This is a genomic window from Nonomuraea sp. NPDC049129 (assembly GCF_040648495.1).
GTDB lineage: Bacteria > Actinomycetota > Actinomycetes > Streptosporangiales > Streptosporangiaceae > Nonomuraea.
Genome location: NZ_JBEZDU010000036.1, coordinates 1 through 55096 on the forward strand (window position 1 = coordinate 1; position 55096 = coordinate 55096).

Annotated in this window: 58 protein-coding genes and 2 pseudogenes (1 of these 60 cut by a window edge); 27 read left to right on the top strand and 33 right to left on the bottom strand. The window is 68.9% G+C overall.

Annotation, left to right across the window (positions count from 1 at the left end):
• Positions 1–315 (top strand): annotated as a pseudogene (locus AB0B64_RS54380) (hypothetical protein); the annotation flags it as partial.
• Positions 316–426: 111 nt separating this feature from the next.
• On the opposite strand, the gene AB0B64_RS54385 reads toward AB0B64_RS54380, so the two are convergent.
• On the bottom strand, positions 427–1668 hold the full coding sequence (locus AB0B64_RS54385) for an FAD-dependent monooxygenase (RefSeq protein ID WP_358202029.1): 1242 nt from the start codon (positions 1666–1668) through the stop codon (positions 427–429).
• Between the two features lie 77 nt (positions 1669–1745).
• On the opposite strand from AB0B64_RS54385, the gene AB0B64_RS54390 reads away from it, so the two are divergent.
• Positions 1746–2297, top strand: coding sequence for a TetR/AcrR family transcriptional regulator (locus tag AB0B64_RS54390; RefSeq protein ID WP_358202035.1), 552 nt, complete (start codon positions 1746–1748; stop codon positions 2295–2297).
• A gap of 20 nt (positions 2298–2317) precedes the next feature.
• Here the strand turns inward: AB0B64_RS54390 and AB0B64_RS54395 are convergent, their stop codons facing one another.
• Complete coding sequence (locus AB0B64_RS54395; protein ID WP_357959872.1) at positions 2318–2815, bottom strand: helix-turn-helix domain-containing protein; 498 nt, start codon at positions 2813–2815, stop codon at positions 2318–2320.
• A 74-nt stretch (positions 2816–2889) separates the two neighbouring features.
• On the opposite strand from AB0B64_RS54395, the gene AB0B64_RS54400 reads away from it, so the two are divergent.
• Positions 2890–3726, top strand: coding sequence for an MBL fold metallo-hydrolase (locus AB0B64_RS54400; RefSeq protein ID WP_357959869.1), 837 nt, complete (start codon positions 2890–2892; stop codon positions 3724–3726).
• 301 nt (positions 3727–4027) lie between these two features.
• Here AB0B64_RS54400 and AB0B64_RS54405 read toward each other — a convergent pair whose 3' ends face one another.
• The gene (locus AB0B64_RS54405) at positions 4028–4300 is read right to left on the bottom strand and encodes a DUF397 domain-containing protein (RefSeq protein WP_357959867.1); all 273 of its coding nucleotides are present in this window, start codon (positions 4298–4300) and stop codon (positions 4028–4030) included.
• Positions 4300–4977: a DUF5753 domain-containing protein gene (locus AB0B64_RS54410; RefSeq protein WP_357959883.1), complete on the bottom strand. Its 678-nt coding sequence runs from the start codon at positions 4975–4977 to the stop codon at positions 4300–4302. The genes AB0B64_RS54405 and AB0B64_RS54410 overlap by 1 nt, the downstream gene beginning before the upstream one ends.
• 350 nt (positions 4978–5327) lie before the next feature.
• On the opposite strand from AB0B64_RS54410, the gene AB0B64_RS54415 reads away from it, so the two are divergent.
• Positions 5328–5465 (top strand): hypothetical protein, encoded by a 138-nt coding sequence (locus AB0B64_RS54415; protein WP_358202051.1) that lies wholly within the window; start codon positions 5328–5330, stop codon positions 5463–5465.
• A gap of 128 nt (positions 5466–5593) precedes the next feature.
• On the opposite strand, the gene AB0B64_RS54420 is transcribed toward AB0B64_RS54415, so the two are convergent.
• From AB0B64_RS54420 to AB0B64_RS54435, 4 genes are all read right to left on the bottom strand, one after another.
• Entirely contained in the window at positions 5594–6739 is a 1146-nt protein-coding gene (locus AB0B64_RS54420) for an acetyl-CoA C-acetyltransferase (RefSeq protein WP_357959861.1), read from the bottom strand.
• Positions 6740–6810: 71 nt separating this feature from the next.
• Positions 6811–7761 carry a hypothetical protein gene (locus AB0B64_RS54425; protein WP_357959859.1) on the bottom strand — a complete coding sequence of 317 codons (951 nt, stop codon included), beginning with the start codon at positions 7759–7761 and terminating at the stop codon, positions 6811–6813.
• Positions 7762–7785: 24 nt separating this feature from the next.
• Positions 7786–8544 (bottom strand): class F sortase, encoded by a 759-nt coding sequence (locus AB0B64_RS54430; protein ID WP_357959857.1) that lies wholly within the window; start codon positions 8542–8544, stop codon positions 7786–7788.
• 5 nt (positions 8545–8549) lie between these two features.
• Positions 8550–8879, bottom strand: coding sequence for a hypothetical protein (locus AB0B64_RS54435; RefSeq protein ID WP_358202063.1), 330 nt, complete (start codon positions 8877–8879; stop codon positions 8550–8552).
• Between AB0B64_RS54435 and AB0B64_RS54440 the strand changes: the two genes are divergently transcribed.
• Entirely contained in the window at positions 8878–9264 is a 387-nt protein-coding gene (locus AB0B64_RS54440; RefSeq protein ID WP_358202068.1) for a hypothetical protein, read from the top strand. The two genes, AB0B64_RS54435 and AB0B64_RS54440, sit on opposite strands and share 2 nt — an antisense overlap.
• 279 nt (positions 9265–9543) lie before the next feature.
• On the opposite strand, the gene AB0B64_RS54445 is transcribed toward AB0B64_RS54440, so the two are convergent.
• Positions 9544–10320 carry a class F sortase gene (locus AB0B64_RS54445; RefSeq protein ID WP_357959851.1) on the bottom strand — a complete coding sequence of 259 codons (777 nt, stop codon included), beginning with the start codon at positions 10318–10320 and terminating at the stop codon, positions 9544–9546.
• Positions 10317–11729 carry a hypothetical protein gene (locus AB0B64_RS54450; RefSeq protein WP_358202079.1) on the bottom strand — a complete coding sequence of 471 codons (1413 nt, stop codon included), beginning with the start codon at positions 11727–11729 and terminating at the stop codon, positions 10317–10319. Before AB0B64_RS54450 ends, AB0B64_RS54445 begins: the two co-directional genes overlap by 4 nt.
• Positions 11730–11892: 163 nt before the next feature.
• Here AB0B64_RS54450 and AB0B64_RS54455 point away from each other — a divergent pair, with 163 nt between their 5' ends.
• On the top strand, positions 11893–13038 hold the full coding sequence (locus AB0B64_RS54455; RefSeq protein WP_357959845.1) for an acyl-CoA dehydrogenase family protein: 1146 nt from the start codon (positions 11893–11895) through the stop codon (positions 13036–13038).
• 50 nt (positions 13039–13088) lie between these two features.
• Here the strand turns inward: AB0B64_RS54455 and AB0B64_RS54460 are convergent, their stop codons facing one another.
• Positions 13089–14456: a S1 family peptidase gene (locus tag AB0B64_RS54460; RefSeq protein WP_358202085.1), complete on the bottom strand. Its 1368-nt coding sequence runs from the start codon at positions 14454–14456 to the stop codon at positions 13089–13091.
• 159 nt (positions 14457–14615) lie between these two features.
• Between AB0B64_RS54460 and AB0B64_RS54465 the strand changes: the two genes are divergently transcribed.
• Positions 14616–14777, top strand: coding sequence for a hypothetical protein (locus tag AB0B64_RS54465; RefSeq protein WP_225294066.1), 162 nt, complete (start codon positions 14616–14618; stop codon positions 14775–14777).
• Positions 14778–14785: 8 nt separating this feature from the next.
• On the opposite strand, the gene AB0B64_RS54470 is transcribed toward AB0B64_RS54465, so the two are convergent.
• A complete protein-coding gene (locus AB0B64_RS54470) occupies positions 14786–15214 on the bottom strand; it encodes a MarR family transcriptional regulator (RefSeq protein WP_357959835.1) in 429 nt (142 codons plus the stop codon).
• A gap of 20 nt (positions 15215–15234) precedes the next feature.
• Between AB0B64_RS54470 and AB0B64_RS54475 the strand changes: the two genes are divergently transcribed.
• Positions 15235–15603: a MarR family transcriptional regulator gene (locus AB0B64_RS54475; RefSeq protein WP_357959833.1), complete on the top strand. Its 369-nt coding sequence runs from the start codon at positions 15235–15237 to the stop codon at positions 15601–15603.
• Here the strand turns inward: AB0B64_RS54475 and AB0B64_RS54480 are convergent.
• The 3 genes from AB0B64_RS54480 to AB0B64_RS54490 all read right to left on the bottom strand — a co-directional run bounded on the left by AB0B64_RS54480 (position 15600) and on the right by AB0B64_RS54490 (position 19441).
• Positions 15600–16376 carry an alpha/beta fold hydrolase gene (locus tag AB0B64_RS54480; protein ID WP_358202099.1) on the bottom strand — a complete coding sequence of 259 codons (777 nt, stop codon included), beginning with the start codon at positions 16374–16376 and terminating at the stop codon, positions 15600–15602. The genes AB0B64_RS54475 and AB0B64_RS54480 overlap by 4 nt on opposite strands.
• 17 nt (positions 16377–16393) lie before the next feature.
• Positions 16394–18613: a SpoIIE family protein phosphatase gene (locus AB0B64_RS54485; RefSeq protein WP_357959827.1), complete on the bottom strand. Its 2220-nt coding sequence runs from the start codon at positions 18611–18613 to the stop codon at positions 16394–16396.
• Between the two features lie 123 nt (positions 18614–18736).
• Positions 18737–19441, bottom strand: a complete 705-nt coding sequence (locus tag AB0B64_RS54490) for a metal-dependent transcriptional regulator (RefSeq protein ID WP_358202105.1) — start codon at positions 19439–19441, stop codon at positions 18737–18739.
• Positions 19442–19543: 102 nt separating this feature from the next.
• Here AB0B64_RS54490 and AB0B64_RS54495 point away from each other — a divergent pair, with 102 nt between their 5' ends.
• On the top strand, positions 19544–20161 hold the full coding sequence (locus AB0B64_RS54495; protein WP_358202113.1) for a UdgX family uracil-DNA binding protein: 618 nt from the start codon (positions 19544–19546) through the stop codon (positions 20159–20161).
• 45 nt (positions 20162–20206) lie between these two features.
• Here the strand turns inward: AB0B64_RS54495 and AB0B64_RS54500 are convergent, their stop codons facing one another.
• Together AB0B64_RS54500 and pdxH are read right to left on the bottom strand one after the other, a co-directional pair.
• Positions 20207–21442 (bottom strand): MFS transporter, encoded by a 1236-nt coding sequence (locus AB0B64_RS54500; protein ID WP_357959818.1) that lies wholly within the window; start codon positions 21440–21442, stop codon positions 20207–20209.
• Between the two features lie 10 nt (positions 21443–21452).
• Complete coding sequence (gene pdxH / locus AB0B64_RS54505; protein ID WP_225294082.1) at positions 21453–22106, bottom strand: pyridoxamine 5'-phosphate oxidase; 654 nt, start codon at positions 22104–22106, stop codon at positions 21453–21455.
• 176 nt (positions 22107–22282) lie between these two features.
• On the opposite strand from pdxH, the gene AB0B64_RS54510 reads away from it, so the two are divergent.
• Positions 22283–23389: a citrate synthase 2 gene (locus AB0B64_RS54510; RefSeq protein ID WP_357959815.1), complete on the top strand. Its 1107-nt coding sequence runs from the start codon at positions 22283–22285 to the stop codon at positions 23387–23389.
• 54 nt (positions 23390–23443) lie between these two features.
• Here AB0B64_RS54510 and AB0B64_RS54515 read toward each other — a convergent pair whose 3' ends face one another.
• On the bottom strand, positions 23444–26098 hold the full coding sequence (locus tag AB0B64_RS54515; RefSeq protein ID WP_358202128.1) for an ABC transporter substrate-binding protein: 2655 nt from the start codon (positions 26096–26098) through the stop codon (positions 23444–23446).
• Positions 26099–26301: 203 nt separating this feature from the next.
• On the opposite strand from AB0B64_RS54515, the gene AB0B64_RS54520 reads away from it, so the two are divergent.
• On the top strand, positions 26302–27531 hold the full coding sequence (locus AB0B64_RS54520) for a transposase (RefSeq protein ID WP_358202134.1): 1230 nt from the start codon (positions 26302–26304) through the stop codon (positions 27529–27531).
• A gap of 61 nt (positions 27532–27592) precedes the next feature.
• Complete coding sequence (gene serC, locus AB0B64_RS54525) at positions 27593–28714, top strand: phosphoserine transaminase (protein ID WP_358202139.1); 1122 nt, start codon at positions 27593–27595, stop codon at positions 28712–28714.
• 4 nt (positions 28715–28718) lie between these two features.
• On the opposite strand, the gene AB0B64_RS54530 is transcribed toward serC, so the two are convergent.
• Positions 28719–29093 (bottom strand): BlaI/MecI/CopY family transcriptional regulator, encoded by a 375-nt coding sequence (locus AB0B64_RS54530; RefSeq protein ID WP_357959804.1) that lies wholly within the window; start codon positions 29091–29093, stop codon positions 28719–28721.
• A gap of 133 nt (positions 29094–29226) precedes the next feature.
• On the opposite strand from AB0B64_RS54530, the gene AB0B64_RS54535 reads away from it, so the two are divergent.
• Entirely contained in the window at positions 29227–29763 is a 537-nt protein-coding gene (locus tag AB0B64_RS54535; protein ID WP_358202148.1) for a TIGR00645 family protein, read from the top strand.
• A 76-nt stretch (positions 29764–29839) separates the two neighbouring features.
• Here AB0B64_RS54535 and AB0B64_RS54540 read toward each other — a convergent pair whose 3' ends face one another.
• The 11 genes from AB0B64_RS54540 to AB0B64_RS54590 all read right to left on the bottom strand — a co-directional run bounded on the left by AB0B64_RS54540 (position 29840) and on the right by AB0B64_RS54590 (position 39471).
• Positions 29840–30784, bottom strand: a complete 945-nt coding sequence (locus AB0B64_RS54540; protein ID WP_358202155.1) for a hypothetical protein — start codon at positions 30782–30784, stop codon at positions 29840–29842.
• Entirely contained in the window at positions 30781–31314 is a 534-nt protein-coding gene (locus AB0B64_RS54545; protein ID WP_357959796.1) for an RNA polymerase sigma factor, read from the bottom strand. Before AB0B64_RS54545 ends, AB0B64_RS54540 begins: the two co-directional genes overlap by 4 nt.
• Positions 31315–31531: 217 nt before the next feature.
• Positions 31532–32083, bottom strand: a complete 552-nt coding sequence (locus AB0B64_RS54550; RefSeq protein ID WP_357959793.1) for an EF-hand domain-containing protein — start codon at positions 32081–32083, stop codon at positions 31532–31534.
• A 114-nt stretch (positions 32084–32197) separates the two neighbouring features.
• A complete protein-coding gene (locus tag AB0B64_RS54555) occupies positions 32198–32812 on the bottom strand; it encodes a rhomboid family intramembrane serine protease (RefSeq protein ID WP_357959790.1) in 615 nt (204 codons plus the stop codon).
• A gap of 102 nt (positions 32813–32914) precedes the next feature.
• Positions 32915–33679, bottom strand: coding sequence for a crotonase/enoyl-CoA hydratase family protein (locus tag AB0B64_RS54560; protein ID WP_357959788.1), 765 nt, complete (start codon positions 33677–33679; stop codon positions 32915–32917).
• Positions 33680–33685: 6 nt separating this feature from the next.
• The gene (locus tag AB0B64_RS54565) at positions 33686–34459 is read right to left on the bottom strand and encodes an SDR family NAD(P)-dependent oxidoreductase (RefSeq protein WP_357959786.1); all 774 of its coding nucleotides are present in this window, start codon (positions 34457–34459) and stop codon (positions 33686–33688) included.
• A gap of 48 nt (positions 34460–34507) precedes the next feature.
• Positions 34508–34846 carry an STAS domain-containing protein gene (locus AB0B64_RS54570; protein ID WP_225294105.1) on the bottom strand — a complete coding sequence of 113 codons (339 nt, stop codon included), beginning with the start codon at positions 34844–34846 and terminating at the stop codon, positions 34508–34510.
• Between the two features lie 110 nt (positions 34847–34956).
• A complete protein-coding gene (locus AB0B64_RS54575; protein ID WP_357959783.1) occupies positions 34957–35718 on the bottom strand; it encodes an ABC transporter ATP-binding protein in 762 nt (253 codons plus the stop codon).
• Positions 35715–36488, bottom strand: coding sequence for a cobalt ECF transporter T component CbiQ (cbiQ, locus tag AB0B64_RS54580; protein ID WP_358202171.1), 774 nt, complete (start codon positions 36486–36488; stop codon positions 35715–35717). The genes AB0B64_RS54575 and cbiQ overlap by 4 nt, the downstream gene beginning before the upstream one ends.
• Positions 36489–36518: 30 nt before the next feature.
• On the bottom strand, positions 36519–37568 hold the full coding sequence (locus AB0B64_RS54585; protein WP_357959776.1) for an energy-coupling factor ABC transporter permease: 1050 nt from the start codon (positions 37566–37568) through the stop codon (positions 36519–36521).
• A 76-nt stretch (positions 37569–37644) separates the two neighbouring features.
• Positions 37645–39471 (bottom strand): glycosyltransferase family 2 protein, encoded by a 1827-nt coding sequence (locus AB0B64_RS54590; protein ID WP_357959773.1) that lies wholly within the window; start codon positions 39469–39471, stop codon positions 37645–37647.
• A gap of 335 nt (positions 39472–39806) precedes the next feature.
• Here AB0B64_RS54590 and AB0B64_RS54595 point away from each other — a divergent pair, with 335 nt between their 5' ends.
• On the top strand, positions 39807–40148 hold the full coding sequence (locus AB0B64_RS54595; RefSeq protein ID WP_358202176.1) for a hypothetical protein: 342 nt from the start codon (positions 39807–39809) through the stop codon (positions 40146–40148).
• A gap of 17 nt (positions 40149–40165) precedes the next feature.
• Positions 40166–40300, top strand: a pseudogene (locus AB0B64_RS54600) (ClpX C4-type zinc finger protein); the annotation flags it as partial.
• 557 nt (positions 40301–40857) lie between these two features.
• Here the strand turns inward: AB0B64_RS54600 and AB0B64_RS54605 are convergent.
• On the bottom strand, positions 40858–41391 hold the full coding sequence (locus AB0B64_RS54605) for a CHRD domain-containing protein (RefSeq protein WP_358202181.1): 534 nt from the start codon (positions 41389–41391) through the stop codon (positions 40858–40860).
• 160 nt (positions 41392–41551) lie between these two features.
• On the opposite strand from AB0B64_RS54605, the gene AB0B64_RS54610 reads away from it, so the two are divergent.
• Positions 41552–42478, top strand: coding sequence for a D-2-hydroxyacid dehydrogenase family protein (locus tag AB0B64_RS54610; RefSeq protein ID WP_358202186.1), 927 nt, complete (start codon positions 41552–41554; stop codon positions 42476–42478).
• A 33-nt stretch (positions 42479–42511) separates the two neighbouring features.
• Here AB0B64_RS54610 and AB0B64_RS54615 read toward each other — a convergent pair whose 3' ends face one another.
• Positions 42512–43081, bottom strand: a complete 570-nt coding sequence (locus tag AB0B64_RS54615) for a CGNR zinc finger domain-containing protein (protein ID WP_358202191.1) — start codon at positions 43079–43081, stop codon at positions 42512–42514.
• Between the two features lie 70 nt (positions 43082–43151).
• Between AB0B64_RS54615 and AB0B64_RS54620 the strand changes: the two genes are divergently transcribed.
• Positions 43152–43919, top strand: a complete 768-nt coding sequence (locus tag AB0B64_RS54620; RefSeq protein WP_357959757.1) for a class I SAM-dependent methyltransferase — start codon at positions 43152–43154, stop codon at positions 43917–43919.
• 26 nt (positions 43920–43945) lie between these two features.
• On the opposite strand, the gene AB0B64_RS54625 is transcribed toward AB0B64_RS54620, so the two are convergent.
• Positions 43946–45046: a 5-methyltetrahydropteroyltriglutamate--homocysteine S-methyltransferase gene (locus AB0B64_RS54625; RefSeq protein WP_357959754.1), complete on the bottom strand. Its 1101-nt coding sequence runs from the start codon at positions 45044–45046 to the stop codon at positions 43946–43948.
• 168 nt (positions 45047–45214) lie between these two features.
• Here AB0B64_RS54625 and AB0B64_RS54630 point away from each other — a divergent pair, with 168 nt between their 5' ends.
• The 10 genes from AB0B64_RS54630 to AB0B64_RS54675 all read left to right on the top strand — a co-directional run.
• Positions 45215–46402 (top strand): ABC transporter substrate-binding protein, encoded by a 1188-nt coding sequence (locus AB0B64_RS54630; protein WP_358202201.1) that lies wholly within the window; start codon positions 45215–45217, stop codon positions 46400–46402.
• Between the two features lie 2 nt (positions 46403–46404).
• The gene (locus AB0B64_RS54635; RefSeq protein ID WP_358202208.1) at positions 46405–47160 is read left to right on the top strand and encodes an ABC transporter ATP-binding protein; all 756 of its coding nucleotides are present in this window, start codon (positions 46405–46407) and stop codon (positions 47158–47160) included.
• Positions 47157–47816, top strand: coding sequence for an ABC transporter ATP-binding protein (locus AB0B64_RS54640; RefSeq protein ID WP_358202214.1), 660 nt, complete (start codon positions 47157–47159; stop codon positions 47814–47816). The genes AB0B64_RS54635 and AB0B64_RS54640 overlap by 4 nt, the downstream gene beginning before the upstream one ends.
• Positions 47813–48673 carry a branched-chain amino acid ABC transporter permease gene (locus tag AB0B64_RS54645; RefSeq protein ID WP_357959742.1) on the top strand — a complete coding sequence of 287 codons (861 nt, stop codon included), beginning with the start codon at positions 47813–47815 and terminating at the stop codon, positions 48671–48673. The genes AB0B64_RS54640 and AB0B64_RS54645 overlap by 4 nt, the downstream gene beginning before the upstream one ends.
• The gene (locus AB0B64_RS54650; protein ID WP_357959739.1) at positions 48670–49638 is read left to right on the top strand and encodes a branched-chain amino acid ABC transporter permease; all 969 of its coding nucleotides are present in this window, start codon (positions 48670–48672) and stop codon (positions 49636–49638) included. The genes AB0B64_RS54645 and AB0B64_RS54650 overlap by 4 nt, the downstream gene beginning before the upstream one ends.
• Positions 49639–49659: 21 nt before the next feature.
• Positions 49660–50679 carry a hypothetical protein gene (locus AB0B64_RS54655; RefSeq protein ID WP_357959736.1) on the top strand — a complete coding sequence of 340 codons (1020 nt, stop codon included), beginning with the start codon at positions 49660–49662 and terminating at the stop codon, positions 50677–50679.
• Positions 50680–50815: 136 nt separating this feature from the next.
• Entirely contained in the window at positions 50816–51478 is a 663-nt protein-coding gene (locus AB0B64_RS54660; protein WP_357959733.1) for a hypothetical protein, read from the top strand.
• A gap of 93 nt (positions 51479–51571) precedes the next feature.
• Complete coding sequence (locus AB0B64_RS54665; protein WP_358202222.1) at positions 51572–52927, top strand: DUF4331 domain-containing protein; 1356 nt, start codon at positions 51572–51574, stop codon at positions 52925–52927.
• A gap of 50 nt (positions 52928–52977) precedes the next feature.
• Positions 52978–54315, top strand: coding sequence for a tetratricopeptide repeat protein (locus tag AB0B64_RS54670; RefSeq protein WP_358202227.1), 1338 nt, complete (start codon positions 52978–52980; stop codon positions 54313–54315).
• A protein-coding gene (locus tag AB0B64_RS54675; protein ID WP_358202234.1) for a High-affinity nickel-transporter crosses the window boundary here: on the top strand, positions 54312–55096 show its 5' portion. Its footprint extends 535 nt past the window's final position; only the first 785 of its 1320 coding nucleotides appear in the window; it begins with the start codon at positions 54312–54314; the stop codon falls past the right edge of the window. The genes AB0B64_RS54670 and AB0B64_RS54675 overlap by 4 nt, the downstream gene beginning before the upstream one ends.

Sequence of the window (55096 nt, forward strand, 5' to 3'; positions counted from 1 at the left end):
ATCCGCCACCTCATGGAGGAGATCATGAAGTCCGCGTCCACCAAATGGCCGGTCTACAGCCCCTTCGCCCGCGAACACTACGGCCGCGGCAAAGCAGAAGGCATGGCCGAAGGCAAGACAGCGGGCCGGACAGAGGGCAAAGCGGAAGAGGCCGCCAGATTGCTGCTGCTCGTGCTGGACGCCCGCGGCTTCACCGTCCCCGACGGTATTCGCGCTCAGATCACCACCTGCACCGACATTGCCCAACTCGAAACCTGGGTCACCCGCGCGGCCACCACCCAGACCCTCCAAGACCTATTCAACGAACCAGGCTGACCGCGTCCAAAAGAGCGACCGCGGCGGGGCTCGCCGTAGAGCGACGGGCCCGCGAAACGCGCGCGAATAAATCGGTTGCGGCGCGCGCCGCACACAAACCGAAAACGATCTTCAGCGATTCTCCAGGCCGACCCGGCGTCCCGAGGCGGTGGGCGACACCGGATAGTCGTCGATGATCATGGAGTTGTAAAGGCGTGCGCTCTTGGTGGTGAGACGGACGAGGGCGCGGCTGGGCCCCGCGGGCAGGGCGGAGATCAGGCGAAGGCCCTGGACCAGTCCCCGCACACCGAGGCGGGACGTAGGGACCAGGGTCTTCGCCGCGCTCAGCGCGACGGCTCGGCTGCCGCGTACGTGCTCCGCCATCGCGCGCTCGTAGGCGGGGAAGGCGCGCTCGTGGTCACCGCCCGCCCGCGCCAGCTCCCCGGCGAGGACGTACGCGCCGACGATGGCCAGGCTGGTGCTGCCGCCGACGGCAGGGCCGGGGCAGTAGCCCGCGTCGCCGACGAGCGTCACCCTCCCCCGCGACCAGGTGTCCATGTGGAGCTGGGTGATCGAGTCGAAGTAGAACGCCGGGGTGCGGTCGAGCTCGGCCAGCCAGCGGTCCACGTCGGCGTGCAGGCCTCTGAACGCACCGCGCAGCAACTCCTTCTGCCGGGGCACGTCGCGGCGGGAGTAGTCGAGCTCGCGCTCGCTCCGGAACAGGAACATCGCCCGCGCCTCGCCGAGGTGCCGCGCGCCGTACATGCCGGCGGTGCGGCCGACACCCACGTGCATGACGAGCTCACCGTCAAGGTCAGCGACGTTGGGCAGGGTCAGCACCCCGAGGTAGGCCCCGATGAAGGCGCTGAAGCGGGACTCGTCGCCGAAAACGAGGCGGCGCACGTTGGAGTGCAGCCCGTCCGCGCCGACGACGAGGTCGAAACGGCGCGGCGCGGCGTTCTCGAACCGCACCTCGCCGTCGGGCGAGATCGCGGTGATCGAGTCACCGAAGATGTACTCGACGTCGTCGCGCGTGGCGTCGTAATAGATCTCGCTCAGGTCGTCGCGCATGATCTCGACGTGCCGGCCTTCGGCGGCGCCGAAGATCTTGGAGAGGTCCACCCGTACGGGACGCCGCGCGCCCTCCCCGTACGCGGTCATCCGGTTCGCGCCGGTGGCCCGCCCCTCGACACGCGGGAGCACGCCCATCTTCTCCGAGATGTTCATCGCGGGCCGGAACAGGTCGACCGCGTGGCCGCCGGTCTTGCGCAGAGTCGGCGCGCGCTCGACGACGGTCACGGAGAAGCCGTGCCTGGTGAGCCAGTACGCCAGCACCGGCCCGGAAACGCTGGCGCCGGAGATGAGAATCCGCATGTGCACGCTTCCTTTCTTAACGATAAGTAAGCGTAACATGGTTACTTACCTATCATTAAGTCAGATAGACTTACGGCATGCCTCGTCCCTCTGACACCAAGCAACGGATCCAGGACGTCGCCCGCGAGCTCTTCGCCCAGAAAGGTGTGCAGCGGACCAGCCTTCAGGAGATCGCCGACCAGCTGGGCATCACCAAGCCGGCGCTCTACTACCACTTCTCCTCACGCGAGGACCTGGTCCGCAGCATCGTGCAGCCGATCATGGAGGAGGAAGAGGCGTTCCTGACGAGCCAGGAGGCACTGGACGAGGTCGACCCCCGCGCCCTGCTGGAGGGCTACTTCGACTTCCACTACCGCCACCGCGAAGCGATGGTGCTCATGCTCAGCGAGTTGACCACGCTCGCGGACCTGGGCCTGATCGACCTCGTGCTGGACTGGCGCAGGCGGCTGACGAAGCTGCTGCACGGCCCCGAACCCACACTCGAGCAGGCCACCCGGGCCGTGATCGCCTTCGGCGGCCTCCAGGACTGCACGATCCAGTTCACCGACGTACCGAAGGACGAGCTCCGCCAGGCGGCCGTGGACGGCGCCTACGCGGCCCTGGGCATCTCGCCGCAGCGCGAAGCCTGACGAAGTCGACTGCCTGGCGGCTACGAGGATTTGATAGCAGCGAGGTAGGCCGCCTTCAGGCGCTCGCGAACGCTCGGTGATCGCGCTGGGGAATCGGAGCCAAGGTGCGAGTGGCGAAGCTCGTCCATGAACTCTTGCCAAAGCGCGGGGCCGCCTTGTTCGAGCAGCTCGGCACGAACGCGCAGCGCGCGGCTCGTGGGCCGGTGGCGAAGCCCCCAGCTGCCGAGCTGCGCGAACACTGGTACGAGTTGGATCGCGGGTTCGGTCAGGCTGTAGCGCGCCCGCTGGCCGGCTCGCGCGTCCTCACGGGTGAGCAATCCCAACCCGACGAGTCGCTTGAGTCGGTCGGCGAGAATATTTGACGCGATCCCCTCTTCCGAGCCGGCCTGCAGCTCTCGGAAATAGCGGCGGTCTCCGAAGACGATGTCGCGGAGGACGAGCAGGCTCCAGCGATCGCCGAACACCTCGACGGTGGCGTTGATCGGGCACCCCGACCGCGGCTCATACACTTCGCCCATAGTGCTTGCAATCTACCACCACCCGGTACTACGGTCTCAAACCGGTTGCAAACCACAAGCGGAAGGGGCCACCCGTGCTGAAGCAGGTCGCGGAGGGTGTGCTGATCCACGAGAGCGAGTTCTGCCAGAGCAACGCCGTTGTCGTGCACGGCCGGGCCGGCGTGTTGCTCATCGACCCCGGGGTGCAGGGCCACGAAATGGCCTGCCTCGCGAACGACCTGTCCAATTCAAGCCAGACCGTTGTGGCAGGCTTCTCGACGCATCCGGATTGGGATCACCTGCTCTGGCACCCCCAGCTCGGCGCGGCCCCTCGCTACGGCACGGCCCGCTGCGCGGCCAGTGTCCGGGATCAGCTTTCCGACCCGGATGCGAAGGCCCACATCGCCGACCACCTGCTTGAGACGGAAATCGCCGGACAGGTACCGCTGGACCTGCTCGGCCTCATCACCGCCCTGCCCGCCGAGACGGCGCAGATCCCATGGGATGGCCCCCAAGCCCGGATCATCGAGCACCAAGCGCACGCACCGGGCCATGCGGCGCTGTTCATCGAGGAACGCGGGGTTCTCGTCGCCGGCGACATGCTCTCTGATGTCCTGGTTCCGATGCTCGACCTGAACGGCACCGCTGACCCGATCGAGGACTACCTAGCAGCGCTGCGACTGCTGGAGAGCGTGGCGGGCGACGTCGATGTCCTCGTCCCTGGGCACGGGTCAGTCGGCGGAGCTGATCAGGTACACGCGCGGATCGAGCGGGATCGGGCGTACGTGCTCGCCTTGCGTGAGGGCCATGATCCCAGTGACCCGCGGATCGGCCCATCGGCCAAGCCCGGCTGGGAGTGGGTAGGCGATGTGCACAACGGGCAAGCCCAGCGCCTCGCCCGAAGAAGCGAACGCGACGGGACGCCCGGCTAGCGATCCGCTTGCGGAACCGGCCCGGCGTCCCCGAACGCCATGCCGCCTCCCAGCAAGGGGACCGGCCATATTCCTCACTCGGTGAGGGTCATGGCGGAGAGGATGTCGCGTAATCCTCTGCACGCGGCCCCGTACACCGACACCACCGCGGAGGTACGCCCCTGGGCGGGCGCAGGGTAACGGCGAGAACGTCCGGGCGCCGCGACAACGAAAGGCCGGGCAGTAAAAGGGCCTCCCTTGCCCAACGAAAGGCCACGGGCGCTGATGCTGAAATCCGGGCGTCAGCGGTGCCACAGTCCTATTATCCGGCGAGGAGATGGTCGAAGTTGCCGTCCTTCATTCCGTCTATCAGGGCGCGCATTTCTTCCTTGTCGAGGAACACCTTTGGTCCCTCGGGGTCTTTCGAGTCGCGCACGACCACCAGATCGCCATGCTTGTGCAGCCCCGCGTCATCTGGCACGAAGACTTTCCCGAACTCGGCGCAGGCCCCACCGTTGTTGCTGAATCTCGACTTGCACCACTCGACCTGGGACAGGTCGACGTCAACTCCAGTCGCGTCGCTTGTGTCGCTCATCAAAGATCCTTTCCCACCTGGGCAATGAATGCCAGGCTGTCCTCGACCGACAAAGACTTCGCTCGTAGGTGGTTAAAGACCACGTTATACCCTTGGACTACGGCAGGATCCTCCAAATATCGGGCATCCGACTGACTCTCCAGATAGACCACCGGCGGCCAGGGGTCAGGAAACTCGATCGCGATGAACGAGCCGTCCATCGCGGCATGTGACCCGGTCTCAAAGGGCAGGACCTGCAAGGTCACGTTGGGTCGCGTACTGATCTCCATGAGGTGCCGCAACTGAGCCTTCATCGTGGCCCGGCCACCGACCATCCGCCGTATGCATGCCTCATTCATGATCGACCACAGCTCCAGCTCATCCGACGTGGTCAGACGATCCTGGCGGGCCAGGCGAAATTCAATCTTGCGCTCGATGTCCTCGGCGCTGACGGCAGCAGGCGCCGTCCCTAGGTACGCCCCGTAGTAGTCGGCGGTCTGAAGCAGTCCAGGAATGAGTTCGGAGTCGTAGTGATTCAGCCTGGACGCCGCCGACTCCATACCGACGTAAACCTCAAACCACTCGGGGATCGCCCCCTTGCCCTTGTAGCTCTGCCACCAGCCGCGCTTGCGGGCCTCGCGGGCCAGCGTTAGCAGGAATTGCCGCTGTTCGCCTTCGACCTCGTACAGATCGAGCATCACAGAGACGAACGCCTTGCTGGTTGGTCTTGTCCGCTGAGGAGAGGGGACAGCCAGGCTGGCCGACGAGATGGGTTTGGGGGCTTGGGTGTCGGCGCACACAGGTGTGGGCGCGCGTAGGGCGACAAGCCCGCATGGAACGCGGCGCAATTAAATCGGTTGCCGCGGGCGCCAGACGAGGCATAGGGTCAGTGACATGCGCTTTTACCTGTAATTCGTTGGGGTTGCCAATACCCCGGCCACTCGGCCCCGCCCGGCGGTGTGTATGCCCGCCGACCTCGTCCAGACGCGGCAGCTGAGCTTGTCGACCGGCCCTGGCCGCGTCGTGAATTACGTAAAGGAGCTTCCTCATGCGAGTACGTTCAGGCAAGAAGAAACACGGTAAGAAGCTCCCCGGGCAGGAGACGCCGCCGGTGCCCCGGCAGATGCCGAGGATGCCGCAGCGGCCCATCGCGCCGCCCAGGCGGATCCCGCCCAAGGGACGCTAGTCCACTACCGGGATGGTAGTAAGTGCGGCGCGCGACCCAACGCCATGGGCGCGCCGCACACAACCCGCGGTGCCCCGGCCCCTCGTTCGAGGGACCGGGGCACCGTCGTTTCAGCACTACCGGGCAGGTTAGAGGCGTTCGATGATGGTGACGTTGGCCTGGCCGCCGCCCTCGCACATCGTCTGAAGGCCGTACCTGCCGCCCGTACGCTCCAGCTCGTGCAGCAGTTTGGTCATCAGGATCGCGCCCGTACCGCCCAGCGGGTGGCCCAGGGCGATGGCGCCGCCGTTGGGGTTGACCGTGGCCGGGTCGGCGCCGAGCTCCTTCATCCACGCCAGCGGCACCGGCGCGAACGCCTCGTTGATCTCGGTGACGGCGATGTCGTCGATCGACATGCCGGCCTTGTCCAGTGCCCGCCGCGTCGCCGGGATCGGCGCCGTCAGCATGTACACCGGGTCGTCGCCCATGAGCGCGAGCTGGTGGATGCGGGCGCGCGGGGTCAGCCCGTGGTCCTTCACGGCCTGCGCTGAGGCGATCAGCACCGCGCCCGAGCCGTCGGAGATCTGCGACGCGGTGGCGGCGGTGATCTGGCCGTCCTCCTTGAGCGTCTTCAGCCCGGCCATCTTCTCCAGCGTCGTGTCCGCCCGTGGCCCCTCGTCGTCGGAGACGTCGTTGATGGGCGCGATCTGGTCCTTGAAGTAGCCGTTCGCGATGGCCTTGGCGGCGCGCTGGTGGGATTCGAAGGCGTACCGCTCCAGCTCCTCGCGCTTGAAGCCCCACTTCTCACACATCAGCTCCGCGCCGCGGAACTGCGAAATCTCCTGCTTTCCGTACCGTTCGACCCACATGTCGCCGAACGGGAACGGCATGCCCTTCTCCAGCGCGGCCGTGATCGACGAGCCCATGGGGACGATGCTCATCGACTCGACGCCGGCCGCCACGACCAGGTCCTGGGTGCCGGACATGACGCCCTGCGCGGCGAAGTGGATCGACTGCTGCGAGGAGCCGCACTGCCGGTCGATGGTGACACCGGCCGTGGTCTCCGGCAGTCCCGCCGAGAGCCAGGCATTTCGCGCGATGTCCATGCTCTGGGGGCCGAACTGCATGACGCACCCCATGATGACGTCCTCCACCGCGGTGGGGTCGACGCCGGTGCGGTCGATCAGCGCCTTCAGCGTGTGAGCGGCCAGGTCAGTGGGGTGGACGGTGGAAAGGCCGCCCTTCTTCTTGCCGACCGGGGTGCGGACCGCCCCGACGATGTACGCCTCTGCCACAGTGCCTCCTGAAACCGAGCATTGTTCGGTTATTAGGGAGAGACTACAACAGAACGATGCTCTACGCCCCGTCACCCTGGGGGCAGAAGGTCCTCCGCCGCGTCGATCCGGAACCGCCACCGGTCCACGATCAGCCCGTTCAACGCGTCCGCCAGACGCAGCGCGAGCGCGCCGACCTTCTCGGGGTCGTCGCCGCGCAGCTCGATAGCGGTCAGTTCGGTGGCGAAGGGCAGGAGCTCCTGTACGGCGGGTGGACGGCCCTTTTCCGGGACCACGAGGACCCGTATGTCGCCGACCGTGTAGAGGAAATCGTCCGGGTTGATGTCGTCCGGCTTGATGTCGTCGCCAGGAGCAGCGGTAACCTCGGCGACTTCAGCGGCTTCGGTGGCTTCGGTGGCTGCTTCAGTCTCGGCGTCGGCGCTCGCTTCAGCTTCAGCGTCAGTTTTGGCGTCGGTTTCGGCTTTCGCGTCCGCGTCGGTTTCCGTGTCGGCGGTCGCACTCGTACCGGTCTCCGCGGGCGTGGCGTCGGCAGTGGTGGTGTCCTCGGGTGCGGTGGCGTCCGTAGCGCTGTCGTCGCTGTCGGTCTCGTCACCCACGTCGGCCTTCGGGCTGTCGTCGAGGCCGCTCAGCACCGCCCGCAGCTCATCCGGCGTCGGCCGTTCCGGAAGGATCACCGCTGGACCGCCACGATCGCTGTCGGCGGGGTCGGTCACCTCGCCCCTGCACACGGCCAGCCCGCCGAGGCGGAAGGCGATCCCCTCGGCCAGGTAGCGGTCGAAGTAGTCGAACGGCAGCGGGCCCTCCGCCACCACCCGGCAGGCCCACACCTGTTCCAGCTCGCCGCCCACCAACTCGGGGTCGGCCTCTACTGGAGCGTGCACCCGGACGTCCACCGCCACGATGTCGGCGCCGTCCTCGCGGGCCTCCGGGTCTGCCAGCCGTACCAGTCGCAGGAGATCTGCCTGGCTCGGTTTGGCGGGCAACGCCGCCGTCGGGCCAGTACGCAGTCTCCGCTTAGCCATCCAGCCCATGACGCGCCTCCGCGTTCAGCCTCGATAGGAGCTTGTCATCGTCGCATAGACGATGATGTTGTCGGTGTAGTGACCGATACTGCGGTTGTACGTGCCGCCGCAGGTGATGAGGTGGAGCTGGGCGTTGTCGTTGGGCTGGTTGCCGTAGACGCGCTGGGTGGGGAACGTCTTCTTGCTCGCCTGCTCGACGCCGCCGACGGTGAACACCGCGGTCGTACGGTCCTGCCGCTTGACCTCGATGGTGTCGCCGTTGCGGATCTCGTACAGGCGACTGAAGACGGCACTGCGCGTCCGGGTGTCCTTGTGCCCGAGCATCACGGCCGGCCCGGCTTCGCCGGGGGTGGACATGTTGCGGTACCACCCGACCAGGTTGGGGTTGTCGGCCGCCGGCACCTGGATCGTCCCGTCCTTGGCGAGCCCAAGTGACTCGACCGGCGCGTTGATCCCCAGCCGCTTGATCACGATCCGCTGCGGAGTGGACGGCAGCATCGCAGGCGCCGGGTCCGGCAGCGGCAGCGGCGGCGGCGCCGTGGGGGCCGCCTTGAACAGGGCCTGCGCCGGCTGTCCCGTCGTCTTGCCGTCGGGCTGCACGGTGACGGGCAGCGTGTCCCGCTGGCTGGCCAGGCCGTACTCCTCGGGCGAACGGAGCACGATCAGCAGCCCGGCCACCACGGTCACCACGCCGGCCACGGCGGCGAGGATCAGCACCGACCTGAGTACGGTGCTGCCCCTGTCCTGCGGCGGTTCGCCCCCGTAGGGGTACTGTCCGGCCACCTCGATCAGCCTCTGGTGGCGGAACGGCGACGCATGACGAGTCCTCCAACGCCGGCGGCGAGTATCAGTGCGGATCCGGTCAGCACGACCATCCTGCCGTCGGGACCCATGTCACCGCCACCACCTGTGTCTGCTCCGGCCTTGGGGGTCTTGGAGCTCTTGGTGGTGGTCTTCGTCGCCGTGGGGGTCTTGGTGACGTAGGCGGTGCGCGTCTTGGTGGGCTTGGGGGTGGGAGTAGGTGTCGGCGTGGGGGTGGGGGTGGGGGTGGTGCTCGGGGTGGAGGAGCCAGTCGGGGTGCCCGTGGGGGTGGTTCCGGTCGCGACGACGAGGTTCATGGACGGCCCGCCGGACGGGCCAGGGCTGCAACTGTACGACTGGGTGCTGTTGACCTTGATGGAGAAGCTGCCGCCCTTGATGGCGACCGTCCCAGTGGCGGTCGGCTTCACGACGACGGCGAACGTCGGCAAGGGCAAGGGCGAGTTCGCGGACACGGTCGCCAATGGGGTGGATGTCACTCCGACAGTCACCGGCGTCGACGGCATCGGAGTCCCGCTGGGGCTGACGACACCTTCGGCGACGATCGTGCTGCTGGGGGTGATCTGCGCGGTAGCCAGCAGGCTCGGGCTTGCCGTTGGCTGGCGGATATCCCACGTGACAGTCACGGTAGAGCTGGGAGTGACCGCCACACCTGGAGTCTTCAGCTCCATCTGGAACGGATAGCTGGACCCGTTGTTACAGGTGTAGGTCACGTCAACCGGTGTGGCCATCGCGGCCATGGCCGGGACCACCCAGAAGATACCCGCACCCGCTAAGGCCAGGCCAGATGCCTTGAGGGCGAGGCGGTGCCTCGCCTTGGAGGTCAGCACTGTCCTTCTCCATTTCAGCGCGCAGTATCAACAGGCGTACCAGAATCCCAGCCGTTGGTCACGGTCAGGTAGCGATGATACGAACTGTCCCTGTGAAGTTCGCGTAAACCCTACAAGCAAGCACTTGCCACCCTTACCCCTTCTTCTTGGACAGGGTGGCGTACACGATGATGTTGTCCGTGTAACTGTGGGCCGTCTTGTTGAAGACGCCCCCGCAAGTGATCAGCCTGAGCTGCGCGTTCTTCGTGTTCCCGTAGACCCGAGCCGTCGGGAACGAGGACTTGCTGACCTGCTCGACTCCACTCACCGTGAACCGCGTCACCTTTTTGTCCGACCGGTACACGTAGATCTGGTCCCCCTTGGCCACCTCGGAGAGCCGGTAGAACACCGCCGCGCCCTTCTTGGTGCTCACGTGGCCGTTGATCACCGCGGGCCCGAGCTCGCCCGGGACCGGCGAGAACTTGTACCAGCCCGTGAGGCCGGGCTTGGTCAGCGGCGGGGTCGTGAGGTTGCCCTTGAGGTCGACGGTGACCGAACCGATCGTGGCGTTGACCTTGATCTTGGGGATCTTGATGCGGACCGGCGCCGCCTTCTTGGTCTTGGTCTTGGCCGGTGGGATCGGCGCGACGACCGGGGCGGCGGCCAGCGGCGGCGGCGCGTCGAGGCGGGCGGGGGTGAGCGGCACGTTCTTGCCGCCGGGGCCCACGGTCGGGGGCAGGACGAAGGCGCCCGCCGCGTTCTGGATCTGGACCGTGTCGCCCGGCTGGGCCTGCGGCCCGGGACCCGAGCCGTCGTCCACCGGCGGCGCCAGCGACAGCAGGCCGACCATGATGGCGCCCACCCCGCCCAGCGACCCGGCGATCAGCAGCCCGGGAAGCGCCCTGTTCAGCAGCGGCTTCTGCTCGGTCATGACTCGACTCCTCCGGCATGCTCGGCCTTGCGCCGCCGTAGCAGCAGTCCTCCTGTGGCGCTGCCCATCAGCAGCATCGAGCCGCCCGCGATCAGCCCGTACGACCCGCCGCCCGGCGGCTCGGGCGCCTCACCGGAGTCGACCCCGCCCTTGGGTGTCTTGGCGACCTGCGCCTTGACGTACTTGGTCTTGGTCGTGGTGGGTTTGGGGGTAGCCGTGCCGGTGCTCAAGGTTCCCGGCACCACGCTGACGAGATTGCGGTCCACGCCCGGGTCCACGTGCGGGGTCGTGACCGTCGGGCTGCTCGACGAGCTGGCCGAGCCGGTCGGCCTGGGTGTGGTCGGCGTCTCAGAGGGATTGACCGTCGGAGAGACCGTCGGGGAGACCGTCTCCGTGGGCTTCGTGGGCTCCCGGACCGTGACGATCACCGAGACCGGCCCGCTGATCAGATGGCAGGTCGCGCGGTGGAAGCCGGTCTGCGTCCGCACCATGGTCGAGACCTTGAAGGCGTCGAGCCAGACCGGACTCGCGGACGCGCTCACGATCTTGACGACGTGGCTGCCGTACGCCAGGGTCGGCGACTTCCACAGGGTGTGGCCACCGTCCATGTTGGAGTTCCGCGGCTTGTCGTTGCCGTCTCGCGACGGGTTCACCGTGGCCCGCTTGGTGCCGTCGAGGTAGACATCGACCGGGCCCGCAGTCTTGTCCCACGGGCCGATGTACTCCACCTGGGTGCCGACGAACGCCATCTCGGCCGAGGCGCCCAGCGTGGTGGTCTCGTGCAGGTCGTTGTGCTCGTGATTCTCGGAACCGGGAAGGTCGTCGCGCGGAGTCCATGACCCGTTGTAGACGATCTCCAGGTCGCTCGGATTGTCGGTCTCGTTGCCGTCGTTGACGACGACGCTGCCGTCCGGCGGCGTGAAGTCGACGACAATGTCCTTCGGCGACACCTTGATCGTGCCCGCCTTGTTGATGAGCCCGGGGTCGGTCAGCGCCTCGGGGAGCGCCAGTTCGTTATCTGGCCGCAGCTCCTCCGTCTGGTCGGCGGAGCCCTTCGGCTTGAGAATGCCCTGCCAGCTGCTGTCGAGCTCGACGTTACCGACCGCGTGCAACAGGGCGCCGGCGGGGAAGTAGCCGGGCGACTGGAGCCGGGTGTCGTCGGCGTAGTCGAGCTTCCAGGTGAAGTTGAGCGGATCGCCGACGACGAGGTCCGTGGCGAAGTTGAGCCGGGTGGTCAGCCGTACGGGATCGCGCCGGACGATGGAGTTGGGCGTGTTGGCCGTACACCGATATTCGACCTGGAGATCGGCCGGAGCAGCGGACGCCGAGGGAACGTGCAGCGCCATCAGCCCTACGGCTGCGGGTAATCCGACCGATGCGGCGATCAACGCCCTACGCCACCGACTCACGGCACACTCCGATCAACACAGTAAGCCGAAGGTCGATCTTAGGGTCGATATCCGCCGAACACCGCAACTACCGGCACTTGTGATGAACCCGTGTCCGCCCCCCGCAAACCGGCAACAGAATCGTATTCTGTCCAGCACGACCACCCCCGCTTGGAGGCGACTGATGCGGCGAGACCTCTTCGACGAGGAGCACCTGCTCTTCCAGGAGACCGTGCGCGAGTTCATGGCCCGTGAAGTCGTGCCACACCACGGCCAGTGGGAGAAGGACGGCATCGTCCCGCGTGATGTGTGGAAGAAGGCCGGGGAGATCGGCCTGTTCGGGTTCTCCGTCCCCGAGGAGTACGGCGGAGCCGGTGTCACCGACTTCCGGTTCAACGCGGTCATCGTCGAGGAGATCATCCGGCATGGCGCGTCAGGGCTCGGGTTCGGGCTGCACAACGACATCATGGCGCCGTACCTCGTGGACCTGACCGACGAGGAGCAGAAGCGGCGCTGGCTGCCCGGGTTCGTCAGCGGCGAGCTCATCACGGCGATCGGGATGACCGAGCCGGGCGCCGGGAGCGACCTGCAGGGGGTCAGGACCACCGCGGTCCTTGACGGCGATCACTACCTGGTCAACGGGCAGAAGACGTTCATCACGAACGGGATCAACGCCGACCTCGTCGTGGTGGTCGCCAAGACCGACCCCGCGGGCGGGGCGCGCGGCACCACGCTGCTGGTCGTCGAGCGGGGCATGGAGGGGTTCGGGCGAGGTCGCAATCTCGACAAGATCGGGATGAAGGCGCAGGACACGGCCGAGCTGTTCTTCGAGAACGTCCGCGTCCCCGTGGCCAACCGGCTCGGCGCCGAAGAGGGCCAGGGCTTCTTCCAGCTGATGAACAACCTGCCGCAGGAGCGGCTGTCCATCGCGGTGGCGGCGGTCGCGGCGGCGGAGACGGTGCTGGAGCAGACCATCGAGTACTGCAAGTCCCGTCAGGCTTTCGGGCGAAATATCGGGTCCTTCCAGAACACCCGGTTCGTCCTGGCGGAGCTGGCCACCGAGACGGAGATCGCCCGTCACTACGTGGACAAGTGCATCCGGGCGCTCAACGCCAAGGAGCTGACCGTGGTCGACGCCGCCAAAGCCAAGTGGTGGACCACCGAGCTCCAGAACAAGGTCATCGACCGCTGCCTCCAGTTGCACGGCGGCTACGGCTACATGATGGAGTACCCGGTCGCCAAGGCGTGGATCGACAGCCGCGTCCAGAGCATCTACGGCGGCACCACCGAGATCATGAAGGAGATCATCGGGAGGTCCTTCGGGTTCTAGAACCCGGACGCATGACGCCCTCCAACCGAGGAGGGCGTCTTCGTCCGTGGTCAGCGTTGCCAGACGTCGTAGTTTCTGTTCTGGTACAGGTACGCCGGCGTGAACGAGCACCGGTAGGTGTCACCGGACTTGCGAATCAGGCCCTGGTGGATGCCCATGGCCATGCCACCGTGATACCAGGGGCCGCCGCTGTCGCCGCTGGCACAGTCGGTCGAGTTCGAGACGACCATGTGCCGCAGCGAGTTGACCGAGACGTTGCGGTAGCGCACGCTGGTGCAGACGCGCCCGCTGATCTTGCCGAACTTGCAGGCCGTGTCGCCGACCGCCGGCATGCCTGAACGGGAGTCGGCGTAGCGCTTCTTGCTGAAGTCGTAGTAGAAGGTGCGCGTGGGCGTAAAGCCGCCGGTGTCGTAATACCCGATGTCGCCCCACTTCCCCTGATGGGACCAGATTTCCATGACGCCCGTCGATCCGCCGTCGGCACTGTGATTCTTGTACGTGCTGAACTCGGTGGAACCGCAGTGCCCGGCCGTGCCGATCCGCTTGGTGCTGGTAGTGACGTACTTGAGGTTGAACCCCGCGGTGCATCCGGTCAGGTAGCCGCCACCACGGAGGTAATCGTCCTGCGGGACCGAGGCCGGCATGGAAGAGACCTCGACCTCGACCTTCATGCCCGTGCTGACAGTCCGTGCGGACGCGAGCCGGTCGCGTACGGCGGCCTGCTCGGCTGTCGGCATCTCCGCATCGCGCAATTCCGCGGAGACATGAATCACGCCGGTCTCGATCTCGTAGTACGTGCTCGCCCCCGCGACCGCCGGGTCCGCCATCGCGGCGACGTGCGCGTTCTCCGAAGCCGCCGCCAGCTCCGCCTCCGAGAAGCCTCGCCCGCCGACCAGCCGTACCTCTGCGGGGAGCGTCTTGGCGAGCGCGACCGCCTGCTCGGGGATCGCGTCCTTGAAACCGAACCACGCGCTGGAGCCGTCCTCGGCCCGGACCGCGCCGGAGAACTCCTGCGGGAACGCCTCCTCCAGTTCGGCCGCGACCTTCCGGTAGGCCGACGTCCAACCATGCCGATCGATCGTCTCGGCGAAGCCGGTCCCGGTGTCCCGCGCGAGGGCCGCGAGGTCGTCCAGCTCTATCGCTGACAGGTCGTCGACCATGACGTCGGGGATAGTCGCTCTGCCATCGGGCTGGTTCGCCCAAGCCGTGGGTGAGGTGGCGGCGGTCTCGGCGACGTACGCCTCGACGGCCGCCTCAAGAGTGCCGCGCTGGTTGGCGGCCGCGCGCTTGATGCCGTCCAGGGTGGGGCGCTTGATCTGGGGCTGGGTCTCCAGGGGCAGGACGATCGTGTCGTCGGCCGCCGCGGCTGGGGCATTCGCTCCGGCAAGGGGGGTAACCACCAGGGCGGCCACTGCCATGACGCGGATCCACTGTTGACCACGTAATAAGTGCACGGTTGCCTTCCTCGGCAAAGAACGGTCAAAGATCGCCAAGCGTGTCGGGTTCGTCAGGCTCATGTCAAGATCAGCAGCCGGTGAGCCACGCGGGAAGCGCCCCGACACCGCATACTGGTCAGCATGTACGGCGGCCTGATCCTGCTGGTTTTCCTGGCGTTGCTGTTCGCCTGGGGGCTCAACCGCGTGCGCCGCGTGTTGCGCCTGGGGCCGGTCGGCTACGCCGGGGTGATGATCGTCTTCATCATCGTCATGCTGCTCATCTATGGCCAGACCTTCCGCTAGCCGGGAAGCTAGCCGGGGAGCCCTTCGACGAAGCGGGTGAGGAGCCGCGCGAACTCCGCGCGCTCCGCGTCCGACCATCCCGTCATCGCCTCGGCGAACGCCGCCTGCCTGCCGCGATGCGCCTGCTCCAGTGCGATCCGGCCGGCGTCGGTCAGCACGAGCAGCGCCCGGCGCCCGTCGGCCTGATCCGCCCGCCGCTCGACCAGGCCGGCCGCGACGGCCGCCGCCACCAGCCTGCTCGCCCTCGGCTGGTCGACCGAGAGCGCCTCGGCCACCGTGGAGACGGTGGCGGGCGCGCTCGCGGACTCGATCACGTCGAGCACCTCGAACTCCGGGCCCGGCGCGCCCTGCAGCCGCGCCAGCGCGCGCCTGCTCTGCCTGCGCCTGATGGCGACCATCGCGCGCTCGACTGCGGCAATTTCATTGTCATCGTACATATGTTTGCTATTATACATCCATGAACCGAAGAATTGGCTTCCTTCTCCAGCATGTCCACGCCCTCCTTGAGGACACGATGGACCGCGCACTCCACGACCATGAGCTCTCGCGCCGCCAATGGCAGGCGCTCAACGCCGTGGCCGAGGGCGATGACCCGTACGAGGCGCTGAAGGCGTTCGACGGCGTCGGCGACGCGGTGCGCGAGCTGACCGCCAGAGGATGGATCACCGGCACCACCCTCACCGACGACGGCAAGGCGACCCACGCGGCGGTCCTCGCTCGCGTGCTGGAGTTCCGGCAACTCGCCACCCAGGGCGTGAGCACGCAGGACTACCAGACCACCCTCGCGGTGCTGAACCAGATGGCCGCCAACCTGGAGGCCGCCTAACCGCCGCTGCCCTCCAGCAGCACCCGGGCCACCAGCCCCGGATCGTCGCTCATCGGCACGTGACCGCAGCCCTTGAGCAGCTTGACCCGCTGCCCCGACCACCTGGCGGCGCGTACGGCCTGGCGGCGCGGCAGCAGCCGGTCGTGCTCGCCCCAGGCGATCGTGATGGGCGACTTGGGCGGCGCGGGCGGCATCACTCCGGCGAACGCCTCCAGCGTCTCATCGAAGCCGGGCGCACCGCCCAACGCCTGGGTGGCGGCGATCAGCGCCGTCGGCGACAGCCGGGACGGATGGGCCACCAGAAGGCCGGCCGACAGGGCCCGGCCGAGGGGGTTCTCGGCCAGCCCGATGGACTGCTCCGGCGGCAGCGACCTGGCCGTGGCCCGCAGCGCGCGCAGCACCGACCGGCAGTACAGCAGCTCGGAGCGCGACCAGAAACCCGCGGGCGACAGCGCGGTCGCGGTGCGAATCACGCCGCGCGAGGCCAGCTCCAGCGCGATGTAGCCGCCGAGGGAGTTGCCCGCGACGTGCGGCTCGCGCACACCGAGCAGCGCGCAGAACGCCTCGACCGCGTCGGCGAGCGACTCCGCGGTGTACGGCGTGCCGTCGGGCAGGCCGGGTGAGACGCCGAAGCCGGGCAGGTCGACGGCGATGACGGTACGTGAGGCGGCGAGGCGGTCCATGACCGGCAGCCATGCCTGCCAGTGGTGCCCGATGCCGTGCAGGAGGATCAGTGGCTCGCCGGTGCCGCGTCGTTCGAAGGCCAGGTCCATGGCGTCGAGCCAATCACTCAGCGGCTACGGGTGGGAATCTCGAACCAGACCGCTTTGCCTTCCCTGGTGGGTCTCGACCCCCAGCGCCTGGCGAGTTGGTCCACCAGGTAAAGGCCCCGTCCGCCCTCGTCGTTCTCCCCCGCGCTCCGGATCCGCGGCAGGCGCAGGTCCTGGTCGAACACCTCGACCCAGACCGACTCCTCACCTCTGCGCAACCGCAGCGTGAACTCCTTGTCGCTCACCACTTCGTCCTCGAAGCCGGGTACGTCCCACGACTCCTCGAACGGCAGCGGCGGCCCCTCGACGACCAGTTCCCTGCGCGGCACGCTTCCGTGGGCCGCGTGGAGCACCACGTTGGTGACGACCTCGGAGACGAGCAGGCAGGCCAGCTCGGCGCGCTCCTCGGGGACGTTCCAGCCGCCGAACGCCTCGGAGGCCATCCGGCGCGCCTCGCCGACCATGATCGGCTGGGCCGGGAACGTGCGCTCCTCGACGTCGAGGTCCGACTCGCTCGACCGGACCACCAGGATCGCCATGTCGTCGTCGATCTCGCCGGGCACCGCGACGGTCGCCGCGTCGGCCACCCGCTCCACCTCGGCGTCGGCCATCTTCGCCAGCTTCTCGCAGAGGACGCCCAGCGTCTCCTCGTCGCTCGGCATCCGGCCGTCGCGGCCGGGGCGGCGGTCGACCAGGCCGTCGGTGTAGAGGAGCAGCGCCGCGCCGGGTGGCAGCGTGCGCGTCTCCTCCTTGTAGACCAGGTCGGCGTGCAGGCCCTTGGCGCGTACGCCCAACGGCTGGCCGACCTCCTCGATGTCGAGCTCGACGCACTGGCCGTCGACGAGCAGCAACGGCGGCGCGTGCCCGGCGTTGGCGAACGACAGCTGCCGCGACCAGGCGTCGTAGACGAGGTATTGGCAGGTCACGATCGGCGGGACGCTGATGTCGGCGCCGCTGTCGTCCTTCTCGGGAGTGGCGATGATGCGGGTCCACTCGTCGAGCCTGGCCAGGATGTCGGCCGGTGACTTGTCGTCCTGCGCGAAGGCCCGCAGCGCCGCCCTGAGCTGGCCCATGATGGCCGCGGCCTTGGCGCCCCGGCCCTCCACGTCGCCGATGACGATGCCGACGCGACCGGCCGACAGCGGGATCACGTCGTACCAGTCGCCGCCGACCTGGGTCTGGATGCCCTGCCCGTGGGAGGCGAGCGGCGCCGCCGGGTAGTAGCGCACCGCGATCTGCAGGCCGTCGAGCTGGGGCAGCGCGCGCGGCAGCAGGTGCTTCTGGAAGGACTCGGCGGTGTGCCGCTCCTCCTCGAACAGCAGCGCGTTGTCGATCGCGAGCGCGACCCGGGTGGCGATGGCGCCGACGAAGTCGCGGTCGAAGGCGTCGTAGTGGGGGCTGCGGCGGTCGGTCAGGTTGGACAGCCCGAGGTACATCAGGCCGAGCGTCTCGCCGCGTACGCACAGGGGGGCCACGATGGCGGAGGTCATGCCGACCTCGCCGCACAGCTTGGCGCTGCCCTCGCTCGGCGACGGAAAGCTGCTGACGGCGAAGTCCTCGACGAGGATGGTCTCCTGGCGGCGCAGCGCGGTGTCGGCGTAGTGGGAGGCGGGGTAGCGGATCTCCGCGCCCACGGGCTTCCAGGTGCCGGCCGGTGGGCTCCAGCCCTGGACGTGCTGCGAGACCCGCCGGACCAGCCGGTCGCCCTCCATCAACTCGATGAAGCAGTGGTCGGCGAACTGCGGGACGAGCATCTCGGCCACCCGCTTGAGCGTCTCCTCGACGTAAAGAGAGCCGGCCAGCCGTTCGCCGATGCGCTCCAGCAGGCCGAAGCGGTCCTTCTCCCGCTCGTTGCTGCGCAGTGCCTCGCGGGCGGTGACGACGATGCCGGTCACCGACCCTGAGGGGTGGCGCAGCGGCACGGCCTGGGCGCGGACGTAGACGATCGTGCCGTCACCCCGCCGCACGTCGAAGGTGCCCTCCCACACCCCGCCCTTGAGCACATGCTTGGTGAGCTCGATGGCGAGCGGGTGATCCTTCTCCATGATGCCCAGCGACAGCATCGAGGTGTCACGTGACGACTTCGACGGGCGGCCGAAGAGCTTCTCGGCGAACGGGTTCCAATAGAGGAGATTGCTGAAACGGTCGGTCACCACGACCGCCATCTCGGCATGATCAAGTACGGATTCGGCCGCCAGATGATCAGCCTCTTCCTGGGACACATCCCCCCAACGCTTCATCCGGAGACCACTCCTAGGGAGGGCATGTGCGCAATGCGAACCACGGGCACTCCTGCAACAGCGTCGACCGGCCGGGAGTGGAGGGCCTCCCAATAGGGATTCAACCAAGGAGTAGCGGGCGAGTCAGCGCCTGGAGACGAAAACATGCGCGGCAACGTCACGCGGAAGCTCCGCGAGAGTGTCGTTCGCGTCACCGTCACCTGTCACCCGCACACCGTCGTCGCTCGCCGCGAGCGTCACCTCGCGTCCGGGTTGTATCCCAACTTGCTTGAGTTTAAGCATCACAGCAGGATCGCTTTGCACTTGTTCGCTAATTCGCCGCACGACCACGGGTATATCTCTTGGTCCGGCGAGGTCGGACATGGACGTCAAGAGGCTGGGGCCGCCCTCGACGGGCTCTCTGGCGCCCAGCTCGCCCAGCCCGGGGATCGGGTTGCCGTGCGGGCAGACCGTCGGGTTGTCGAGCAGCGTCACCAGCCGGGTCTCCACGGACTCGGACATCACGTGCTCCCAGCGGCACGCCTCGATGTGCACGTCTTCCCAGGGCAGGCCGATCACCTCGGTCAGCAGGCACTCCGCGAGCCGGTGCTTGCGCATCACGCGCGTGGCCAGGGTGCGCCCGAGGTCGGTCATCGACAGGTGGCGGTCACCTTCGACGCGGACCAGGCCGTCGCGCTCCATCCGGGCCACGGTCTGGCTCACGGTGGGACCGCTCTGCTGGAGCCGCTCCGCGATGCGCGCGCGCAACGGGACGATGCCCTCCTCCTCGAGCTCGAAAATCGTGCGGAGGTACATCTCCGTGGTGTCGATCAGGCCGTGTGCGGTCAAGGCTCCTCCCAACTGAATGCTACGCCGGTCAGGGCATGGACTGGACCCGTCGGCGACGGGCACAGAAGTCACACGGGAACCCTATGGGGAGAACGAGCGACGATGGTGATGGACGACAACACCGGGGCAGCCCGGTTCCTTCCCGACCGCCTCGATCTCGCCGCGCTGCGGCGGGCCGCGGCCGGGTGTCAGGGCTGCGACCTGTTCAGGAACGCCACCCAGACCGTGTTCGGCGAGGGCCCGGCCGGCGCGCGGTTCATGTTGGTCGGTGAGGAACCTGGAGACCAGGAGGACCGCCAGGGCGCGCCGTTCGTCGGCCCCGCGGGACGCGTCCTGGATCGAGGGCTGGAGGAGGCGGGCATCGAGCGCGACGACGTCTACGTGACGAACGCCGTCAAGCACTTCTCCTTCACCCTCAGGGGCAAGAGGCGCATCCACCAGAAGCCGACGGCCGCCGAGATCGACGCCTGCCACCCCTGGCTGGCCTCCGAGCTGGCCGTGGTCCATCCGAAGTTGGTCGTGGTGCTCGGCGCGACCGCCGCGCGGGCGCTGCTCGGCAAGGACTTCCGGGTGACGAGGCAGCGCGGCGAGCCGGTCCCGCTGGGCGAGGCGCTGGCGGTCGCCACGATCCACCCGTCGGCCGTGCTGCGGGCTACTGACCGGGACGAGGCGTACGCGGGCTTCCTCGCCGATCTCAAGGTGGCCGCGCGCACCGCCTGATCCCCTCTCAGGGGGCCGCGCGCATCGCCTGGTCCGCGCGTACGGCTAACCGGCCCGGTAGTTCCGGAAGCTCGGCACCGACAGCCCGACGATCAGGACCGCGACGGCGCACGCCAGCCCGCCACCCACCCACGCCCACGTCAGCCCGAACCACACGGCCGTCAGCCCGGCCCGCAGGTCGCCCAGGCGTGGCCCGCCCGCCACGACCACCATGAACGCCCCCTGCATCCGCCCGCGCATCTCGTCGGGAGCGTGCAGCTGCAGGATGGACTGCCGCCAGACCGACGAGACCATGTCGGCCACGCCCCCAACGGCCATCAGCACGACCATGAGCCAGAGCTGCTGGGCTAACCCGGCCGCGGCCACGCTGAGCCCCCAGAGCGCGATCGTGACCGTCAGCGCCACCCCCTGGCGGCGTACCCGGCCCACCCAGCCGGAGCCGAGCGCGCCGAGCACCGCGCCGATGGCCATGCCGGCCGACAGCCAGCCGAGCGCGATCGGCGAGCCGTCGAAGCGCTCGGACACGGCCTGCGGGATCAGCGCCCTGGGGAGCGCGAACACCATCGCGATGATGTCCACGACGAACGACATCAGCAGGACCGGCCCGGTCGCGATGTAGCGCAGGCCGTCGATCACCGAGCGCCAGCCGGGCCGCTGGATCTCGCCCATGGGGAGCAGCCGGGGCAGCCGGATCGCCGCGTACAGGCTGGCCGTGAAGAGCACCGCGTCGATCCCGTACGCCAGCGCGTAGCCCTGCCAGGCCAGCAGCACGCCCGCGATCATCGGCCCGATGATCGCGCCGAACCCGAACACCAGCGAGTTGAGCGCGTTGGCGGCGGGCACCAGCTCGGCGGGCAGGATCCTGGGGATGATCGCGCCGCGGGCGGGCGAGGTCATGGCGAACCCGGTGGCGCTCACGGCCGCGGCGAGCAGCAGCAGGTAGACGTTGCCCAGGCCGAGGAGGGCCTGGGCCAGGATGAAGAGCGTCGCGCCCCAGGAGATGAGCGAGCTGGTGATCAGCAGCCGGCGCCGGTCGACCGCGTCGGCGAACGCCCCGCCCCACAGCCCGAACACCATGAGCGGGAGCAGGTTGGCCAGACCCAGCAGGCCGACCCAGAACGAGGACTGGGTGAGGTCCCAAACCTGCTTGCTGACCGCGACGACGGTCACGCCGATGCCGATGTTGGCGATGGCCTGACCGGACCAGAGGCGCCGATAGGTGGGAACGGCCAGCGGCCGTATGTCTATGAGATGACGCTTGACCAACTCCCCGATTGCCACTTAAGGCACATTAAGGGGCAAGCCTCTCCAGAACCCATCCGGGGCGGGTTCGCCGGTAGCGCAGCCTGTCATGCATCCTGTCAAGCTGCCCCTGCCAGAACTCCACCTCCAGCGGGCTGACCCGGAACCCACCCCAGAAGTCGGGCACGGGCGGATGTTCCGGCCACCGGGCGGCGAGCTCGTCGTATCGGGCGTCCAGCTCCTCCCTGGACCGCACGACCGCGGACTGACGCGAGGCCCAGGCCCCGATCCGCGAGCCGTACGGCCTGGAGTTGAAGTAGTCGGCCGACTCCTCGTGCGAGAGCCGTACGACCGTGCCCTCGATCCGCACCTGGCGGCGGATCGGGTGCCAGGGGAACAGCAGCGACGCGCGGGCGTTCTCGGCCAGGTCGCGGCCCTTGCGCGACTCGTAGTTGGTGTAGAAGACGAACCCCTGCTCGTCATAGCCCTTGAGCAGGACGGTCCTGGCGCTCGGCCGGCCGCCGGCCGAGGCCGTGGCCAGCACCATGGCGTTCGGTTCCGGCAGGCCGGCCGTGAGCGCCTCCTGGAACCAGGTGGCGAATTGGGTGATCGGATCGGCGGAGAGATCGGCTTCGAGCAGCGGCTCGCCCTCATACGTACGGCGAAGCCCCGCCAGCGCGGGCGGGCGCGAGGTGGCATCCACGAGACGGTATTCTTGCGCGCTTGGTGGCAGATCCCACACAACACTCCCTACCAGCGGCTTTCGCGTTCCGGCGGGTCCGGAGACCGACCACGGGCGGGTAGGGGGTTAAATTGACCCGCCGGTATCTCGACATCAAGGCATTGCCGCAACATGGCAAGAAAGGGAGGCGGCCGAGAATGTCCGACTTCAAACCCGGCCTCGAGGGCGTTGTAGCTTTCGAGACCGAGATCGCGGAACCGGACAAAGAAGGGGGCGCCCTTCGCTACCGGGGTGTCGACATCGAGGAGTTGGTCGGCCGTGTCCCCTTCGGGCACGTCTGGGGCCTGCTGGTCGACAACAAGTTCCAGCCGGGCCTGCCCCCGGCGGAGCCGTACCCCATTCCTGTCCACTCAGGTGACATCCGCGTAGACGTACAGAGCGCGCTGGCCATGCTGGCCCCGGCCTACGGCTTCAAGGCGCTCCTCGACATCAGTGACGAGGAGGCCCGCGACCAGCTCGCGCGCGCCTCCGTGATGGCGCTGTCCTTCGTGGCGCAGTCGGCGCGCGGCCTCGGCCTGCCGATGGTGCCGCAGAGCCGCGTCGACGAGGCCAAGACCATCGTCGAGCGGTTCATGGTCCGCTGGCGTGGTGAGCCCGACCCCAACCACGTCAAGGCCATCGACGCTTACTGGACCTCGGCCGCCGAGCACGGCATGAACGCCTCCACGTTCACCGCCAGGGTCATCGCCTCCACCGGCGCCGACGTGGCGGCCGCGCTCTCCGGTGCCGTCGGCGCCATGTCCGGCCCGCTGCACGGCGGTGCTCCGGCCCGGGTGCTGCACATGATCGAAGGCGTCGAGCACCTGGGCGACGCCAAGAAGTACGTGCAGAGCGAGCTCGACAAGGGCAGCCGGCTGATGGGCTTCGGCCATCGCGTCTACCGTGCCGAGGACCCGCGCGCGCGGGTGCTGCGCCGTACCGCCAAGGAGCTCAACGCGCCTCGTTACGAGGTCGCCGCCGCTCTGGAGCAGGCCGCGCTGGAGGAACTGCACGCGCGCAAGCCCGACCGGGTGCTCGCCACGAACGTCGAGTACTGGGCGGCCGTGGTGCTGGACTTCGCCGAGGTGCCCTCGCACATGTTCACCTCGATGTTCACCTGCGCCCGTACGGCCGGCTGGGCCGCGCACATCCTGGAGCAGAAGCTCACGGGCCGCCTGGTCCGCCCGAGCGCCAAGTACATCGGCCCGGCGTCGCGTCCCCTCAGCGACGTTCCCGGCGCCTCCGAGGTCGTCGGCATCATCTGACGTCTCGATCCCGCTGTTCGTACGGCTGCCGCGTTCTGACGCGGCAGCCGTACTTCATTTCGGCTGCGAGTCGGCGGTGTCGGGCAGGCCGGCGCACACGGCGTCCTTCGGGGGCGGCTCAGTGGCGTCCAGCGAGCCGCAGCGGACGACCGGCTTCGGGTTGCCCGCCCGCGCCACGTCCACCTTCATGATCGCGAAAGCCTTGTCGACCGGGGCGTGCAGATCGGCGGAGCCGAAGTCGATCTTCCCGCTGGAGCCGTTCCAGACCCGCCGGGTCAGCCGGTACAGGATGTCGCCCCGGCTGGGCAGGCCGCCGCCCTCCTGCGCTCCGGCCCGGTAGGCGGTACTGGCCGCCTGGTAGAGCACGTTGGCCGCGTCGAAGGTGAGGATGAGGTTGTCGTCGGAGGACTTCGGGTGCGCGCCCGCGAGCAGGTCGCTGATGAACGCGGTCTGCTTGGTGGCGCTCTGGTTCCACACCGCCCGGTGCGCCAGCGCCACGTAGTAGACCTCCATCTGCTTCATGTGGGCGATCTCACCCGCGTGGTCGGCCATCGCCCTGACGACGTCGTCGCCCGCGAGCACCTTCGCGTCCTTGCAGCCGCTGCCCTCTATCGAGGTCAGGAAGCCCAGGAACTCCGAAGCCCGCCCGGCATAGAGGAACACGTCCGGTTTGAGGCCACAGGCCGCCACAGCGGCCTCCTGGATGCCGCCCGACTCGACGTTGTAGTCCTTCGGCTCCTTGACGGCGATGCCCTGCGCCTTCAGCGCCGTCTCGAAGTCGTCGGCCAGGTTCTTCGTGTACTGGTCGGTGATCGATTCGTCCTGGACGATGACCGCGGACGGCTTGTCCACGTCCGCGAGCAGCATGCGCCGGGCGAACCGCGCGCCCAGCGTCGCCTCACGGAAGTTGGTCGGCCCCACCTGGAAGTAGTAGGGGGACGGCTGGCCGGGCCGCTTGCCGTCGGCGGAGTCGCCGACGTAGCCGATCCGGTCCGCCGTCGCCGTGGTCGCCACCATCGGGATCTTCGCCAGGTGCAACTCCTCGATCGCCTGGCTGACCCCCTCCACGCTGCGCGGCAGGCCGATCACGCCCATCACGTGCGGGTCCCGCGCGGCGAGCTCGGTGATGAGCTGCGCCGTACGGCGGCCGTGGCGGAAGTTGTCACCGGCGTTGGCGATCAGCACCTGCAGCCGGGGCGTGGTGCTGGCGGTCCGCTGCTGCTCCTCCACCGCCTCCAGCTCGGACACGGCGGCCGACAGCCGGATGTCGTTCGCCTCCGTCTTGGTGATCGAGAACTCGCCGAACAGGACCACACTGACGTACCGTCCCGAGCCGATGGCGTAGCCGTTGTTCGCGTCGATCTTCTTGACCAGGTCCTTCACGGCGCCGTCGAAGAGGTCGTCCGGCGTGGCGCCGGCGGCGTTCACGATGCCGACGCATTCGGTGCCGCTCCGCTCCGCCCATTGCAGGCCGCCGCAGTGCGCGGCCCTGTCTCGCTGCACCCAGAAGACCAGGGCGAACGGCAGGACCAGCAGCAGCCCTATGGCCGTCCAGTAGGCCAGGGCCCGCTTCCTGCGCGGCAGCACCGGCGGGTACTCCCCGACGGCGGGCACGTCCGTGGCCCGGATGCCGATCCGCAGGTCAGGGACGCGGAACCGGGCCGCGGCCCGCCACCGCCCGACGACCTCGGGCAGCCGACCCAGCTCCGCGGACCCGATCGGCGGTCCGGGCGGAACGGAGGACACGGCCGCCAGCACGACCATCGGCGGCAGCAACCCGGTCGTCCTGGTGGTCTCCTCCACCAGCCGCAGGAACCGCGCGTTGACCCCGTCGGGATCGACGACCTCGATCAGCAGCAGGGCGTACAGCCCTCTGCCCCAGCTCGGCCACGGGATGATCCACTTCTTGTACGCCTCGCGTAGATCGCGCATCAGCGCGTGGACCAATAACCGCTCGACGTCCGTGTCGTCACGCTTGACATCCGCGTCGTCATCCGCGCCCTTGGCGTTGGCCAGGCGAAGCGCGTACTTGGCGGGGCCCTCGAACGGATCCCGCCGGATGTACGGCTGATTGCGGAGCCAGCCGGTGAACAGCGTCCCCCTGATCGAGAAGAAGGCCTGGCCGGTGGTGCCGAGCGCGGCCACCAACAGGCCGAGCACCCACGGGGCGAGGCCGACGAGGTCGGCGGGACCGTTGAACCACCAGACGGCCAGCGTGCCGACCGGCACCCAGGTCGTCGCGGCGCGCGCCAGGAAGTCGGCCGAGGTCCTGCGCCCCCGGTCGCTGTCGCGGCTGCTCCGCTGCCAATCCTTGAGCCGTTCCTTGAACATCCGGTAGCCCGTGTGCGTGCCCGGAGCCGGCAGCCAGTCCTCGGACTTGTTGCCCGGCGGCGGCAGGTGCCGCTGCTTCCTCGCCCACAGCACAAACTGCGCCAGTGGGAAACGCGGCGGCGGCAGCAACGACCCGCCCACCGGCTTGCCCAGCTCGCCCTGCTCCCCCGCCAGAGCCTCCACGAGCGCCTGGATCGACTTGTGCTCGCCCTCCTTGACGTGGGCGTAGGGCACCGCGTCCTCGAACGGCTTGGCGAGCAGCTCGGCCGCGGCGAGCGCCTCGGGGCCCGTCACGAGCACCGTGGGCAACGGCGGATCGGCCCGCCAGAACACCGGCCGGCGAATCAACGCTTCGACGACATTCCGCAGATCGGCCACCCGGACTCCTCCAGCCGGTCCCCACCCGTGTTGCTGGACCAACGAATGATCGAGGGAAATGGTTCATCTGAATGGTGGCACGGAGACCCGGTCCCTCAGGGCCGGGAGAAAGCGCCACCCTTCCTTTCGAAAACAGTATGGAAAGTCTCGGTCACGTTCGGTAATATGTGCGGTAGGTGAGGCCGCTGTGACAGGAGGTGCGGATGGCGATCCGCCGCTCCACCACCAAACGCCAGGGCCTGCCCACGATCGTGCAACTGCGACTCACACCCACCCCGGCTCAGGCCGACTCGCTGGCCGCGGCGGTGCTGTTGTGCAATCAGGCGGCCACCGTCGTGTCCCGGCTGGCGTGGCAGCACCGCGTCTTCGCTGTGGTGGAGTTGCATCGGCTGGCCTACTACGAGGTGCGGGCGCGGGTGGCCGGGCTGGGCGCGCAGGCGGCCGTGCGGGCGATCGCCCGGGTCGCGGGCGCGTATGCCAACCGGCGCGCTTCCAAGAAACGCGCTCACATCTTCCGCCCGCACGGTGCTGTGCCTTATGACGCCCGGCTGATGAGCTGGAATCGTGACGCCCGGATGGTGTCGCTGTGGACCCCCACCGGCCGCGTCACCGTGACCTTCACCGGCCGACCGGAAGACCTCAAAGCCGTGGACACGCTGCCGGTGGGCGAGGCCGACCTGATCTGCCGGCGCGGCGTGTGGCTGTTGCAGGTCGCACTCACTCTGCCGATGCCGGTGGTGTGTGAGCCGGTCGGCGGCTTCGTGGGAGTGGATCAAGGGGTGGCGAACCTGGCGGTCACCTCCGATGGTGCGGTGTTGCCTGGCTCCGCCTTGCCGGGGCCGGTCGGCGATAACGGCCACGTTCGCACCCTGCGGGAGCGGCGCCATCGCCAACGCCGGCGCCTGCAGAGGAAGGGGACGTCTGCGGCGCGGCGGGTGCTGCGCCGCCTGTCCGGGCGTGAACACCGGATGATGACCGACCTCAACCACCAAATCAGCACGTTTGTGGTGCGTGAAGCCGAACGCACCGGCCGCGGCGTCGCTCTGGAGGACCTTCAGGGCATCCGCGATCGGGTAAGGGCTCATCGGTTCCAGCGGCGCACCCTGCACAACTGGGCCTTCGCCCAGCAGATCACCTTCACCCGCTACAAGGCCACCCGAGCCGGGATCGCCTTCCTCCTGGTCGACCCCGCCTACACCTCGCAGGCTTGTCCGGACTGCGGGTACATCAGCCGGGCGAACCGGCCGGCGCGGGGCCGGTTCGTCTGCCAGAGGTGTGGCCTCGCTGGGCACGCCGACCACATCGCGGCCCGCAACATCGCCACACGCGGCATAGCGGGCTGGGCTGCCATCAACCAGCCACACGCTACCGGCCTCCCCTCGGCCAGACGGGACCGAGAGAGCAAACCACCAGATTCAACCGGTGGTAGTTGATCCTTTCTCAGGATCCGGACCCGGGTCCAGGCAAGCTCCTCGGGTAAGTACCCTTGGTCAGGTGGCTGACATCGTGATTCCCGCTGACATCAAGCCCGTCGACGGCCGCTTCGGCTGCGGGCCCTCGAAGGTTCGCACCGAGCAACTGGCCGCGCTCGCCGCCTCCGGCGCGAGCGTCATGGGCACCTCGCACCGCCAGAAGCCGGTCAAGAACCTGGTCGGCCGCGTACGCGCCGGCCTCATCGACCTGTTCGCGCTCCCCGAGGGCTACCAGGTCGTGCTGGGCAACGGCGGCACCACCGCGTTCTGGGACATCGCCTCCTTCGGGCTCATCCGGGAGCGGTCGCAGCACCTGTCGTTCGGCGAGTTCTCCTCGAAGTTCGCCACCGTCGCCAAGAAGGCTCCCTGGCTCGGCGAGCCGACGGTGATCAAGTCGGAGGTGGGCACCTACCCGGCCGCGGTGGCCGAGGACGGCGTCGACGTCTACGCGCTCACCCACAACGAGACCTCGACCGGCGTGGCCATGCCGATCGAGCGGCCGATGGAGCTGGGAGGCTCCGACGACTCCCTGGTGCTCGTGGACGCCACCTCCGGTGCGGGCGGCCTGCCGGTGTCCATCGACGAGACCGACGTCTACTACTTCGCCCCGCAGAAGAGCTTCGCCTCCGACGGCGGCCTGTGGATCGCGCTCATGTCGCCACGCGCCCTGGAAAGGGTCGAGGAGATCGCCGCCACCGACCGCTACGTGCCGGAGTTCTTCAGCCTGCCGGTGGCGATCGACAACTCCAGCAAGGACCAGACCTACAACACCCCGTCGGTGGCGACGCTGTTCCTGCTGGCCGACCAGCTCGACTGGATGAACAGCAACGGCGGCCTGGCCTGGACCACCGCCCGCACCGCCGACTCCGCCCAGCGCCTCTACACCTGGGCCGACAAGACCTCCTACACCACGCCGTTCGCGGCTCCCGAGTTCCGCTCGCAGGTGGTCGGCACGATCGACTTCTCCGACGACGTGGACGCGGCGGCCGTGGCCAAGGCGCTGCGCGCCAACGGCATCGTCGACACCGAGCCCTACCGCAAGCTCGGCCGCAACCAGCTGCGCGTGGCGATGTTCCCGGCCATCGACCCGGCCGACGTCGAGGCGCTGACGGTCTGCATCGACTACGTGGTCGAGCGTCTTTGACCCGTCACTTGGTCGAGCGCTTTTGACCCGTACGGCGCTCTAGCTCGTCCAGCAGGGCCAGGGCGTCCTCCTCCTCGACGCTCTGCGCGAACCTCGCCAGCACCGGCAGCCGGTCGGTGCTGGCCGCCAGCGCCTCCAGCATGAGCCGCGTGACGTGCTCGTCCCTGGAGTAGGCGGCCGCGTACTTGAAGGCGTTACGGTACGGCGTGCGGACGAGCAGCCCCTTCTTCACCAGCCGTTCGGCGACGGTCTGCACCGTGGTGTAGGCGAGTTCGCGCACCTCGTTGAGCGTGGCGAGCAGTTCGCGCACCCGCATCGGCTTACCGGCGTCCCACAGCACGTCCATGATCGCGCGCTCCAGGGATCCCAGGTTCGCCAACAGACCAACCCTCCGGCTCGGTGAGTTAGGAAACATTCTTCCCTAAAACGCCCGCGCACGACCAGGGTCGATCTTCCTTACCGCCCAGTTGTGCGGACATATCCTCATGTGACAGGGGTTATACCGGATGAGTATGAGCAGGCGGCCCAATGGCCTGGGCTACCTGATGTTCGCCAGCCGCTGGCTGCAGGTCCCCCTCTACCTGGGGCTCATCGTGGCCCAGGGGGTGTACGTCTGGCAGTTCATGGTCGAGCTCTGGCACCTGATCGAAGGCGTTCTCCACGGCGGCGGCAAGGACCTGGAAGTCACGGTCATGCTGTCGGTGCTGGGCCTCATCGACGTGGTGATGATCTCCAACCTGCTCATCATGGTCATCGTCGGGGGCTATGAGACGTTCGTCTCGCGCATCAACCTCAACGAGCACCCCGACGAGCCGGAGTGGCTGTCCCACGTCAACGCGAACGTCCTCAAGGTCAAGCTGGCCACGGCCATCGTGGGCATCTCGTCCGTGCATCTGCTGCAGACGTTCATCAAGGCCCAGACGATCGAGGACAGCAAGATGATGTGGCAGACGATCATCCACCTGGCCTTCGTCCTGTCGGCCATCGGGCTGGCGCTGATAGATCGCCTGCTGTCCTCCTCCCCGGCCGAACGGGTGCACAGCTCCTAGAGTCGTGGCCGAGGGTCCCTGGGAGGGACACCCCTTCGGCGGGGAGAAGGGCGAGCGTTCGTGGATACCGCGCCGGCTACTCGCCGGTTACCGGGTTCTTCCTGAGGTGCTTCTCCGTGACCAGCAGTCTCACCGTGCCGGCCTGCTCGGGCTCGGCGGCCCAGACGTACCAGTGGTCGCCGACCTTGGCCGACTGGTCCCGGCCCATGCCGAAGCCGTTACCGTCCGGGTTCGGCTCAATGATCCGGAAGACCACCCGCAGCCCTCGCCTGCGCGCCTCGGCGGCGACCTTGCCCACGGTCCGCCCGTCGGCGTCGTAGCCTTCGAGCATCTCGCCCTTCCTGCCGGCCTCCGCGAAAGCCTGGTACTTCTCTCCGGGCTTGGCCGGCCGACCCAGGTAGAAGACACCCCGGCCCTTGAATCCCTTGCTCACCGTGGCAGTGAGGAAGCAGCCTTCCTGGTCGAGCGTGCATCCCTCCGGCTTCAGACCACCGCCGAGCCTGTCGGCCCGGGTGGTGCCGGCGAATCCGTAGCGCACGATTTCGCCCACCCGAGTCGGTGAGGCGGGTATCAGGTCCACGCCGATATTGAGGCCCAGCGCCTGGAAGCCCTCGGCGTACAGGGCGTGGTCGGCGAACGGGTCCTTGATCCTTGCGATGTACTCGTCGCCCCGCAGTTCGATGTCGATGGCGGTGTTCGCGTACGAGGTGGCGGTGCCCGGGATCCGCTCCAGCAGGACAGGCCCCATGACGGCGGCGGCGGCGAGCGCGGCGGTGGCGGCCAGCCCCACGAGCAGGCGGCGGGCACGGCGTGATCTCGGCGCCCGCCGCCCAGCGGCTGCGGCAGCCGTTGCGGTTGCGGTTGCGGTTGCCGGGCCTGGCTTCTCTTCGACGATGGCCGCCAGCAACGCACGGGCCCCCGCACCGGACGCTTGGCCGGCCAGCCGCTCGTCCGTGACCCTGGCGAGTTCGCTGATCCTGGCGAGTTCACCGGCCTCGGCCAGTTCGCTCAACTCGTTCATCTGGACTCCACGGGGAGACGGTTGACGGAGACGCCCGCGCCGGCCAGCGCCTTGGAGAAGCGCTTGCGCGCGCGATGGAGCCTGATGCGTACGGCGTTGCGCGAGCAGTCGAGGACCTTGGCGAGCTGGGCGTGGTCCAGCCCTTCCCAGGCGACCAGCGACAACAGCTCGCGATCGTCCTCGTGCAGCTCCTTGAACGCCTGCGCGATCGCGCCCAGCTCGACGCTGCCCTCGGGCGAGTGGGCGTAGAGGTCGGCGATGTCGGCGTCGAGCTCCACGGTCCTGGACCACCGCCTGACCTGGCCGCGCCGCTGGTTGGCCAGGACGTTCCTGGCGATGCCGTACAGCCAGAGCCTGGCCTCCGCGTGGGGCGGCAGGGCGTCGACGCGGCGCCAGGCGATGGCGAACGTCTCGGCGACCACGTCCGCCGCGTCCTCGGGAGAGTCGCAGCGGCGCAGGGTGTATCCGAGAATCGGCTCGTACGTCTGGGCGTACACGGCCTCGAACCGGCGTCTTCGGTCGTCATCCACCGGCGGTTCCCATGGTGGCCTCCTCATGCGGGGTTGCGGACACCCCTTACATGTCTGAGGCCGTATCGGCATTTCACCCTGATTTTGCGAGCATCAGGGTGAGCGCCGTTCTACACCACTTCGCGCTTGCGGCGCACTCGACGTCGCGCCCGTTTGGGCGTGTTACACGTCGGTTGACGCCGGCTCGTGACGGACCTGGCGACCCGGCCGGGCGGGCTCACCGGTCGGCGGCGCCCAGCACCCAGGCGCTCGCGTCATCGGCCGATCCGGGCGCGTACATGCCCTGCAAGGCGACCGTGTACTCCTCGCGGGAGATGCGCCCGTCGCCGTCGGTGTCGACGCGGTCGAAGAAGCCGTTGGACGTCTCGGCGGACTCGCCGGCCGCCACGTACAGGCGGGCGAGCTCCTCCCGCGAGATCGAGCCGTTCCCGTCGGCGTCGATGGCGTCGAACGCCGCGTCGGCGAGGGGCTTCAGGCCGTTGTCATAGTAGTGGGGGTCCTCCGCCACGCCCGCCTGTACGAGGGCGACGTACTCCTCGCAGCTCACCCGGCCGTCCCCGTCGGTGTCAGCGCTGCGGATCTGGTCCCACCATGCCCGGTAGGCCGCCCGCAGTCTCGTGTGCGAGGGCGAGCTCGGGTCGGGCGCGATCACGGCGCACATCCGATCGGCGAGGCTCTCGAAGTCGGCGGCCTCGAGGTATCCGCTGCCGTTGGCGTCGACGATGGCGAACGCGGCCTTGAGGTTGGCTTCGGCCAGAGGGTTCGACACGGGGAGGCTCCCTTCGTGGACACTTTGCGTAATCATTCCACTACGAAGAGTCTGGCCTGTCGAGATGCGGCCAAGCGTCGATCCAACTAATCGCGTAGGAGGGTGTGCGGCGTCCTACACCACTTCGCGCTTGCGGCGCAGCAGCCAGGCGGCGACGACGCCGCCCACCAGGCCGAACAGGTGGCCCTGCCAGGAGATGCCCTGCTGGTTGGGCAGCAGGCCCCACAGGATCGAGTAGTAGGCGATCCCCACGCCGATCCCGATGACGATGTCGAAGACGCGCCGGTCGAATATCCCGCGCGCCAGGACGTACCCGAAATATCCGAACACCAGGCCGCTCGCGCCCACCGTGATCGTGTCGGGGCTGGTGAACCAGGTGCCGATACCGCCGATCACGATGATCAGCAGGCTGGCCGCGAAGAACCGCCCGAGCCCGCGCAACGCCGCCAGGAATCCCAGGATCAGCAGCGGCAGCGAGTTGGCCATCAGGTGTCCGAAGCCCACATGCAGGAACGGGGCGAAGAAGATGCCCACGAGTCCCGACGGGTCCCAGCCGATGATGCCGAACTCGCGGTCCAGGCTGCCGTTCGTCGTGTAGTCGACGACCTCGACGGCCCACATCACGGCGAGCATCACGACCATGACGAAGGTCGCGCTCAGGGCGCCGGCGAGGAGGGTGCCCGCGCCGCGCTTGGCCGACTCGTACGCGGACCTCGAATAGTCGCTCATGAGCCCCTCCCGCTAGACCTTTCCTTCTTTACCGTACGCAGAAGAAGTTATGCGCGCGCGGCGAAACCCCCTCCCAAAAAGGGGAGGGGGTCGGGAAAAGGACTACTCGCCCTTCCACTGGGGGGCGCGCTTCTCGGCGAAGGCCGCCGCGCCCTCCATGGCGTCCTTTGAGCTGAACACCGGGCTGATGATGCCGCCCTGCTTGGCGAACATCTCCTCCAGCGACCAGTCCTGCGACTCGATGATCACTTTCTTGGTCGCCGCGAGGGCCAGCGGGGCGTTGGCGGCGATCTTGCGGGCCAGTTCCAGCGCCCCGTCCAGCGCCTCGCCCGCCGGGGTGATCCGGTTGACCAGCCCCAGCTCGTACAGGCGCGAGGCCGGGTAGTGAGCGCCGGTCAGGGCGATCTCCATGGCGACGTGGTACGGGATCCGGCGCGGCAGCCGCATGATGCCGCCCGCGCCCGCCACAAGGCCCCGCCTGGGCTCCGGCAGGCCGAAGGTGGACTCCGACGACGCCACGATCACATCGCACGACAGCGCAAGCTCGAAGCCGCCCGCGAGCGCGTAGCCCTCGACCGCCGCCACGATCGGCTTCTTGGGCGGCGACTCGGTCAGACCGCCGAAGCCGCGGCCCTCGACCACGGGGAAGTCTCCCGACAGGAAGCCCTTGAGGTCCATGCCCGCCGAGAAGTAGCCGCCCGCCCCGGTCAGGACGTAGGCGGAGATGTCGGGGCGAGCCTCCAGCGCGTCGACGGCTGCCGCGATGCCGCGGGCCACCGCGCCGTTGATGGCGTTGCGCGCGGCGGGCCGGTTGATCGTGATCACGGCGACGCCGTCGGACTCTTCGACGAGCACTTCGTCAGACACGTGACCTCACTTGGGCTGGAAGCGGATGCCGCCGTCGAAGCGGACGACCTCGGCGTTCATGTAGTCGTTCTCGATCAGGGACCTGATCAGGTGCGCGAACTCGTCGGGCCGCCCCATGCGCTTCGGGAACACCACCGGCGCCACCAGCTTGGCCTTGAACTCGTCGGAGTTGGGCGAGAAGCCGTAGATCGGGGTGTCGATGATCCCCGGGCAGATGGTGTTCACCCGGACGCCGATGGCCGCCAGGTCGCGCGCGGCGGGCACGGTCATGCCCACGATGCCGCCCTTGGAGGCCGAGTAGGCCAGCTGCCCCGTCTGGCCCTCCAGCGCCGCGACGGAGGCGGTGTTGATGACCACGCCCCGCTGCCCGTCGGCGTCCACCGGCTCGGTCTTGGCGATGGCCGCCGCGCCGATGCGCATGAGGTTGAACGTGCCGATCAGGTTGACCTCGATGACCTTGCGGAAGGAGGCGGGGTTGTGCGGGGCGCCGTCACGGTTGACGGTGCGCTCGGCCCAGCCGATGCCCGCGCTGTTGACCACGACGCGCAGCGGCTTGCCGGTGGCGACGGCCGCGTCGACCGCCGTTTGTACCTGCTCGTCGTCCGTCACGTCGGTCCGGGCGAAGACCCCGCCGAGCTCGTCGGCGATGCTCTTGCCGCGTTCCTCGTTGAGGTCGGCGATGACCACCGTGGCGCCGTGGGCCGCGAGCTCGCGGGCCGTCGCCTCGCCGAGGCCGCTGGCCCCGCCGGAGATGATTGCTGCAGATCCGTTCACGTCCATATCCCGGACCCTAACCCGCCAACCGAATGAAGTTCTACTCGGGGTGGGTTAAATCTCACCTACGGCCGTGTCGACATCGGAATATACCTTGATCCGCCGGTCGAGCCCGGTCGTGCGCAGGATGCGGGCCACCGGGGCCTGCGGCCCGGCCAATGACACGCCGCCGCCCTCTCCCGTGGCCAGCCGCCATGCCTCGATGAGCACCGACAGCCCGCTGGAGTCCATGAACGACAACTGCTGGAGATCGAGCACCAGCCAGGCGCCATCCTGTTTGATGGCGTCGCGCACCTCGTCGCGGAGGAACGGCGCCGTGAACAGGTCCAGCTCACCCTCAACGGCCACCACCACGGCATCGCCAAGGGCATGTCGCGCAAGCCGCAGCTTCATTTGGCCCCTCCTCGATGAGCCACTGTACTTCGACATCCCCGGGTACCGGGCATGCACAAACTCGGATCATCCGTATGTGAGGCCCGAAACAGGAAAATGACCTTCCTGGATCAGCCATGCTCCGCCGGTGCGGGGATGGCGAAGCCGTACGGGAGCTCCAGGCGGTGGCGGGCGAGCAGTTCGGCGTCGGCGAGCAGCTCGCGGGTCGGCCCGTCCGCGACGATCACGCCGTCGGAGAGGATCAGCGAGCGTTCGCAGAGCTCCAGCGCGTACGGCAGGTCGTGGGTGACCATGAGCACGGTCACGTCGAGCGAGCGCAGGACCTCGGCCAGCTCCCTGCGGGCGGCCGGGTCGAGGTTGGAGGACGGCTCGTCGAGCACCAGGATCTCCGGCTCCATCGCCAGCACGGTCGCCACGGCCACCCGCCGGCGCTGGCCGAACGACAGGTGGTGCGGCGGCCGGTCGATGACCTCCAGCATGCCGACCCGCTCCAGCGCGCCCTTGACCGCGCACTCCAGCTCCGCGCCCGACACGCCCGAGTTGGCCGGGCCGAAGGCCACGTCGTCCCTGACCGTGGGCATGAAGAGCTGGTCGTCCGGGTCCTGGAAGACCAGGCCGACGCGCTGCCTGATCTCCTTGAGCGTGTCCTTGCGCACCGGCGTGCCCGCCACGCTCACCGAGCCGTGCCCGGCCGTGAGGATGCCGTTCAGGTGCATGACGAGGGTGGTCTTGCCGGCGCCGTTGGGGCCGAGCAGCGCGACGCGCTCGCCGCGCCGGATCGTGAAGTCCACGCCGAACAGGGCCTGCGTCCCGTCGGGGTAGGCGTAGGCGAGCCGGTTGACTTCGAGGGAGTTGACGGCCGGAGAGTTCACAGTGACAGTCCTTGTACGGCGGACAGGCCTAGTACGGCCAGGGCGATGCCTGGCAGAGCGAGGGCCGTGGCCCATTGCCCAACGGATCCCGAAATTTCGTCCATCATCGGCATCCGTCCGGAATAGCCGCGGCTGAGCATCGCGAGGTGCACCCGCTCACCCCGTTCGTACGAGCGGATGAACAGGGCGCCCGCCGAGCGCGCGATCACCGGGATGTGCCGGAAATTCCGGGCCTCGAAGCCACGAGACTCCCGCGCGACCCGCATCCGCCGCATCTCATCCATGATCACGTCCATGTAGCGGAGCATGAACATGGCGATCTGCACCAGCAGGCTGGGCAGCCGGAGCCGCTGGGCGCCGATGAGGATGACCCGCGGCTCGGTGGTGGCCGCGAGCAGGATCGAGGCGACCACCCCCAGCGTCGCCTTGGCCAGGATGTTCCACCCGGCCCAGAGCCCGGCCACGCTCAGCGAGACGCCCAGCACGGTCGTCCGCTCCCCCAGCCCGATCACCGGGATGAGGAAAGCGAACAGCACGAAGGGCAGTTCGACCACCATCCGCCGCAGCACGTACGTCAGCGGCACCCTGGCGGCCAGCGCGACGCCCGCGAGCAGGACCGCGTAGAGCCCGAAGGCCCAGAACCGCTCCCTCGGCGTCGCCACCACCACGATCGCGAAGGCGGCGACGGCCAGCAGCTTGCACTGCGGCGGGAGCCGGTGCACGACCGAGTCGCCTGCCAGGTAGAGCTGATGATGGTGCCCCGCGCCCACCCGACACTCACCGTCTCTCGTTCACTGGCGTCAGACCCGGGCCTTCTCGCGGCCACGGGCGGCATAGGCGACGCCCCCGGCGATGAGCAGCACGAGCCCGACCCCGATGATCCCGGCGACACCCACCGGGATGCCGCCCACATCACCGTAGTCGGCCAGCGCCCACGAGCCGAACACGTGGTGGGTGGCCTGGTCGAGGAATCCATGGTTCTCGGCGACCGCCTCCAGACCGTCGGGATTGGAGGAGGCGAAGAAGGACACGATCCCGGCCAGCACCAGCGTCAGGCCGAGGCCGCCGAGCAGGAACGCCCGCAACGGGCCGCGGGCGGCGGTCACCGGCTCCTCGGCGGCGCCCACCGTGACCGTCGTCCCCGCGGTCGTCCCCACAGTCGCCCCCGCGGTCGTGTCCTCAGTGCCCCTCAGCACGAGAGGCGTGCTCAGCCCGCGCGCGCCGTACACGAGGTCCGGCCGGACGGCCAGCACCGCGCCGACGGTCAGGGCCGTGATGACGCCTTCGCCGATGCCGATCAGCACGTGCACGCCGCCCATCGCGGCCGCCACCGCGGAGACCTCGATCGGCGCGGTGCCGCCGACCCAGAACAGCGCCGAGAACACCAGGGCGGCGGACGGCACGGAGACCAGCGCGGCGAGGAACGCGGCCACCGTCACGCCGCCCTTGCCCTTGGCGAGCCGCGCGACCAGCCGGAAGACGCCCCAGCCGACCAGTACGGTGACGATGCCCATGATCGTGATGTTGATCCCCAGCGCCGTGAGACCGCCGTCGGCGAAGAACACGCACTGCACCAGCAGAACCACGGCCATACAGAGCACGCCCGTATAGGGCCCCACGAGGATCGCGGCCAGCGCCCCGCCCAGCAGATGCCCACTGGTGCCCGCGGCGACGGGGAAGTTGAGCATCTGGACGGCGAAGATGAACGCGGCCACCAGCCCGGCCATGGGCGCGGTCCGGTCGTCGAGCTCGCGGCGCGCGCCGCGCAGGCAGACCGCCAGGCCCGCGGTGGCGACCGCGCCGGCGGAAACGGATACGGCCGCGTTGAAGAAGCCATCGGGTACGTGCACGGCAAAGCCCTTCGTCAAGCGGTGTCGCAACACGCCTACTTTAGGACATTGTCTTGCACCTGCACATAGATGGCAATTAGCGGAGAATTCTACGGAAGACCGTACGGGTGGTCATCTTGAGCACGACTGTGCTCAGCCGTCCCTTGCCCGACGTCGCGTACGGCCGCACGCTCCGCAGCACGGCACCGCCGCGCAACCGGCCCCACAGCCGGCGCGGCGCCGCGACGGTCTGGGCGTCGGTCTCGATCCGGAACCTCGCGGGCGGCCCGCCCAGCTCGACCTCCAGATAGGCGTCCCAGATGCCCGGCGCGAACTTGCCCATCGCGGGCCGGGCCGCGAACCCGCCGCCCGGCAGCGCGACCACCCGCTCGGCCCGTTCGTTGCCCGTACGCCGCTCGCGCCAGACCAGCCGGGTGATCGCCGAGGCCGCCGGGATCACGCCCACGACCGTGACCTCGCCGTCGATGAGCAGCCGCCGCCCGAGCGTCCAGCGGGTCCGGTGGATCCTGGCCCGGCCCGGCACCGTCATCAGGTGCCCGCCGACGTCGATGCTGAGGTTGCCGTTGTCCTTGGTGAAGTACGGCAGCGCCACCACGGCGCCGATGAGCCGGGGTGTCGGGCGGGTGACGCAGCTGTCGCGGTCGGCGCCGAGCCGGCCGTACCGGACCACGCCCTCCATCTCGACGGCCACCCGCAGATCCCAGATGCCGGAGTCGAGCGCGGCCACGTCGACGCTGGCGACGAACGCGGCGCCCTCGCGCTCGGCGGGCACGATCAGCTCCTGCCCGCGCACGTTGCGGGCGCGCAGCACGAGCGCGACACCGTCGTGCTCCGGCATGCCGTCGAGCCCGGCCACCCCGGTCACGACCAGCCGGTTCGCCTCCCAGCGCAGGCCGGTCAGCCGGCGGCGTACGGCGGCGCCCTCGATCTGGGCCAGCCGCACCAGGCGGTGGATGTCGCCGAGTGCGGCGATCCGCTGCTGGTCGGTCCGGCTGAGCTTGGCGTAGACGCCGGGCGTCAGCCACCGGTCGCAGAGCGCGGCCACCTCCTGCGCGATCTCCTTGCGCTGCACCTCGTCCGACTTCAGGAACGGCACGCCGAGCTGCTCGAACACGTCGAGCCTGAAGTGCCGGCGGAGCAGGTGGTCGCGCAGCGGCCCCGGCGGGACGTGCTCGGTCATGAGCTGGATCGGCCCGCGGATCATGCCGAGCCAGCCGCGTGGATCCCGGCTGCCCGGCTGCTGCATGATGCTGCTGCCATCGGACCTGGAGACGAGGTGGTAGCAGTCGTAGTCAGCGACCACGGAGATCACCTTGGCGTGGCAGTAGGCGTGCACGGTGAAGTGGATGTCCTCGCCGACCAGCATGCCCTCGCCGAACTTGATGCCGTGGCTGATCAGCATCTCCCTGCGGAACAGCTTGAAGCAGCTCAGGCTGTTGTAGACGGCGCTGTCACCGAGCTCGGCCCGCTCGGCGCCGCGGTGGAACATGGACGTCGGAGCGCGCCTGCCGTGCCCGACGACCTTGCCGAGCACGATGTCGGAGCCGTTGCGGTCGGCCATGGCGACCATGCGTTCGAGCGCCTCGGGGCCCAGGTAGTCGTCGGCGTCGCAGAAGAACACGTAACGGCCGGTGGCGTGCTCGATGCCGATGTTGCGCGGCCGCCCGGCGCCGCCCGAGGCGGCGATGCTGACAACCTTGACGTTGCCCTTGTGATAGGTGGCGTAGAGGTCGAGCAGCTCGTCGCTGCCGTCGGTCGATCCGTCGTCGACGACGATGATCTCTTTCCTGATCCGCTGCACCAGCGCGGCGGTGAGACACCGGTCCAGATATTCACGGCAGTTGTGGGCCGGGATGATGACGCTGACGTCCACCGCGTCCTCGTCGCCGTTAGATGTCGCCATAGCCACAACCGCGCCCCTCAGCCGCCATCACTTACCGCAGTCACGTCGTTTCAGTATGTGATGACGACCGGGCATCGCGTGGCCGATCTCGCCTCTTCATCCGCGCCTTTTCCCCAGACAGAAGATTCGCCGCACTCATCGCATAAGCGCAGGTGAACCCGCCAATCCGCACAATCCGGCGGGACCGAACGGGGTTCAGGGACGCTGTTTTCCCACCCGGATGGAGAGAACCCCCTCCGGGGGAAGGATGCCCTACCCCCACGCGAGGTCAGGTGATCCACGGGAGGGGGTGACGCGTCTACAGTGAGGCAACCTTGACCGGGGAGGTGGCGAGAGTGGGATCCGATCTTCGCGGGCCCAGGGTGACCGGCTCGGCCGTACACGATGCGGAGTTCATCGTCTCCTCAGCGCGACTGGGAGAGCTCCATGAATGCTCCGCCCTGCTCCGCCGTACGCGGATCAGGGCGGAAGAGATCGTGGACGAGGCACGAGCGCTGCTCGCCGAGGCCGAGGCACAGGGCGACCATGAGCGGATCGTCATCCGTGCCGCCCAGCTCGACGAGGCGCGCCAGGCGTACTGCAAGGTGCTGAACGCGTACGTGACGATCTGCCGCCGGATCAACGAGGAGCGACAGGAGATCATGCAGGCGCTCACGGGGTTGTCAGGCATTGCCTGACGAGCTAATGTCAGGCCATGCCTGACTGGATGGACAACCTGCGCTGCTCGTTCTGTCACAAGAGCAGCGCCGACATCGCCAAGCTCATCGCCGGACCCGGTGTGCACATCTGCAACGAATGTGTGGGTCTGTGCGCCGACATCCTCAAGGAAGTGGGGCTCGACCCCTCCCCCGAGCCCCGCCTGCCCATGTGGGAGAGCATGAGCGAGGACCAGATCCTCGATCATCTCCCCAAGATCGCCGCCGTGCAGGTCCAGGTCGACGACAATCTGCACGACTGGGTACGACACCTCCGCACCAGGAACGTCAGCTGGGAGCGCATCGGCGCCTCGCTCGGCATGACGCGGCAGTCCGCCTGGGAACGGTTCAGGGAATGACCGTTCAGGGATTGATCGGTAAACCCCTGTGACTTGTGGGGCGTCCTTGATGCCAGGGAGGCCCACCATGCAAGTCCTCGATGGCCTCGCGGCGCCCGATCTGGCCGAGCTCCATCTGGAGCTGATCCTCATCGCGGCGTTGCACGAGGAGGCTGAAAGCCTGTCCACCCGTTGAACGGGCTCCAGCTCCCCGATCGCACCGGGGAGCTGGAGCAGGGGTCAGTATCTCATCGACCCGCTCGACCTGATCCGGGGAACGGGCGTCAGCAGGTCACCGACCCAACTCGGGGAACCGGCCTCAGTGAGTCGCGGACCCCACCGGGGAATCGGCCTCAGTGGGTTGCGGACCCGCCGCCCCCGCCGGGGAGCTGGCCGCGGATGGCGCCGTCGGGATACTTCGCGTTGTGCACGTTGACGTAGTACCGATCCGGCGACGTGACGATGCCGTGCAGCTCGTTCTGGGTCAGGACGAGCGCGGCGTTCGAGCCGCTCTGTTGCTTGGCCGCCTTGATGCAGCCTTTCGCGGGACCCTTGGTCGGGGCCTTCAGGGTGACGGTGATCGGGCCTGCCACGCCCCTCTTGCCCCGGTGGATGTGGGCGGCCGTGGCGGGCAGGATGCGGTCGGCGGCGATGGTGTAGCAGAGCGTCTCGCCCTTCACCTGGTAGGTGAAGGCGCCATGCCCGTCCGGGTCACCTGGACCCGGCACCTCCTGCCGACCGGTCATGACGACGCGTTGCCCGCGGTCGGCGGCGCCGGCGGGGCTCGCGGTGCCGGTCGGGCTCGCGCCGGCGGGGCCCGGGAGGGCGGCGAGGCCGGTGACGAGGGCCGCGGTGGTGAGGGTGGCGACTGCCAAGGGTCTGCTCATGGGATGTGGTCCTCTCCCATCACACTTCAGGACACCCTGCCGCACTCATATGTCGGTATTTCGAGGCGGCGAATCATGGGCGAAGCGGCTTGACGGTAAGCACCTGTACCTGCCGGAGACAGCGCCGGTAATATCCGCATTTATGCTGCGCTGTGCCGTATTGGATGATTACCAGGATATCGCACTCGGCCTCGCCGACTGGTCCCCGGTGCGGGCGACGAGCTTTCGCGAGCACTTCGCCACGCAGGACGACCTGGTGCGGGCCGTACGCGACCACGAGATCCTGGTGATCATGCGGGAGCGCACGCCGTTCCCCGCCGAGCTCTTCGCCCGGCTCCCGAACCTGCGCCTGCTCATCACGACGGGCATGCGCAACGCCTCCATCGACCTCGACGCCGCCCGCGCCCACGGCGTCACGGTCTGCGGCACCGCAGGCAGCTCGGCGCCGCCCACCGAGCTGACCTGGGCCCTCATCCTGGGCCTGGCCCGCCACCTGATCCCCGAGGCCACCGCGCTGCGGACGGGCGGTCCCTGGCAGCACACGATCGGCCTGGACCTGCGCGGCAGCACCCTCGGCCTGCTCGGCCTCGGCAAGATCGGCTCCCAGATGGCCGCCATCGGCCGCGCCTTCGGCATGGACGTGGTCGCCTGGAGCCGCAACCTCACCGCCGACCGCGCGGGCGAGCTGGGCGTACGGTACGCGGCCACGAAGGAGGCACTGCTGGCCGAGTCGGACATCGTGTCGATCCACCTCGTCCTCGGCGACCGGACCCGCGGGCTGATCGGCGCTCCGGAGCTGGCGCTGATGCGTCGCACGGCGTATCTGGTCAACACCTCGCGGGCGGCCATCGTGGACCAGGCCGCCCTGATCGAGGCGCTGACGGAGGGCCGCATCGCCGGCGCCGGGCTGGACGTCTTCGACCAGGAGCCGCTTCCGGACGACCACCCGCTGCGCACGCTGCCGAACGTCCTGGCCACGCCGCACCTCGGCTACGTCACCCAGGGCAACTACCGCACGTACTTCCAGGAGGCCGTGGCCGACATCGCGGCATTCCTCGCGGGCGCTCCGATCCGGCTGCTCACGTAACCCCCCTCCTCGCGGGCAGCCCAGTCCAGCTGCTCACGTGGTCTTCCCCCGTGCCCGGAAGGCCGCGGTCTTGACCCGGTTCTGGCAGGCGGTGGAGCAGAAGCGGCGTGTGCCGTTGCGCGACACGTCCACATAGACCCGGTCGCAGTGCGGCGCCGTGCACACGCCGAGCCGGTCGAAGAACTCGCCGCCGAGCACGATCGCGAGCCCGGTGGCGCAGCTGGCCGCCCAATCACCGGCCAGGGTGCCGCCCGTGCCGTGGAAGTGGAGATGCCACGGCTCGCCGTCGTGCCGTTGGAGCGTCGGCCGGGCGTGCGACTCCTCGAGCAGGCTGTTGACCTGCGTCGCCGCCGTGTCGATGTCGTCCGCCGCGACGGCCTCGAAGACCATGCGCAGGCGCGCCGCGATCTCGGCGTACGCGCCGCCCTCCGCCTCGGTGACCTCGGGATGCGTGGGGTAGACGGTTCGGAGCACGTCCGTGGCGGCGGTGGCGAGATCGTGCGGCGCCGGCCAGGGCCGCCCCCGGCTCTCGCCGGGGGTCAGCACATTGACCACCGCCACGGCGACTCGGACGACCGCGTCCGTGTGACTGTTGAAATCCACTTGACCAGTTACATCCAATGCTTTAGCTTGTGACTGTCTAAAGCTTAAACGAGGGTCACAAGGAGACGACGTGCTCACTCACGAGATCGCACTCGACTGGATCGCGCGCTGGGACCGGCAGCAGGAGGGCTACCTGCCCGACCGCGAGGAGCGCTTCACCGCGTTGATCGACGCCGTCGAGGCGCTGGGCCGCCCTGACCCGCTGGTCATCGACCTGGGCTGCGGGCCGGGCTCGCTGTCCGCCCGTCTCCTGGAGCGGCTGCCCAAGGCCACGGTGATCCCGGTCGACGCCGACCCGCTGCTGCTCGGCCTCGGCCGGGCCGCGTACCCGCGGCTCGGCTTCGTCGACCTCGACCTGCGTACACCGGGCTGGACAGACTCGCTGTCCCTGGACCGCCCGGCCGACGTCGCGGTGAGCACCACCGCGCTGCACTGGCTCGCCGTGCCGGAGCTCCGGAAGTTGTACGCCGATCTGGTCTCCGTGCTGCGGCCGGGCGGGCTGCTCCTCAACGGCGACCACTTCGACTCCGACGACGCCACCACTCCGGCCATCGCCCGGCTCGAACGCGCCGTCCACGACCGCCACACCGACCGGGTGTTCGCCGACGGCCGGCCCGAGGACTGGCGGCAGTGGTGGGACGCGATCGCCGCCGAGCCGGCCTTCGCCGAGCTCAACGACGCCCGTACCGCTCGCACGACCGCGGGCGCCAATCACAGCGGCACCGAGTCCGGCCTGCTGTCCCAGCACGTCGAGGCCCTGCGGGCGGCGGGCTTCGCCGAGGTCGGCACGCTCTGGCAGCGCGGCAACAACCGCCTCCTCTGCGCCGTCCGCGCTTGACAGCCGTCCGCGCCTGACCGGGGTTCCTAGCCCCACACCTCCCGCGCGGTCTCGGCGATCAGGGCCAGCTTGGCGAACTGCTGGTCGGCGTCGAGCACGTTGCCCTCGACAGTCGAGGAGAAGCCGCACTGCGGGGACAGGCAGAGCTGGTCCAGGTCGATGAACTTGGCGGCCTCGTCGATGCGCCGCTTGAGCGCGTCCTTGGACTCCAGCTCGCCGTGTTTGGTGGTGACCAGGCCGAGCACCACCATCTTGCCCGGCGGTACGTAGCGCAGGGGTTCGAAGCCGCCCGAGCGCTCGTCGTCGAACTCCAGGAAGAACCCGTCCACCGCCAGCTCGCCGAACAGCGCCTCGGCCACGAAGTCGTAGGCCCCGGAGGCCGCCCAGGAGGAGCGGAAGTTGCCGCGGCACATGTGCGTGGTGATCGCCATGCCCTCGGGCTTGGCCGCGAGCGCGATGTTGATCTGCTTGATGTAACGCAGGTGCATGTGCTCAGCGTCGTCGCCGCGTTCGGCGAGCTCGGCCCGCTGCGCCGGGTCGTTCAGGTAGGCCAGGCTGGTGTCGTCGAACTGCAGGTAGGTGCAGCCCAGCTCGCCGATCTTGCGCACCTGCTCGGCGTAGGCGGCGCTGAGGTCGCTCCAGAACTCCTCGACGTCGGGATAGACGTCCGGGTCGATGGAGGCGGGACCGCCGCGGTAGTGGACCATGCTGGGCGAGGGGATGGTCAGCTTGGGCATCGCCGTGGTCACGGTGTCGCGCAGGAACGTGAAGTGGTCGGCGAAGATCGGCTCGGTCAGCCTGATCTTGTCGTGCACCCGCATCGCCGCCGGGGTGTACTCGAGGTCGCCCTGCTCGTTGTGGAAGCGGACCGTGATGTGCTCGCCGGTGGCCTGGCCGATGCCGCCGAGCTGGTAGATGAAGTCCATGTGCCAGGAGGCCCGGCGGAACTCTCCATCGGTCGCCGCCTGCAGGCCCAGCTCCTCCTGCCTGCGCACGACCTCGCGGATCGCCTCGTCCTCCACCTCGCGCAGCGCCTCGCCGGTGAGGCTCTCACGGGCGCTGAGCAGGGCGGGTGGCCGGAGCAGGCTGCCGACATGGTCCGCGCGGAAAGGTGGGGAGGTGCGCATGTGGATCACCTTCTCTAGGCGTACGTAGTACGCCCAAAGTTAGGCCACTGTGCAACGACTGTCACTATTCTGCCCAACGTCCTCCTGATCACAATGTTGGGCACTCTATTGACAGGCGTAAAGGCCCTGCCTACATTCAGGGCCACATTCGCGGTCCTGGAGGTCCTGATGCGCAGGTTTCTCCCGTCCCTGGCCTGTCTCGTTCTCGCCACGGCCGCGTGCGGCAGCGGTGGCGGTGGCGGATCCGGCGCTCAAGACCCGATCAAAGTGGGCCTCATCGTCTCGCTGACCGGCAACTACACCCCACTCGGCAGCGAGGACAAGAAGGCCGTCGAGCTGGCCGTCGAGCAGATCAACAACGGCGGCGGCCTGCTGGGCCGCAAGGTGGAGCTCGTCGCCCGCGACGACAAGACCGCGCCGGACCAGGGCATCGTGGCCTACAACCAGATCAAGGGCGAGATCGACGCGCTGATCGGCCCGGTCTTCTCCAACTCGGCGCTGGCGATCGAGCCCCTGGCGCAGCGCGACAAGATGCCCTACCTGTCGCTGGCCCCCGCCCAGGAGCAGGTCGAGCCGATCAAGTCGTACGTCTTCGTCACCCCCGCGCTGTCCAGCATGTACGCCGAGCGCTACCTGCAATACCTCCAGGCCACCGGCCTCAAGACGGTCGCGGTCGCCTACGACTCCAAGAGCGCCTACTCCGTGTCCGGACACAAGGCCATGGTCGCGCTCGCCCCGAAATACGGCGTCAAGATCGCCGTGGACGAACCGTACGAGACCACGACCTCCGATTTCAGCCCGCTCTTCACCCATGTACGCGGCTCCGCGGCCGAGGCGCTGGTCTTCTGGGGTTCCGGCGCGCCGGGCGTCACCGCCGCCAAGCAGTACGCCGCCGCGGGGTTGAAGGTGCCGCTGTTCCTGACCGCCTCCCAGGCCAGCAAGCTCTGGCTGGAGCCGATGGGCGCGGCGGCCGAGGAGATGACCGTGCAGAGCGCCATCGGCGTGGTGGGCGAGCAGTTACCCGATGGCAAGCAGAAGCAGGTCATCGAGCAGATGGCCAAGCCGTACCAGCAGAAGTACGGCTACCCGCCGCCGCAGTTCGCGCAGGACGGCTACAGCGCCGGCCTGCTGCTGTTCGAGGCGATCAAGAAGGCCGGCGGCACCGACAAGGCCAAGATCCAGCAGGCACTGGAGACCATGGACCTGGTCACCCCGAACGGCCGGTTCCGCTACTCTCCCACCGACCATTCCGGGCTCTCCCCCGAGTACATCTCGGTCAACACCGTGAAGAACGGCCAGTTCATCACCACGCCGTGGGCCAAGGCGCAGCTCGCCAAGACCGTGGCCGCGGAGTAGCGGTGCTGGCGGTCACCGGGATATCGCGCTCCTTCGGAGGCGTCTACGCCGTCGACGACGTCACACTGAGCGTCGCGGACGGCGAGGTGTGCGGGATCATCGGGCCCAACGGCGCGGGCAAGTCCACGCTGTTCAACCTCGTCACCGGCCACCTGCTCGCCGACCGCGGCGAGATCGCCTTCCTCGGGCGCCGGGTCGAGCGGCTGGCGCCCCACAGCCGGGCCCGGCTCGGCATGTCCATCGTCTTCCAGGGCGCCCGGGTGTTCCGCGGTATGACGGTCAGGGAGAACGTCATGGTCGGGACGCACAGCCGTACCCGGGCCGGGTTCGTCTCGGCGGCGCTGCGGCTGCCACGGCATCGCGCCGACGAGCGGGAGATCGCCCGCGAGGCGGACCTCGCCCTCGACCGGGTGGGGCTGGCCGAGTGGGCGGACCGGCCCGCCGACCAGCTCCCGATCGGCCAGCAGCGCGCGCTGCAGCTGGCCCGCGCCCTGTGCGCGCGGCCCCGGCTGCTGCTGCTCGACGAGCCCGCCTCCGGGCTGCGCGGCGGCGAGCGCGAACGGCTCGCCGCCCTGGTCGAGGAGCTGCGCGCGAGTGGGCTGACCATCCTGCTCATTGAGCACGACGTCGCCTTCGTGACCCGGCTCGCCGACCGCGTCGTCGTCCTCGACCTCGGGCGGGTCATCGCGGACGGCTCCCCCGCCGAGGTGCGCGCGGACCCGCTCGTACTCGCCGCCTATCTCGGACAGGCTTCATGATCGACGTCCGCGACCTGGTCGTCTCGTACGGCGCCGCCACCGCGCTCGATCACGTCACACTCTCGGTACGGCGCGGCGAGATGGTCGCGCTGCTCGGCCCGAACGGCGCGGGCAAGTCGACACTGGCCAACACCCTGGCGGGCCTGCTCACTCCGGCCTCCGGGACCGTGCGGATCGATGGCCGGCTGGCGCTCATCCCCGAGGGCCGCCAGGTGTTTCCGGATTTGTCGGTCGCCGACAATCTCGCCCTCGGCGGCTGGCGCTCCCGGCAGCGCGACCCGTCGTTCGTCTACCAGCTGCTGCCGCGGCTGGCCGAGCTGGCCGGCAGGCGGGCGGGCGTGTTGTCGGGCGGCGAACAGCAGATGGTGGCCTTCGGCCAGGCCCTGATGGCGCGGCCCGACGTGCTCGTGGTCGACGAGCTGTCGCTGGGGCTCGCCCCCCTGCCCACCGCCAAGCTGGCCGAACACCTGGTCGAGCTCAACCGTACGCATGGGCTGACGGTGCTGCTCATCGAGCAGAACGCGCGGCTGGCCTTCGAGCTGTGCCAGCGGGCCTACGTCTTGGAATCCGCGCGCGTGGTGGCCGAGGGCGAGTGCGCCGAGCTGGCCGACGACCCGCGCGTGGCCGGCGCGTACCTGGGCGGGGCGATCACATGAGCGCGTTCATCGGTTACCTGCTCAACGGCCTGGCCGTCGGATGCGCGATCGCGCTCATCGCCAGCGGGCTGGTCACCATCTACCGGGTCACCGGGGTGGTCAACTTCGCCCAGGGCACCTTCGCCGTCGTCGCCGGGCTCTGCACCTCCTCGCTGCTGGGGCTCGGGGTCCCCCACGGGGTCAGCGAGGTGGCCGCCGTCCTGGTCGCCGCGCTCGCGGGCCTGCTGACCGGCCTGGCCGCCACCGGTAAACGGGACACCACCCCGCTGTCGTCGCTCATCGTCACGCTCGGCGTGGGCGTCCTCGCGTACGCCGTCGAGATCGTCCTGTGGGGTGACCAGCCGCGCTCGGCCCCCGGCCTGGCCGGCTCGGTGACCATCGCCGGGGCCCACGTTCAGACCCAGCACCTGCTCGTCATCGCCGTCACCGCGGCGACGTTCGTCCTGCTCGTCCTGTTCTTCGGCCGTACGTACCTGGGCAAGGCGCTGACCGCGTGCGCCTCCAACCCCTTCGCCGCCCGCGTCATCGGCATCGACACCCGGCTGATGGGCCTGCTGGCCTTCGCCCTGGGCGGGCTGCTCGGCGGCATCGCCGGAGTGCTGGTCACGCCGCTGCGGCCCATCTCGTTCGACACCGACGTCACGCTCATCGTCAACGGCTTCGCTGCCGCCGTGTTCGGCGCGCTCACCCGTCCCGGCGTCGCGCTCGGCGGCGCGCTGCTGCTCGGCGTCGCCGAGACGATGGCGGCGGGATACGGCTACGGGTCTCACCAGCTGGAGGTCGCTCTGGGTCTCATGCTCGTCGTCATGGTCGTACAGGCGAGCCGCCGATCGACGATTCACCAGGAGACGGTGTGAAGCGGGCGGCCGCCGGGCTGCTGATCGCCGCCGTCACGCTCGTCCTGCCCGCCGTGCTCGACGACAGCTCACTGGCCGTGTACATCCTGCTCGGCCTGGCGGCCATGGTCACGGTCGGGGTCTCCCTGCTCATGGGGTACGCCGGGCAGGTCTCCCTGGGCCAGGGCGCCTTCTACGCCATCGGCGCCTACACCGCCGCCCTGCTCGCGCTGAACGGCGTCCCGCCCCTGGCCGGGCTGATCGCCGCGCCCGTCGCGGCGGCGGCGTTCGCCCTCGTCATCGGTACGCCGCTGCTGCGGCTGCGCGGCCACCACCTGGCCTTCGCCACCCTGGCCATGCAGCTGATCCTGCTCTCCCTGGCCGGGCAGCTGGACTTCACCGGCGGCGACATCGGGCTGCAGGCCATCCCCCGGTTCGGCATCGGCTCGGTCGAGGCGGAGAGCGCGTCGGCGTACGCCTATCTGACGTGGGCGGGCCTGGCCCTGGTGATGCTCGTGACGCACAACGTGATCGCCTCCCGGCCCGGCCGGGCGCTGCGCGCCCTGGCCACCAGCGAGACCGCCGCCGCCTCCGCCGGGATCCCGGTCGGCCGCTACAAGCTCGTCGTGTTCGCGCTGTCGGCCGCCTTCGCCGGTCTGGCGGGTGGGATCTACTGCTTCTACACCGGGTACGTCGCGCCGGGGTCGTTCCCGGTGCTCATCTCGATCCAGTACATCGTCATGGCAGTCGTCGGCGGCCTGGGCACGATCTGGGGAGCCGTCGTCGGGGCCACCGCGATCACGCTGCTCGTGCAGGGGCTGGACCGGGTCGCGAACCTGCAGGGGATGCCGACGTACGCGCCGAGCGTGCTGTCGTACGCGGTCTACGCGCTCGTCCTCATCCTCGTCGTCCTCTTCATGCCCCGGGGGCTGCTGCCCACGTTCGCCCGGCGTAGTTCGCCGAATCCGCGCGGCAATTCCCGGTGAACCTGCCGATGAGGAATAGCGGTGAACCTGGATCGGGGGTCACTGCGTACTTCGTGGCAATCGACTTTCCGGAGACTTGCCATGAGGATCCGCTATTCGGCCATTGTCCTCGCGCTTTTCGGTGTCGCCGCGTGTAATGGCGGCGGCGAACCGGCGGCACCGGCGTTCGCGGGCGGCGCGACCGCGAATCCGCTGCCGGCCGGCGCGTCGGTCTCCCCTTCCGAGGCCAAACGCATTTTCGACGGGTACGAGCGGGTGGCCGAGCAGGCGAGTTCGAAGGGCAAGGGCTGGGAGGCCGCGGAAGCCGGGCTCTCGCTGCAACTGACCAACGCCGACGCCCGGATGGACACGCTGCTCGGCGAGCGCAGGAGAGGCCGCGCCGGGGCCACCAAGACCCGGTTCGCGATCCCGGCGAGTGGCGACTGGTTCCTGGCCGAGTACAAAACCGGGTCGAACTGGACGCAACTGATCTTCCAGCAGACCACCGAAGGGTGGCGCGTGGTCTCCGCCTCCGCGACACAGCCACCCGCCATCGCCAAGGACGGCAACGGCTACGCCACCGCGCTGAACGTGGACGAGCGCGGCGGCCTCGCCGTCTCACCCCGGCAGGCGGCCACGACGCACGCGCGCCTGATGAGCACACTCGGCGCGGACGCGGACGCCAAGCAGCTGTTCGCGGCCGGGGATTACACCACCAAACTCGTGGCGAGCCAGCGGAGTGACCGGAAAAAGGCGCAGGGCCAGTGGAATCTCAAATACCAGCCGCAACTCGCACCGGAGATCTTCGCCCTCAAGACATCGGCCGGCGGTGCCGTGGTCTGGTACGGCATGCGCGAACTGGACACCTTCACCGCCCGTGCCGGCGCCGCGCAATTGGGGCTGTCACAGCCCGGTTGGAAGGCGCTGAGCCGCGGCGCGTTCTACAAATCCAAGGTCACCATGGAGAGCGGGGCCATTTATGTCGCCGTCATTCCTCCGTCGTCCGGAAAGGTGCGGGTGATCAGCCAGTGGTTCGCGCCATTCCGCGTTAGCGGATCATGAGCGCATATGGCGGCAAATGTCCCGAGGGAAAGATTCTTTTACCAGCCCTTTACCGTGCGTAGTAGATCGCTTACTGTGTGTGCATCCGGCCTGGTCACGAGCCAGACAGCCCTCCGCACGATGAAAGGTGCACAGCATGCGCGCTCTCCCTCTCGTCGCTCGAACCGCCGCACTCGTCGCCGCGATCTTCCTGGCGGCACCGGCCCTCTCCGCGGCCGCCAATCCTCTCCCGCGACCCGCCGTCCTCGGCGCCCCGCCCGTGGACAAGCTCAGCGCCGTCTGCTTCAAGCTGCCGTACTTCGGTCCGAAGGGGCACGCCAACTTCGATTTCGGGCCGAAGGTCGTCCAACTGCTCAATGACCGGGGCGTCAAGGTGGAAGGAGTCGACCCGATCGAGGCCAAGCCCGGCAACAAGGGCGTCTACATGCCGATCGGCTGGCAGCAGGACCACATCGACCCCTGCAACGGCGTCTACTACCCGGGCGGCTTCACCCTCAACGACGTCAAGAGCGGCCACAAGGTGACGATCCACGACATCCGCCTGCGCGCTGACGGCACTCACGCCGAGGTGACGATCGACGGGGTCGAGCAGGGCGAGCAGCTCGTGGCGACGTACAAGCTGCACGAGTTCCTGCCGACCGTGGCCACGCCCCGCCCGCTGGAGGGCGGCGTCGGGCCGAAGTACTGGCCGTTCTACGTCAGCCCATACCTCAGCACCACGGTCAAGGACATCACCGGCATCACCCTGAACGCGGGCGAGTACCTCGCCAACCTCGACGCGGTCGTCCAGTACGTGTGACGTAACAGTCCGGCACCCGCGGCGACGGAGAACCCCCTTCGTCGCCGCGGACCGGCCAGAACCGCGTACGAGACCATCCGCGAAGCGAGGGACATGATGCTGAACCTCATCGGCAGACGGCCGTGGCTCATGGCCGCCGCCGCCTCCACCGCCGTACTGACCGGCGCCGTGCTGCTCGGCCCGGCGATGGACGCCGTCACGGCGACCAGCCATTGGGACGCCCCGGGGACGTTCAAGGACAAGGTCATAGACGCCAGCGACCTGTACGCCTTCACCAGCCCGGACAAGCCCGACACGGTGACCATCGTCGCGAACTACATCCCCTTCCAGATCCCGTACAAGCCCTACCAGTTCGACACCAACGTCCAATACGACCTGCACATCGACAACACCGGCAGCGGCAAGGCGGCCATCACCTACCGCTGGACCTTCCGCAACAAAGGGCTCCCGGTGCCCTCGTTGCTGCGGCGCGAACGCCAGAAGGCCGGACCCGAATCCCTGGTGGAGCAGAGCTTCACGCTGACCAAGCTGCGGCCGGGCCAGCCCGACCAGACCCTCATCAGGGATGGTTACGTGGGCCCGTCCGACATGGGCGTCCTGATCACGCCCGGCTACCAGAGACTGCGCCAGAAGGCCGTGATCGACCTGCCCGGCGGCGGAAAGGTCTTCACCGGGCAGGCCGCCGACCCCTTCTTCAGCGACAACAAGGCGGTGAACCTGCTCAGGTTCGGCATACCGTTCCCGCCGCTGGCCACCGGCGTGCCGATGAACGTCGACTCGCTCGCCATCCAGGTCCCCAAGTCCGAACTGGCCTTGGGCGGCGACCCCACGGCCAACCCGGTCGTCGGCGTCTGGACCACGGCCGCCCGCAAGTCCTTGAACGGCGAATACAAGCAGGTGTCACGGCTGGGCAACCCCAACTTCAACGAGGTGCTCATCCCGTTCGCCTCGCGTGACCGCTTCAACGGCATGCGCCCGCAGGACGACGCCGGCAGCGGCCTGATCGTCGAGTCCACCCGGGACCCGGAGCAGGCCAGAACCGTCGAGCGGCAGGCCGGGGTCAAGGCGCCCGCCCCGCCGCGCGCGGACCTGGAGGAGATCTACCTCACCGGCCTGACCACCAAGCGGGGCGGCCCGCTGAAGGAAGACCTCAACTCGCAGCTGCTCAACCGGGACGCCTCCGGCTTCACGCCCACGGAGCAGTTGCGGCTCAACATGAGCACCCCCGTCACTGCCAAACCGCACAAGTACGGCTACCTCAAAGGCGACAAGCAGGGCTATCCCAACGGCCGCCGCCTCACCGACGACGTGGTCACCGTCAACCTCCGGATGCTCCTCGGCGAACCGGCGGCACCGGGCGCGCCCAATCTGATCGACGAGAACAACCCGGTCTTCCTCACCGCACCCATCACCGGCAGCTTCCCGTACGTCGCCCTGCCGGTGCACTAGACCGGCCGAGTGCATTAGACCGACAGATCGCCCTGACCGACCGAGGACTGATGAGACGCGTACGGAAAGCGCTACCGCTGCTGGGCTGCGTGCTCCTGGGCTGCGCCCTCCTGGCCTGGTTCGCCCCCGGCGCCTGGCTGCGCCGGGACGAAACGCCGCCCACCCCTCCGCGGCGTACTGCGTATGAACCGGCCGCGTTCATCGATCAGGCCCAGGACCACCTGCGCCGCCACCCCGGCGACATGCGGACCTGGGCCGACCTCGGCGGTGCGTACCTGGAGCAGGCCCGCCGCACCGGCGACCCGGCCTTCTACGGCAGGGCACAGGGGGCGTTCCAGCGCTCCCTGCCCGACATCGACGCCGTGATCGGGATGGGCGCCCTGGCCAACGCCCGCCACGACTTCGCCCTCGCGCTGCGCTGGGGCACGCGGGCGCGCACTGCCGCGCCGTACCGATGGCCGCTGTACGCCGTGCTCACCGACGCGTACGTGGAGCTCGGCCAGTACGTCAAGGCCGACCGGGTGCTCCGCCACCTGCTCGACGGCCGTCCGGACCTGGTCTCCTTCACCCGCGCCGCGCACCTGTTCCACCTGCGCGGGCAGAGCGCCCGTGCGCGCGAGGCCCTGGAACGGGCCCGCGACATCGCCTCCGACCCGGCCGACTACGCCTTCTGCGTGTGGCAGCTCGGGGAGCTCGCCTGGAGCGACGGCGACCCGCGCGCCGCCCTGTCCGCCTACACCGAGGCGCTGGCCGCCGACCCCTCGCACACCCCCTCCCTGGCCGGCAAGGCCCGCGCCGAGGCCGCGCTCGGGCGCCTCGCCGACGCGCGCCGCGACTACGCCGACGCAGTCACGCGCAGTCCCTCCTTCGTCGTGGAGTACGGCGAACTGCTCCAGCACCTCGGGGACCAGGTCGGAGCTCGGCGGATGTACGCGGTGTTTCGCGCGCAGGTCAAGCTGCAGGCGGCGAACGGCGTAACGGACTCCCTCGCCGTAGGGCGGTACGAGGCGGACCACGGCTCACCGGCTGTCGCCGTGCGGGAGCTGCGGGCGGAGTGGGGGCGGCGGCACAGCGTGGACGTGGCCGACGCGCTCGGCTGGGCCCTGCACCGGGCCGGGCGCCATGCTGAGGCCGCCCGGTACGCCGCTTACGCCGACCGGCTCGGCGGGCGGAACGCACTGTTCGCCTACCACCGAGGGGAGATCTCCCGCGCCCTCGGCCGGACCTCTTCCGCTCACGACGAGCTGACCAGGGCACTGACCATCAACCCGTACTTCTCGCCGGACGGGCCGGCAAAGGCCCGCGCGGCGCTGGGCGACGTGGAATTGGACGACGCGCCACCCCGTGGCCCGGCGAAGGCCCGTCCGGCGCGGGGCGGCACGGCGTGATCGGCGTTGTCGCCGCTGCTGTGATCCTGGCCGCGCACCCGATGGGGAATCTGAGCGTCAACCACTACGACGGCCTGAGCGTGTTCCTCGACCGGATCGAGGACACGGCGATCATCGACAGCGCCGAGATTCCCACCCTGCAGCAGCGCCAGGGCGCCTCCGGGCCGCCCGACGCCTATGCGGCGCGCGCCTGTGGGGAGCTGGCCGGCGCGGTGCGCGGACAGGCCGGTGATCGGCCGCTGGCCTGGCGGGTCACCAGCGCGTCCTTCGCCTATCGCCCCGGGGCCGCCGGGCTGCCCACCAGCAGGCTCACCTGCCGCCTGTCCGCCCCGCTACGCGTCGACCGGCCGCTCACTCTGACCTTCGCCAACCCCTACCGTGGCGAGGCCGTGGGCTGGCGGGAGATCACGGCGTCCGGCTCCGGTGTCCGGCTCAGCGCGTCCAGTGTGCCCACCCGCAGCGTGTCCGGTGAGCTGCACGCGTACCCGGTGGACCTGCTCAGCTCCCCGCTCGACGTCCGCCAGGCCCGCTTCACGGTGGAGCCGGGCAGCGGCGGTCTTGGAGCACCGGCCCGCGTGCCCGGTGCGGACGTGCTCACTCGCTACACCGGGTTGCTGGCCGACCGCCTCAACAGCCTGGTCGGGGCCGACCGGCTGACGGTCCCGCTCGGGCTGCTGGCCCTGCTCGTGTCGCTGGTCCTGGGCGCCGTCCATGCCGCACTGCCCGGCCACGGCAAGACCGTCATGGCCGCGTACCTGGCCGGGTGTGACGGCCGCGTGCG

What these genes read in the sequence shown, in the direction of transcription:
- AB0B64_RS54395 (WP_357959872.1), bottom strand. Translation starts at nt 2,815, where the DNA reads ATGGGCGAAGTGTATGAGCCGCGGTCGGGGTGCCCGATCAACGCCACC.
- AB0B64_RS54555 (WP_357959790.1), bottom strand. Translation starts at nt 32,812, where the DNA reads ATGAGCGACTATTCGAGGTCCGCGTACGAGTCGGCCAAGCGCGGCGCG.
- AB0B64_RS54445 (WP_357959851.1), bottom strand. Translation starts at nt 10,320, where the DNA reads ATGACCGAGCAGAAGCCGCTGCTGAACAGGGCGCTTCCCGGGCTGCTG.
- AB0B64_RS54460 (WP_358202085.1), bottom strand. Translation starts at nt 14,456, where the DNA reads ATGGCAGTGGCCGCCCTGGTGGTTACCCCCCTTGCCGGAGCGAATGCC.
- AB0B64_RS54485 (WP_357959827.1), bottom strand. Translation starts at nt 18,613, where the DNA reads ATGAAGCGTTGGGGGGATGTGTCCCAGGAAGAGGCTGATCATCTGGCG.
- AB0B64_RS54535 (WP_358202148.1), top strand. Translation starts at nt 29,227, where the DNA reads ATGAGCAGGCGGCCCAATGGCCTGGGCTACCTGATGTTCGCCAGCCGC.
- AB0B64_RS54385 (WP_358202029.1), bottom strand. Translation starts at nt 1,668, where the DNA reads ATGCGGATTCTCATCTCCGGCGCCAGCGTTTCCGGGCCGGTGCTGGCG.
- AB0B64_RS54570 (WP_225294105.1), bottom strand. Translation starts at nt 34,846, where the DNA reads ATGAAGCTGCGGCTTGCGCGACATGCCCTTGGCGATGCCGTGGTGGTG.
- AB0B64_RS54645 (WP_357959742.1), top strand. Translation starts at nt 47,813, where the DNA reads ATGAGCGCGTTCATCGGTTACCTGCTCAACGGCCTGGCCGTCGGATGC.
- AB0B64_RS54455 (WP_357959845.1), top strand. Translation starts at nt 11,893, where the DNA reads ATGCGGCGAGACCTCTTCGACGAGGAGCACCTGCTCTTCCAGGAGACC.
- AB0B64_RS54665 (WP_358202222.1), top strand. Translation starts at nt 51,572, where the DNA reads ATGATGCTGAACCTCATCGGCAGACGGCCGTGGCTCATGGCCGCCGCC.
- AB0B64_RS54390 (WP_358202035.1), top strand. Translation starts at nt 1,746, where the DNA reads ATGCCTCGTCCCTCTGACACCAAGCAACGGATCCAGGACGTCGCCCGC.
- AB0B64_RS54435 (WP_358202063.1), bottom strand. Translation starts at nt 8,879, where the DNA reads ATGAACCTCGTCGTCGCGACCGGAACCACCCCCACGGGCACCCCGACT.
- AB0B64_RS54590 (WP_357959773.1), bottom strand. Translation starts at nt 39,471, where the DNA reads ATGGCGACATCTAACGGCGACGAGGACGCGGTGGACGTCAGCGTCATC.
- AB0B64_RS54480 (WP_358202099.1), bottom strand. Translation starts at nt 16,376, where the DNA reads ATGGACCTGGCCTTCGAACGACGCGGCACCGGCGAGCCACTGATCCTC.
- AB0B64_RS54465 (WP_225294066.1), top strand. Translation starts at nt 14,616, where the DNA reads ATGTACGGCGGCCTGATCCTGCTGGTTTTCCTGGCGTTGCTGTTCGCC.
- AB0B64_RS54440 (WP_358202068.1), top strand. Translation starts at nt 8,878, where the DNA reads ATGGACGGCCCGCCGGACGGGCCAGGGCTGCAACTGTACGACTGGGTG.
- AB0B64_RS54425 (WP_357959859.1), bottom strand. Translation starts at nt 7,761, where the DNA reads ATGGCTAAGCGGAGACTGCGTACTGGCCCGACGGCGGCGTTGCCCGCC.
- AB0B64_RS54475 (WP_357959833.1), top strand. Translation starts at nt 15,235, where the DNA reads ATGAACCGAAGAATTGGCTTCCTTCTCCAGCATGTCCACGCCCTCCTT.
- AB0B64_RS54540 (WP_358202155.1), bottom strand. Translation starts at nt 30,784, where the DNA reads ATGAACGAGTTGAGCGAACTGGCCGAGGCCGGTGAACTCGCCAGGATC.
- AB0B64_RS54630 (WP_358202201.1), top strand. Translation starts at nt 45,215, where the DNA reads ATGCGCAGGTTTCTCCCGTCCCTGGCCTGTCTCGTTCTCGCCACGGCC.
- AB0B64_RS54625 (WP_357959754.1), bottom strand. Translation starts at nt 45,046, where the DNA reads ATGCGCACCTCCCCACCTTTCCGCGCGGACCATGTCGGCAGCCTGCTC.
- AB0B64_RS54520 (WP_358202134.1), top strand. Translation starts at nt 26,302, where the DNA reads ATGGCGATCCGCCGCTCCACCACCAAACGCCAGGGCCTGCCCACGATC.
- AB0B64_RS54510 (WP_357959815.1), top strand. Translation starts at nt 22,283, where the DNA reads ATGTCCGACTTCAAACCCGGCCTCGAGGGCGTTGTAGCTTTCGAGACC.
- AB0B64_RS54565 (WP_357959786.1), bottom strand. Translation starts at nt 34,459, where the DNA reads ATGGACGTGAACGGATCTGCAGCAATCATCTCCGGCGGGGCCAGCGGC.
- AB0B64_RS54670 (WP_358202227.1), top strand. Translation starts at nt 52,978, where the DNA reads ATGAGACGCGTACGGAAAGCGCTACCGCTGCTGGGCTGCGTGCTCCTG.
- AB0B64_RS54495 (WP_358202113.1), top strand. Translation starts at nt 19,544, where the DNA reads ATGGTGATGGACGACAACACCGGGGCAGCCCGGTTCCTTCCCGACCGC.
- AB0B64_RS54410 (WP_357959883.1), bottom strand. Translation starts at nt 4,977, where the DNA reads ATGCTCGATCTGTACGAGGTCGAAGGCGAACAGCGGCAATTCCTGCTA.
- AB0B64_RS54660 (WP_357959733.1), top strand. Translation starts at nt 50,816, where the DNA reads ATGCGCGCTCTCCCTCTCGTCGCTCGAACCGCCGCACTCGTCGCCGCG.
- AB0B64_RS54605 (WP_358202181.1), bottom strand. Translation starts at nt 41,391, where the DNA reads ATGAGCAGACCCTTGGCAGTCGCCACCCTCACCACCGCGGCCCTCGTC.
- AB0B64_RS54640 (WP_358202214.1), top strand. Translation starts at nt 47,157, where the DNA reads ATGATCGACGTCCGCGACCTGGTCGTCTCGTACGGCGCCGCCACCGCG.
- AB0B64_RS54470 (WP_357959835.1), bottom strand. Translation starts at nt 15,214, where the DNA reads ATGTACGATGACAATGAAATTGCCGCAGTCGAGCGCGCGATGGTCGCC.
- AB0B64_RS54405 (WP_357959867.1), bottom strand. Translation starts at nt 4,300, where the DNA reads ATGAGCGACACAAGCGACGCGACTGGAGTTGACGTCGACCTGTCCCAG.
- AB0B64_RS54415 (WP_358202051.1), top strand. Translation starts at nt 5,328, where the DNA reads ATGCGAGTACGTTCAGGCAAGAAGAAACACGGTAAGAAGCTCCCCGGG.